We start from the raw sequence: 57,671 nt of genomic DNA on the forward strand, positions 1-57,671 counted from the left end.
GTGTCGGAGGACCAGACCGAGGCGCCCAGGCCCACGTCCAGGGCGTTGGCCTTCTCGACGGCCTCCTCGATGGTGGAGTACCTGATGATCGGCAGGGCCGGACCGAACTGCTCCTGGGCGACCAGCGGGTTGTCGTTGTCGATGTCGGCGACCAGGGTGGTCGGGTAGAAGTGGCCGGGCCGGGACTCGTCCGGGTTGCCGCCGGTGACGATCCGGGCCCCGGAGTCCCTGGCCGCGTCCACGAGGTTCGCGACGATGTCGTACTGGGCCCTGTTCTGCAGCGGGCCCAGCACGTTGTTCTCGTCCAGGCCGTGGCCCATGGGCATCTTCTTCGCGACCTCGGCCAGGGCGGCGACGGTCTCCTCGTAGATGTCCTCGTGCACGTACAGCCGCTTCAGGGCCGCGCAGGTCTGGCCGGTGTTGATGAACGCACCCCAGAACAGGCCCTCGGCGATCGCGGCCGGGTCCGCGTCCGGCAGCACGATGCCGGCGTCGTTGCCGCCGAGCTCCAGGGTCAGGCGCTTCACCGTGTCCGCGCTGGAACGGATGATGGCCTTGCCGGTGGCGGTGGAGCCGGTGAACATGACCTTGCCGATCACCGGGTGCTCGGCAAGCCGCGCGCCGACGTCGCGGCCGCCGGAGACCACCTGGAGCACGTTGCCCGGCAGCACGCCGTTGAGCACGTGCGCCAGCGCCAGCACCGACAGCGGGGTGTACTCGGAGGGCTTCATGACCACGGTGTTGCCCATCCGCAGCGAGGGGGCCAGCTGCCACACGGCGATCATCATCGGCCAGTTCCACGGCCCGATCGCCCCGACCACCCCGATCGGGCGGTGGTGCAGCTCGGCCCGTCCGCCCTCGTCATCGACCAGCACCTCGGGCTCGAGCTCGAAGGACGCGGTGGCGCGCAGCCACGCCGCGCACCCGCCGACCTCGAAGCGGGCGTTCGGGCCGTTCAGCGGCTTGCCCTGCTCGCGGGAGAGCAGCACCGCGAGGGCCTCCGCGTTGGCCTCGACCGCGTCCGCGGCCCGGTTGAGGTAGGCCGAACGCTCGGCGTGGGACAGCGCGCCCCAGCCCGGCTGCGCGGCGCGGGCCGCGTTGATCGCGGCCTCCAGGTCCTCGACCGTGTGCTCGGGCGCCCGGCCCACCACCTCACCGGTGGCAGGGTCCGGGATCTCCCGCCCGCCCGCGGCCGGCTCGATGGCGGACAACAGGTCCTTGTGGGTGATGGTCTGGGTGTCGGACTGGGCAGTCATGATCGCTCCTTTGCGTCGGTGGATATGCGTTGGCGGGTCGATGGCTAGTGGATCGGTGGGCGGTGGCGTAGGGGCCAAGGATGCCGGTGCGTTCAGGGCGTGTGGACGGAGTCTGGCGCCGGGTCCGTGCCGGATTCGGCCTCCAGTTCCCCGCCGCGGCCGATGCCTGCGTAGACGGCGGGCCGGGTCCGGGCGATCCAGCCGGCCCAGGCGCTGCCGAGCGCGCCGGCAGCCAGGATGATCGCCGGGAGCAGCCAGGCAAGGATGCCGGGTTCCTCAAGTCCGATCAGGACGTCGAAGTTCAAGGCGATCATGCCGAGCAGGACGATGAGTGCCGCTGCGGCGACGGAGGGAGCGACGGTCCGCGTCCAGGGGCCGTACCAGTCGCGGTGGCGGCGGAAGTATCCCACCACTGCCACCGAGGTCAGTGCCATCAGCAGGACCAGGCCGAATGCCCCCATGTTGGTCAGCCACGTGAAGAGGGTCAGGACGGGAAACAGCGGGCCGTACTCGTGTCCGGTGCCAACGGCGGCGAACACGGCGAGCACCACCAGCGCCAGGCCCGACTGGACCAGGGAACCGGCCGCCGGGGCCTGGGTGCGCGGGTTGGTCCGGGCCAGGAATGCGGGCAGGACGCCTTCACGGCCCAGGGAGAAGAAGTACCTGGCCACGACGTTGTGGAAGGCCACCAGCGCGGCCAGCAGGCTGGTGATGAACAGGAGCGAGGACAGGTCGACAAACCACTGGGGAGCGTGGTCGGCCAGGAAGACGAACAGCAGGTCCGGACCGTATTCCTGCGAGCGTGCCACCACCTGTCCGGGGCCCTCGCCGACGGCCATGGCCCAGGCGGAGAAGGCGTAGAAGGCGGCGATGACGATGATGGCGATGAGCGTGGCGCGGCGGGCGGTGGTGCGCGGGTCCTTGACTTCCTCGTTGTAAATGGCGCCGGACTCGAAGCCCATGAACGCGGCGATGCTGAACGCCAGCGCCGCGCCGACGCCCGCCGTAAACAGGGATCCGGGGGCGAGGGACTGCCCGCCGACCCCTTCCGGCGCGGTGCCGAGGGCGAAGACGTCGTAGACGATGACCACCAGGAACTCCAGGGCCACCAGGAGGCCCAGGACCTTGGCCGAGAGGTCGACCTTGTTCACACCCAGCACCCCGACCACCACCCAGCCGACCAGCGCGCACGCCCACCAAGGCAGGTCGGCGCCGGTGAAGCCGCCGATGAAGGAGGACAGGGCGAAGCCAAACAGGCCGTAGATGCCGATCTGCATGGCGTTGTAGGAAAGCAACGCCACCCACGCGGCTCCGACGCCGGCGGGCTTGCCCAGCCCGCGCGCGATGTAGGCATAGAAGGCGCCGGCATTGTGGACGTGCTGGCTCATGGCGGAGTAGCCCACGGAGAAGAGGAGCAGGACGGCCCCCAGCACCACGAAGGAGAGCGGGATGCCCAACAGGCCGGTGACGGCGAAGTTGCTGGTCACGCCACCGGCGACCACCGTCAGGGGCGCGGAAGCAGCGATGATCATAAAGACGAGCGCCGGAACGCCCAGCCGGCGCTGGCCAAGATGGGGCGAGGCAGGCTGCCCGGATGCGTGGTTGAGGCTCATGGGAGCTCCTGGGGCCTGGCGTCCGGTGCTGGACGCGGGATCGAATGGTGCTTGTCTCAACTGTCCCCGGGACGGGTCCGTCCGGGCTTGTCATCCCCTGCCCGGCACTTGCCTTCCGGCGCCCGGTTTGGGGAGGTTGCCGTTCGCCGATGCCCTTCACCGGCCGAGACAGCGGCGGGAGACGACGCCGGCTGGAGACGAGGGAGGCAGGGCACGACGGTGGGCGGGCACGCCCGCGAGGGGCTTCCCGCCGTCGCGCCCTCAGGTGCGGCGGCCCGCCGTCGTGATGCGGCAGGGACCGCGGCCCGTCGCCTTAGACAGCCAAGGCGCCGACGCCGTTGCGGTACTGGGCCGGCGAGACACCGTAGGCGGTGCGGAACGCGCGGCTGAAGTGGGCCGCGTCCGGCAGTCCCCAGCGGGCGCCGATGGCCCCGACGGGCACGCCGGCGTGCAGCGGGTCGGAGAGGTCCCGCCGGCAGTGCTCCAGCCGGCGTTCGCGCACCCAGCCCGCCACGGTGAGCCCTGAGGCGGCGAACAGCTTGTGCAGGCTGCGCACGGAAACGAAGTGCGCGGCGGCGATCATGGCCGGGTCCAGGCCGGGGTTGGCGAGTTGGGCCCCGATGAAATGCTGGATCCGGCGCAGCAGGCGCACGTTGGAGTCCACGGTCTGCCCGGCGCGGGAGTAGACCTCGTCGGCGAGGACGGTGGAGAGCAGGTCGACGACGTTCATGGCCAGCCGATGCCCGATCGGTCCGTCCAGCGTGGGCAGCAGGGATCCGATCTGCTTCAGGAACGGCGCCACGGCGGAGCCAAGCCGGTGTCCGGAGTCCATCCGCACGGCGGTGAGCTCGGCGACGTCCTCGGCCGGCAGCCCGGTCAGCTGCTGCGGGAACATCAGCACCAGGGTGGTGAAGTCGCCGTCGAAGGAAAGCGTGTAGGGGCGCCCGGTGTCATAGATCGCCAGGTCCCCCGGACGCATCACGGTCTCGCGGCCGTCCTGGACCAGTAGCGCGTGGCCGCTGACCTGGAGGTTCAGCTTGTAGTAGGGCATGGAGGACCCTGCGATCAGGCCCGGCGTGCGCTCCACGGCGTGCGGGCCCGCTGCGACCTCCATGATGGCGACCTCATTGAGTTGGCGGCCGCCCACTTGGCCGGAGAAGGGTCCGGGACGCACCGCCGTGGCTTCCAGCGGCACGAAGGAGTCGGAGACCAGCCGCCGCCATTCGGCAAAGGAATCGGCGTGCTGGACCTGGTACGGAACGGTGCTCATGGGCGGGCCTCCGGAGGGGACGGAACTTCCGGTGATGCGTGTCACAGTTCAACCACTGTACGGTGAAACGCGGCGGAAGTCACGTTTTTTCTCCCTCCGTTGAATAACAGTGGACCCGGCCAAGCCGGTCGGAGCCGCCGCTGGGCGTGAACCGAGGGGCCGTTCAGTCCGCCCTGAGCAGCCCCAGATGCACCTCCAACTGCGTTTCGAGGTGGTCCGGAGTGTTGAAGTCGGCATCGAACACCGCGGCGATCTGCGCTCCCAGCAGGAAGGTCAGCAGCGTTTCGGCCACCGCGTCGACGGGCAGCCGGGCCGGAGCGGCCCCTGCCGCGCGCGCCTCGCGCAGCCAGGCGCGAATCTTCCGCCGCCATTCGAGCATCACCGCATCGTTGAGTTCGGCCTGATCGGGGTTGTTCAGGGCCGACTGCCAGAAGGAGATCACCACGCGCGCCTCGTCGAGGCGCTCCTCGTCCAGCGGCAGGACCTCCAGGCAGAAGGCATGCAGCGCCTCGAAGCCGGTCGCCTCCTCCGTCACCGCGTCGATGCGCCGGCTGGTGCGCTCGAACACGTGCGCAAAGGTGGCGCGTATCAGGCTGGCCTTGGTCGGGAAGTAGGGCTTGATCGCGCCATTGGCGAACCCCGCCTCGGCGGCCACGTCGCGCAGCGTCGCGGCGTCCAGTCCGCGCCGGGCGATGATCCGCCAAGTGGTCTCGACGATCTCTCCCCGGCGGTGCTCGTGGTCAACGATCTTCGGCATGTTCCCTTTCCGGGCCGTCGCTCGACGCCCCCAGCCATCCTAGGCCGGGGCGCTCCCGTGCGGGTTCGCGGACAGCACGGCGTGCTGGTGCGCCGCAGGTTCGGCGACCCGCGCGGCGTCGAACACCTTCCTGCCCGCGAACCAGGTCTGGCGGGCGGTGAGGTACCGGACCCGGTCGATGCCGACCGCGTAGGGGTCGTCGGAGAGCAGCACGAAGTCCGCCGACTTGCCCGGGACCAGCGATCCGGCCACGTCGTCGATGCCCATGGCTTCCGCGCAGGCGGTGGTGTAGATCCGGATGGCCTCCTGCAGGGTGATGGCCTGCTCCGGCCACAGCGTTCCCGGGAACTGTCCGGAAGGGTCCTTCCGGGTGACCAGCCCGTAGATGCCTTCCCAGGCGTTCGGGGACACGCTGACCGGCCAGTCCGAGCCGCCGGCCACCCGCGCCCCGGCGTCGAGCAGGGAGCGGTTCGGCTGCATCTTCGAGGCCCGCTCGGCCGGCAGCACGGTGGCAATGGCCTCGGAGATGACGCCGGGGAACCACAGCGACGGGGAGATGTCGGCGGTCACGTCCAGTTCGGCGAAGCGGGCGATGTCGTCCGGGTGCACGAACTGCCCGTGGGCGATGTGGTACTTCACCTCCGTGTGGCCGGCCGCGCGGACCTTCCGCACGGTGTCCAGCACCAGGCGCACCGAGGCGTCGCCGGTGCAGTGGATCTTCGCCGAGATCCCGCGTTCGGCGGTGCGCAGCAGCCAGCCCTCGAGCTCGGCCGGGTCCATGGTGGTGCCGCCGCAGTGGCACTCCGGGAAACCGGCCGCGGGCAGGTAGGGCTCCAGGAAAGCGGCGGTACCCGAGGGCGGCACGCCATCGAGGAAGATCTTGATGAAGTCCGGCCGGTGATGCGCCGAACGGGTTTCCGCACGGTGGGCGATGATCCCCTCCCCCAGCGGCTCGGTGCCGAAGATGAAGTCGTTGGCCTGCATGGACGTGACCACCCAGGCCTGCAGCTCGCCGTCGTCGTCCAGCTTCTTCAGCGCGCGCATCAGCTGCAGCGAGGCGGCCGCGTCCTGGAAGCCGGTGATGCCGTGGGAATGCAGGATCTCGATGCCGCGGGCGGCCGCGCGGGCCAGGTCCTCGGTGCGGGTCGGCCGCAGCCGGGCCAGCGTCTTCTCCACCAGGACGCCGCCGGCCTCGATCAGCACGCCGGTGGCCCGGCCCGTGCCGTCGCGCAGGATCTGGCCGCCCTCCGGGTCCGCGGTGGCTGCGTCGATGCCCGCCAGTTCCAGCGCCTTGGAATTGGCCCAGCGGTTGTGCTTGGAGTCGTCCTTCAGCAGCGCGGGGCGGCCACCGGTGGCCGCGTCGAAGCGGGCCAGCGCCTGGGGGTCATTGAGTTCGGCGAGCAGGCCCGAGCCCCAGCTGCCGCCGACCACCCATTCGTCCGGGCCGAGCCCCGCGGCGTGGCTTTCGACGGCGGCCAGCAGTCCGTCCAGCGCCAGCGTCGGCGGGGCATCGAGCTCGAACAGGTCCATCTGTCCGGCGATCATGTGGTGGTTGTGCACGTCCAGCAGGCCGGGCATCACGTAGCCGCCCTCCAGGTCGACCACCTCGATGGCGGCCGCGGCCAGCGCCGCGGCTTCCGCGCCGACGGCGAGGACCCGGCCGCCGGAAACCGCCAGGGCATGGGTGCGGGCGAGCTCCGGGTCGAGGGTTTCGATCACGCCGTTGATGAGGACGAGGTCTGCGCTCGGTGCTGTCATCTCGCAAGGTCCTTTCGGGAAGGGTGCGTCGGGAACATTCCACAAGGGAGCCTCCCGGGAACGGTCGCCTCCGATGAATTTCTCCATTCGGAGGTTTCGCGGCAAGTTTCGGGACCGCAGCCCTCCCGGAGCGGCCCCGGTGCGGGCGGCATGGTTCGCTCCAGCCTGCCTCCCGAACCGCCCGATCGGCTTGGCTTTGCGCGCCTCCCACTTGAATTTCCCGGCAGGACACGCGGCCCCATACTGCCGAGGGGGTGAAAAAACAACCCCTTGTCAGAACTTTCCGGACTCGCTAATCTCTACAATCAGAGAAAATAAAACGTGGCCTAGAGCACACCCTCCAGAACACCCCCGCTGCAGCACACATCTCCAGGCCGCTCCCCTCCCCCACGGCGCCCCACCCGGCGCTCCCTCACTTCCCCTCCCGTTCCCGACATTGGAGACACCATGACCTCGTGCCATTCCACCCCGGATGCCGGCTCCACCGCCGCCGGCCTGCTGACCATGACGCCCACCGGGGCCTATGCGCTGCCTGCGGCCGAGGAGATCACCGCCGTGCGCGCCGTACTGGCGGAGGCCGGCCTCTTCCCCGAGTCGATGCGCGTCGCCTACCTGGGCCTCGTCGACCCGCGCCGGGACGGCGACCCCGAGGCCGTGGACCGCCGCTTCCGGGTGTTCCTGATGGACACCGCCGGTGGCCGGCCCAAGGACGTCGTCGTCTCGGCCACCCGCGCCGAGGTCGAATCCGTCGTCGAACTCGACACCGCCGTGAACGGGGAAATGCCCGTCATCGACGAGGAGTTCGAGGTCGTCGAGCGGGTCCTCTCCACCCACCCCGAGTGGCTCGCGGCCCTGGAGAAGCGCAACCTCGAAGTGGAAAAGGTCCGCGTCGCTCCGCTCTCGGCCGGCGTCTTCGAGTACCCGGAGGAGAAGGGCCGCCGCGTCCTGCGCGGGCTGGCCTTCGTGCAGGAGCACCCGGAGGACTCCGCCTGGGCGCACCCCGTCGACGGGCTCGTCGCCTACGTCGACGTCACGGCCGGCACGGTCGACCAGATCCTGGACTTCGGCGCGGTTGAGATCCCGGCCGAGCACGGCAACTACACCGACCCCGAACTGACCGGCCCGCTGCGCACCACGCAGAAGCCGATCGAGATCACCCAGCCCGAGGGCCCGTCCTTCACCGTGACCGGCGGCAACCACGTCGAGTGGGAAAAGTGGAGCCTGGAGGTGGGCTTCGACGCCCGCGAGGGCCTGGTCCTGTACAACGTCGGCTTCCAGGACGGCGAGCGCGTGCGCCGCATCCTTAACCGCGCCGCCATCGCCGAAATGGTGGTCCCCTACGGCGACCCGTCCCCGGTGCGCAGCTGGCAGAACTACTTCGACACCGGCGAGTACCTGGTGGGCCAGTACGCCAACTCGCTGGAACTGGGCTGCGACTGCCTCGGCGAGATCCACTACATGTCCCCGGTGGTCTCCGACGCCTTCGGCAACCCGCGCACCATCCAGAACGGGATCTGCATGCACGAGGAGGACTGGTCCATCCTCTCCAAGCACTCGGATCTGTGGAGCGGGATCAACTACACCCGCCGCAACCGCCGCCTGGTGATCAGCTTCTTCACCACCATCGGCAACTACGACTACGGCTTCTACTGGTACCTCTACCTCGACGGCACCATCGAGTTCGAGGCCAAGGCCACCGGCGTCGTGTTCACCAGCGCCCAGCCCTCCCCGGACTACCCCTACTCCTCGGAGATGGCTCCCGGGCTCGGCGCCCCGTTCCACCAGCACCTCTTCGGCGCCCGCCTGGACTTCGCCCTCGACGGCGGACCGAACCGCGTCCTCGAGGAGGAAGCGGTCCGCGTTCCGGTCTCGGCCGAAAACCCGCGCGGGAACGCGTTCACCCGCAAGCGCACCCTGCTGGCCCGCGAGTCGGAGGCCGTGCGGGACACCGACATGGCCGTCGGCCGCGCCTGGATCGTGCAGAATCCCGACTCCCTCAACCGCCTCGGCGAGCCGGTGGGCTACAAGCTGCACCCGCAGGGCCACCCGACCCTGCTCGCGGACCCCTCCTCCTCCGTGGCCCAGCGTGCCGCCTTCGCCACCAAGGCCCTGTGGGTCACCCGGTACAGCGAGGACGAGCACTACCCGACCGGCGACTTCGTCAACCAGCACCCCGGCGGCGCCGGCCTGCCCGCCTTCGTGGCGCAGGACCGGGACATCGACGGCCAGGAAATCGTCCTCTGGCACACCTTCGGCCTCACGCACTACCCGCGCGTGGAGGACTGGCCGATCATGCCCGTGGACCACGTCGGGTTCAAGCTGCGCCCCGAGGGCTTCTTCGACCGCTCGCCGGTCCTGGACGTCCCGGCCCCGGCAGCCGGCAAGCACTGCCACCGGTAACTGGCCATGACCGAGAACGTGCTGTGGCCGGCCGCTCCGGCCGGCCACAGCCGCCCCCTGAAGGCTGCCGTCCCATGCGGGCGGCGGACGGCCCGCACGGCCGCGGCCCTTGCCGCCGTCGCGCTCGCGGCCCACGCGCTGCTGCTCGTCACGCACAACCACGGGCCGTGGCTGACGGCGCTGATCGCGGCCATGTCCGTGGCCTGCGGCGCCTGCGCGGTGAAGGCGTGGCGGAAGTCCTCGGCCCACGAACTGTCCTCGCTGCTGGTCATGTCCCTGGCCATGATGGTGCTGCACCTGGCGCTGTTCATCGGCGCCGGAGGAACGGCCGCCGGACACGCGTCCCACCACGCCGGCCATGCCGGCGCTTCCGCCACCGCCCATGCCGGCCACTCCGGCGGCGTCTCGACCGACGCGCTGCCGTCCGGGGCGGCTTCGAATCCCTCACTGCCCGCCACCGAAGTGCCGGTCCCCGAAGTGCAAAGCGCCGGCATGCAGGGTGCGGGGATGCTGGGCATTGCGGGCCTCGAACTGGCCGTCGCCTGGTCCGCGGGACTCGCGCTGCGGCGGCAGCGTTAGGAAACGGGTCCAAGCCCCGTTCGGGCTTGGACCCGTTTCCTTGGTCTCGGTTCCTTGGACTCGGTTCGCTGGGGATGGGGTTGCCTGACTCACCGGCCCAAGGGCCTGACGGGCGCGTGACGTCAATAAGCGTGCACTGATGGTCAAAGCCTTGCCGCGTGCCGTGGATCACACTGGATCCCATTCGATACGGACACGTGAAAGGCACCCATGCAGATCAACTCCGAGTTCGATTTCATCGTCGTCGGCGCCGGCTCGGCCGGAAACGTCATCGCCCGCCGACTGCTCGACGCCGGCAAGCGCGTCGTTGTGCTCGAAGCCGGCGAGCAGGACATCAACCCGCACATCGACCACCTCAATACGCTGGGCCTGCTCTGGCACAGCGACCAGGACTGGGACTACTACACGGTTGAGCAGGAAGGCTGCGCCGGACGGCGCCTGCACCTGCCCCGCGGCAAGGTGATGGGCGGGTCCCACGCGCTCAATGCCACCATCTGGGTCCGCGGGGACCGGTGGGACTACGACGCCTGGGAGCAGGCCGGCTGCCCCGGCTGGTCCTGGGACGACGTTCTTCCGGTGTTCAAGGCCATCGAGAACTTCGACGGCGGCCCCTCGGAAACCCGCGGCGCGGACGGCCCGCTCGACGTGGTCCAGGATTTCCCGCGCAACCAGATCCAGGAAGACATGCTCGCCGGGGCCCTTGAGGCCGGACTTCCGCTGAACGAGGACTACAACGGCGGAAGCGTCGAGGGCGTCTCCCGGATGCAACTCAATGTCCGCGACGGCAAGCGCCTGAACACGTGGCGGGCCTATCTGAAACCGGTCGCCGACCATCCGAACCTCACCCTGCTCACCGGCGCCCATGCCCGCCGGCTGCTGATCGAAAACGGCCGGGTCGCCGGCGTCGAAGTCGACCATCAGGGCGAGCGGAAGACCCTGCGCGCCGCCGAGACGGTCCTGACCGCCGGGGCGCTGAATTCGCCGGAACTGCTGCTGCGCTCGGGCATCGGACCGGCGGCCGAGCTGCGTGAAGTGGGGGTCGAGCCGGTGCATGACCTGCCCGGGGTGGGCAAGAACCTGCACGACCACCTGCTTTCACCCGTCATCTTCACCACCGGCGCCCGCCCGGTACCGATGGGCGAGACCGCCCCGGCCGAGGTGCATCTGTTCGCCAAGAGCCGCCCCGAACTGCCCGTCCCGGACACCCAGCCGATTTTCTTCTCGGTGCCGATGTACTCCCAGGACTACAAGCCCGGCGACATGACCGGCCCGGACAACGGCTTCTCCTTGCTCGGCGGACTCGTCCGTCCGGCCAGCCGCGGCGAACTGACCCTCACCGGCCCCAACCCCGAGGACCCGATCCGCATCGACCTCGGCGCGCTCGAAGAGCAGCAGGACGTCGATGCGCTGGTGGCCTCCGTGCGGCAGTGCCGGCAGATCGGGCGCACACAGGCCCTGGCCGGTTGGGAACCGACCGAGATCTACCCGGGGCCGGACGTGGCCGATGAGGATCTGGAGACCTACGTCCGGGAATCTGCGGTGACCTACCACCACCAGGTCGGCACCTGCAAGATGGGCCAGGACGATCTTGCGGTGGTGGACCCGCGCACCTTTGCGGTCCACGGTTTGCAGGGTCTCCGGATCGCCGACGCCTCGATCATGCCGCTGGTGCCCACCGGCAACACCAACGCCCCCGCCATCATGATTGCCGAGCGGGCCGCCGCCGTGCTTGTCGCCGGCAGCGACGCAACGATTGCACGGGCCGCGGTCACCGAATCCGTGTCCGGCTAACCTCAGAACGCCATGGGGGCGGAGGGCGGGGGCACACTCCCCCGCCCTCCGCCTTGGATATTCCGCCGCTCCTTGAGCCCTGTTTCCGGCCTCTTGGCGCTGTTCGAGCCGGCGCCAAAGGGCGGACCTTAGCGATCCGTGGCGGCGTTCCTTGATTTCTCGTTGTCGTTAAGTGCCCATGAAGGATGCTCACGGCGGCTCCCACAACGTCGCTATCCATGGAGAGCGAGTCTTGCCACCGTGGCATGCAAGACGGTTTGTCGAGACACTCGTGCGCGCGCCCGGCGATTCCTGGGCCACCCTCGCAACGGTGTCCCTGCGGTACGGAAGGTGGGTGTGGAAGCCTCTGCGCGGGGTTTTCCGCTTTCTTTGGCCGTTGAGTTCCCTACCGGCGGGGGAGGTTCTCCAGCTAAGGGTCTGTTCGCCTCGGTTTGTCGAACCAGGTCCTCGCTTCCTTCGTAAGGGAGTGCGCCGGGCCCTTGTTCAGGATGCATTCGACTGGATCGAGGCCGAACAATACTGCCGCCGCAAGATCGAAGAATCACGTCGACGGTACGGTCCCTGGCTGGTCGAAGCGTGGGAGAAGGATTTCTTGGTCTTTGACCCGGACGACGGCTAGGAAATGGTTCCATGAAGGTTGTGAACAGCGTGGCGTGAAGGTGCGGTAATGGTGAAATAACGCTCTGAGGGAACACTCATGACTGGACACCGTGCCGTCGGCGGGGTTTCCCCTCGGTCGGGCTGATGGTTCGGCCGGGACGTTTTGCCGGAGGGGTTCGGCCCACCGTCCGTCGCACCGTTTCGGCTTTAGGGAAGGGACCCATCCAAGGGCCACCAGGAAGGGTTCGGCCGGGCCCCGGCCTTGACGAAGAAGCTGTTGGACACGCTGCCGCCGTTCATCAGGACCAAGAGGGGCGGATTGCCCAGAGGACCCGAACGTTTCCTCGATGGGCGTGGTCCGCGTCGGCGCGGAAGGTTAGGGAAGCCGGCGGGCAAATGCCCGAAGTCGCAATAAATGAAGTCGCAGTCAAGGAGTCAGAACATGCCTCGACCTGAACAGCCGGCACCGAATGTGAGTTCGTTGGCGAACCCCACAACGGCGCGAGAGGGCCAAGGCGTGGACGTGCCGAACCTAGGCTCCCAGGCCTTGGGCGCGTTTCTCGCCACGGCGGGCTCGTTGACGCTGGCGGATCGCAAGCTGATCGTGGACCAGGCGCTGCTCCTGATCGAATCGAACTACGTGCACTTGCCGATGAAGGAGGCAATGTACGCGGCGAACCCGGTGCGGCGCCTGCGGCTGCTGCGAACGAGGCTGGATCGGCAAACGGCGACGGCGATGGAGCCGGAGTGGCTGTTCCACTGGCAGGTGTCGAGCATCTTCCACTCGGTCCGTGATCTCCATACCAACTACCTGCTTCCGGCGCCTTTCGCAGGCCAGATCGCCTTCCTGCCGTTCCGGATCCAGAAAGCGCACGACGCCGGCGCCGACCACTACATCGTCACGCAGATCCTCAGCGGGTTCCACGCCGAAGGTTTCGACGTGGGGGCGGAGATTACCCATTGGAACGGCATACCGATCGCACGCGCCGTGGCCGTGAACGGTGCCCGCTTCGCGGGCAGCAATACCGCGGCGAACCTGGCGCGCGGACTCGATTCGCTCACGTTGCGTCCGCTGCTCATCCAGCTTGCTCCGGACGAGGAATGGGTGACCGTGAGCTTCGTGGGCAACGACGGAGCAAAGCGCGAAGTGCGCGCCCACTGGCAGGTCGCGCCCAACCTGCCGCCGGCGACCGACCACGATGCGGTGACCGTGGCGGCGACCTCCATGGGACTGGACCTGGATTCCGACGAGAAGTCGCGCGCGATGAAGCTGCTGTACCGCCCGGACGTCGTGGACCTCGAAGAGGGGCAGAGCTCGGCGGAACTGGCCGAGCCGGTGGCGGTGGAGGGCGCCGACATCGCGACCACCATGCCGGGAGTGTTCCGGGCACGGGCGGTGAACACCCCCAGCGGAACCTTCGGCTACGTGCGGATCTTCACCTTCAACGTCAACGATCCGGTAGCTTTTCGCGACGAGTTCGTGCGCCTGACCGGACAGCTGCCCCAAAACGGGCTGATCGTCGATGTGCGGAGCAACGGCGGCGGGCACATCTTTGCGGCGGAATTCCTCCTGCAGACCATGACCCCGAGAACGATCTCCCCCGAACCGGTGCAGTTCATCAACACTGCGCTCAATCTGCGGATCGTTCGCCGGCACAAGGACAATCCGACGGGCCAGATCGATCTGGGGCCGTGGCACGAATCGCTGGAGCAGGCCGCCGAGACGGGAGCGACCCACTCGGCCGCCCACCCGATCACTCCCGCCGCCGGGGCGAACGAGATCGGCCAGACCTATCACGGACCGGTGGTCTTGGTCACCGATGCCCGCTGCTACTCGGCCACGGACATCTTCGCCGCCGGATTCGCCGATCACCGGATCGGACGGATCCTCGGCGTCGATGACAGCACCGGCGCCGGCGGGGCCAACGTCTGGACCCACGGGCTGCTGGCCAACCTGCTGCAGCTTCCGGCCCCGGCGGACGCCGAATCGCCCTACCGTGCGCTTCCCAACGGTGCGAACCTTCGGACGGCCATTCGGCGCACGCTACGGGTCGGTGCGGCGGCCGGAACCCCCGTCGAAGATTACGGTGTCCAGCCGGACGCGCTCCATCGGATGACGCGCAACGATGTGCTCGGCGAAAACGTCGACCTGTTGGCCGCGGCAGGACAAATGCTCGCCTCCATGCCGGTGCGCCGGATGGACATGGTCATCGAAGCTTCTGCCACAGGTACGGCCACCATCGGCCTGACGGTGGCCGGGATCGACCGCATCGACCTCTATCTGAACAACCGACCCCGGATCTCCCAGGACGTGACAGACGGCAACGTCCGCCTGACCCTCCCGGACGTGGCCCCCGGACAAAGACTGAGCGCCTACGGCTTCGCCGCCGGAGAACTCGTCGCCGCCCGCCGGGCGACAATCTGACCATTTTTCTGGCACTCCCGCGCGGACATCGTTGAGAGCCAACGCGGACGATTGACGACCTGTCCGAGGAAGAGTCTCAGAGCGGAAGAGCGTTGAAGTCCAACCTAAGGAGCACGTCATGGCCGCTTGGGAATCAGGCTGGTATTACCTCGCCGCTGGAGCCTCCAACACCTACTGGGTGTCGTGGGGCGACACTTGGCAGGGATTGCAATACATGATGGCGGAACCGAGAGGCGGGCAGTCCCGGCTGCACGTGACGGCATACGGCATACAGAGCATTCCGAGATTCGGCGCGAGCCCGTTGACCTCCTACTGGGTGGACGTCACCAACTACGGACCCTTCGGCACCAACTTCGTGCTGCGCGGTCACAGGGTCGATTGAGGAGAGGCACCATGGAACACCGACAGCGCACCGATAAGCTTCTCGTCGTCGCCGACGAGTCCGGGAACATCGTGGCCGCGATGTGGCCGGGCGCGGACTCCGAGAACGGACCCACCGAGACGGGAATGGGCATCGCAGACGGCCAATCAGCCTACGAGGTCCTCGTCCCCGAGGAGTTGCACGAGCTTGCCCAGACCGACCTCGGCAAGCTCCGCCTCAAGACTGATACCCCCGAAGCCACCCTCATCCGAGATGACGAGTACAGGGAATAGCCGTCTCGGCTCCTACCACCATTCGCTGGTTTGTTGTGCCCGAGCTGTCCAAGCGGCGAGAAAAAGACACGGACGCGCTCCAAGTCAGCCTGAGGGCATCACAGCATGAGCAGCGCAACCTCAATTGCTTGATGCAGTAAGGCCACGGGTACAAGGAGGCGGGAACCGCCCACTCGGTTCCCGCCTCCTTTTCCTGCAAACGCTTTCCCGCAGCTTGTCCTGCCGCCTCGCAAGCCGTGGGATGCAAGACGGATTCCGAAACAGAAAGGCACCCTCCCGGAAGCCCGCGGAGCCCCCACGCGCGACACCGGTGGAGCCCTGACGGGCACGAGTACAGCGACTCAGTCCGGGCCCTCAGAGCCTGATCGACCAAACCAATAGCCACGCAGCGCCCGCAATACACCACGTCAATAATCGCAACCGACCGGGAAGAAATCTCGGCCACTGCCCCTCGGTAGTACGACAATGACCTTGCGGTAAGCATGGTTTGGCTGAAGCAAACCGGCCTTATCCTGTTTGCGAGACGCTGGAGGACGCGCCATGGAGTGGCTCCTTGTAGGCAAGGTACTGGCACCGCTTGCCAGTCGCCCCGCAGCTGATGCGGCATCCAGTCTTTTGAGGCCCTGGAAGGTTGCGTTCGTAACCAAAGGAGCAGCAAAAAAAGAGGGAATCCGGGTCAGGTATTTTCCGCTGCGCAGCTGCATCGGTCGCCAGCGGATTTTCGAGCTCTTCCGCCAGGCGTCATCAGAGCCCAAAAATACCTCGTACGAGCGCATGGATGACTTGGCCCCTGCACTTCGAAACTGCATCGAACAGGGCGGGGAAATTGATCCGAAAAAATTGGATCTATTGCTTGCCATCATGGCAACCGCCTACGTGCACAGTCTGGCTCCGTCCCAAGCGGCACGCTTTGAGGGTGAAGCCACACGCACACACTTCACCGATGAAATATCGACGGTCCTCAACGAGATCTCCGGCCTCCGAGAGGCTCTCGGACGGTCCGGGACAGCGGAGGGAATCTCACCGGACAGCCTGCTCAGCCGTCTCCGTGTCTTCCTCGAGACCGTTGACAGGACCTGCCAGACACACCTTGCCCCTTCCTTCGGCCCGGATGGGGCAGACCAGCAGCGGCTGCAGCAGGAAGCCCGGATCCGGGTGGCCGTCCGGCGGGACGTCGCGAAGCCTTCGGGAGCTGTGGGCCCCTATGTCCCGCTTGCCGGCCGGCCTGGCGGCAGTGGCGACGTGGACATCAAGCCGTGGACCGAGGTGGAGGCCGAAGGTCGGAATCTGGTGGTCCTGGCGGACCCGGGCCTGGGCAAGACCCGCCTGCTTCACCTCCGTGCCCAGCAGCTGGCCCGGGCTGGCCTCTCGGGGCTGGAGAACGGGTTCGCCCCCGAGGAACTGGACCTGCCGGTTCTGGTGCGATGCGACGAGCTGCATGCACATCCCAAGGAATCCTTGGAAGAGGCCTGCGTCGAAATCCTGGCGGTGGCCGAAAACCAGTCCCCCGCGTTCGCCGATTGGCTCCTCAGCCACCTGAAGAGCACACCCAATACCTTCCTGCTCGATGCCCTGGATGAAATCCCGGAACGCACCGCATCACTGCCGCTGGGACACAGGCTCGAGCGCTGGACCGACCGGTCCACTCCGGGCCGGCGGCTCATCATCACCAGCCGCATCGCCGGCTACGAACGTCCCCAGGGACCGGACCTGACCGAAGTCGAACTCCAGCCGTTCTCCCCCGACGACGTACGTGCCTACGTCGACGCATGGGGACTGGACCGGAAGAGCCACACAAAGGTTCTCCGGCAGCTGGAAAACCCTTCCTTCATGGGCCTGGCCCGCATTCCCCTGCTGCTGGCCTTCATCTGCGCCGTAGCCGGCCAGCCCGAATCACTGCCCCGCAGCCGCAAGGACCTCTACGACAGGATGCTCGATCAACTGCTTGGCGAACAGCACCGGCTGCGCGAACGCCAGGACACGACCCCGCGCAAAAGGCTGAAGGAAGCCCACCAGAAGGAACTGCGTCGGATCCTCCCCCAGATAGCGCTGCACTTCGCCACGTCACCCAAGGGCTGGGTGGACCGCATGCCCGCCACGGAACTGGAACAGGCGATAGCCGCCACGCAGCCTAGGATCAAGGACGTCCTGGGCAAATGCGAGAACACGGGAATCCTCACCCGAGCCGGCGTGGAACGATTGTCCGATAGACCCCCCTACTTCTTCCTGCACCGGACCTTCGCCGAGTACCTCACGGCCACCGCGGTTGCGGCAACCGAGGACGGCTGGAGCACGGCCCTGCGTGAGCATCTGTGGTTCGATCAGGACTGGGACCAGATCCTGCCCCTGATTGGTGCCTGTCTGCATGATCCCCGGCCCTACTTGGGGCAGTTGTTGTCAGTGCGCCCGGACTACCTTCACCGGGGACTGCACACTGCGGCACGGGTCATCGCCGAACTCACCGACGACCAAGCATCCCTCGTCCAGGACCAAATACGCGAGGTTTCTTCGCGGCTGCTCAGGCTGCTGGCCGTAAACCTTCCCGAAGCCACCGAGAGTTTGCAGGCGATGGCGGACAGGATCCCGGACAGCAGGGCCCGCGACATTGCCGCGCTGCTGCACCACCCCGGCATTTTTGGAAGAGACGCGGCCATACGGATTCTCGCCCGCCGGGACGGCGACGACGCCACTCAAGCCCTGCTGACCGCCATCGCCGACCCGGAACCCGAAGTGCGCATGGTCGCCGCATACGCCTTGGGTGGCCGGGACGGCGAAGACGTCACTGCGGGCCTGCTCACCGCCCTCGGCGACTCGAGCTTCTGGGTCCGCCATGGGGTGATGCAAGCCTTGGGCGACCGGGACGGCCACAACGTCACCGCGGGCTTGCTCACCGCCCTCACCAACCCAAACCCCGAAGTCCGCCGGGCCGCCGCACTGGCCCTGGGCAGCCGGGACGGCCACGATGTCACCGCCGCCCTCCTCACCGCCCTCACCAACCCGAACCCCGAAGTCCGCCAGGCCGCCGGATACGCCCTAGACGGCCGAGATGGCCGAGATGGCGAAAACGTCACCGCCGCCCTGCTCAACGCCCTCACCGACCCGGAACCCGAAGTGCGCCGGACCGCCGCACAGGCCCTGGGCAACCGGGACGGCCACGATGTCACCGCGCCCCTGCGCAAGGCCCTCACCGACGACTCGGACCCCGAAGTGCGCCGGGCCGCCGCACGCTCCCTGGGCAGCCGGGACGGCCAAGACGTCACCGCATCCCTGCTCAACGCCCTCACCACCGACCCCAATCCCTGGGTCCGCCATGACGCCGCCCAGGCCGTGGGCGGCCGGGACAGCCGTGAAGTCACTGCCGCCCTGCTCGACGCTCTCACCGACCCGAACCCCTGGGTCCGCCATGACGCCGCCCAGGCCCTAGGCGGCCGGGACAGCCAAGACGTCACCACTGCCCTGCTCGACGCCCTCACCGACCCGGAACCCGAAGTGCGCCGAGCCGCCGCACGCTCCCTGGGCAGCCGGAACGGCCACGACGTCACCACTGCCCTGCTCAACGCCCTCACCGACCCCAACCCTTGGGTCCGCCAAGCCGTCGTACGCGCCCTGGGCGGCCGGGACGGCGAAAACGTCACCACCGCTCTGCTCACCGCCCTCACCGACCCGGAACCCGAGGTCCGCCAAACCGCAGCAGCAATATTGCCGGGAAGGCCAGCCCAGACAGTTATTGCAGGGCTTGCCGCCCAAATTGGTGCCCTCAATACGGACCAGGCCCTGAAGATCTACTCAGGGCTCTCCCCGCTTGCCTGGTCCATGAACACCATGAATGCAACTGACCGGAATGAACTGGTCAGCCTGCTCGGAGTTGTCACAGACTCGATTCCCTCCTGTGACCGTTAGGCCGGAATAGCGGATTTCTTTGAGCGCTCGATGCCGCCAGTCACCGATGAGGGGGATGCTGAAAGCGGCTTCTACGACGTCGCCATCGACCGGAGACGAGTCTTGCTACCCACGGGTTGCAAGACGGTTTGTCGAGACACCTCTCGCCCAAGGGAAGCCAGACCCTCTGTTGCCGGTGCAACCGGGGCGGCAACGCCGCCCCAAACGAGGGGCAGGACCCGACGATCGCGGTACGTGAAACCGTCCTCAACCGGAACGACGTGACCGGCGGCGTTGCTCATCGTCCCCGGCCCGTTGAGGTGCTCTGCCCGACCCATTCACGGGCACCGGTAGCGGCCCAGACGAGGGTTTCCGCGTAGGTCGGGCATCTCCCCCGGAAGAGGCACCCTCCGTGGGCCGCTTCCCGGACCGGACCCCGTAGGCGCCCCGTTCAACTGCACGTCCGAACTGCACGTCAGGACAGGCGCCGGAAATCACCCGGCCCGAGCTTCACATGGATCGGCAGCACCATCTGGAGGTGGGTCAGGCAACAGGATCGTCGAGCAGCTCATCGATCGATGTCTGCCCTTCCAGTTCGCGGGCTCCGTCCGTCTCCATGGACCGACTATAGGCACGGCCACACGCCTAAGGACCTGCAGACACGACTCCGGGGACCCGACACGCGCCCACGGCCCGCCGCCGCTTCCCGCGGCTCCACCCCACGCCAAAGCCCGCCCCGCGCAGTTGGCCGTGGCCTGCCGCCCCGGAACCTCTTCCCCTGGCCCCGCGGACAGGTCCGGAAGCGTTCCGTCCCCCCTGCTGCCGCTGGCGTTCTACTTTCCCAACAGTTCGGAGACCAGGTCCAGAATGCGCTCGACGAAGGATCCGTCCCACCTTTTGAACCATTTTCCGGACGACCGGCGGGCTCGTCGCTTGCTGTCCGTGCTCGGTGTCTTGTCGCCCATGCGCCTTCCGGGGGTGAGGAGTCGGCCGCCGGCTTCCCCTGCCGGTGCGGGCCCCGGTGGCTGAGCGCTACCGTGCCTCCAAGCCTACTGGCAGCCGTCCTGACGGCCCGTGGAAAATGCGCGGAACGACGGGTCCAGGGGAAGCCCGCATCCTATGCAATCAAGAACACGGCTCTTGGTTCGTGGTTTCCTTGATCCATACGGCTTGGGCAGGAGGCCTCATGGATCACCGACCCGTTCCGGCGCGAGTGCTTCAGGGCGTGGCGTTCGCGCTCACACTCGCTGTCGCCCTAGCTGTCCTATTCCTTCCCCTGGTCACCTCAGAGACATACGTAGAGGGGCCGGGGATCCCGGATAGCCCGCCGGTGACCGAACATCTGACCCTGCTTGAAGAAACGGGGCCGGCAATCTTCGTCCCGCTGCTGATCCCAGTACTCCTGACAGGGCTTCCCCTCCTGATCCGCGGGAAACCATGGAGGGGCTTGTCCATCGCGGCAACCGTTCTGCTGGCGATCTTCACCGTGATCGGCTCGGCATCCATCGGCTGGTTCTACCTGCCGGCCCTGCTCGCCTCGGCCGGCGCCGTCCTGGTCCGACCGACGGCCAGACCGGCAGCGGCCTCCTGAGGCACGACGGGAGTCTGCTGTCCCGGAGAACCTTTGAAGATGACTCCTGCGGCCGGGAGTAAGTCTTGCAACGAGTGGGATGCCAGGCGGTCCGTTGAGACACTCATGCCACGCGCAATGCAACGGTGAATCGGCGGCTCCGCGCGATGGCGGTCGCGATTGGATTGCATTACTTGGATGCCGAACTCTTGCTCCGGCACGTATGGGAGGGTGGGGGCATGGACCTCACGAAACCTCCGGGCGCAGCACTGGTGCGGACGTCAATGCCCGTTGTGGTGTTGGGCATCGTGCTCGTTGGGTGTTCAAGTAGCCCGCCACCTCCGGACACGAAGTCGCCGGCGGCCGCCTATGTGCGCACCACCGAGTCGGGGCCGGGGAACGCCGCGCTGCTGGAGGGCATCCTCCGCCTCCAACGCGGCTGCCTGGTGGTTGAGGACGAGTCAGGTCGGCGAACCGTACCGATTTTCCCCACGGATTTCGTCTGGGACGAAGGTACCTCCACTTTGACGGGCTTCGACCATTCCCTTGCCGTGGCTGGCCACGTCTCCCTGGGTGGCGGTTACAACGATTCCGCGGCCGGCGCCGATTACGTCCCCGCGGGATGCGAATCGGCCGAATACTTCATCGTCCACTCAGTCGGGGACTGAACCACACGAAGCCCGGTGCCATCGGCACACCAGATGATGCCAGCGCGCAGTATGACCCCTCTAACGGAAATGTCTTGCAACCGGAGGGATACAAGACAGTTTGTCGAGACACTCAGGCATCCGGACGCTTTTCGAACTCACGATGGGATCGCCGACATACTCCGCGGCGCCTTTCCTGTCTTTTCCACGGACGGCCCCGTGCCCGTAGGAGCACGGCGAAAGCCTCCGCGCCCCTGTTTGTTTCGCACGCCTGAGGGACACGGAACGGCTAGGACCGTTCCGCCATTTCCCCCGGGTGAAGGCCGTTGTCGCTTGCCAGAGGCATCTCCGCCTAGACTCGGAGTAAATCCAAACAGTGGAGGGATCCCCCATGAAGAGAACCGTTGCTGCGGCTGCACTGCTGCTGGTCGCCGCTCTCGCGCTGGGAGGATGCACCCCCGCGGGCCAACCGCCCGAGCCGACCCCGTCAATTCCGACCTCCGCTCCCGCCCCCAGCGAGGGATCCATCCCCGCGGCCACGCCCAGCCAGGGGGTGGACGTGGAAGAGGTCAGGTCCAGTGCCAGCGCGGCAGGACGGCCCAAGGCGGCGTTCGACGAGCACTGCCAGGTGTGGGCCCTGCCTGAGGCCGATTCGAAACAACAGGCCTGGGCCAACGAGCTGGGCTCCTCCTTCCTGGCCGCACGCAACGCCGACTGCCCGGATGCCGCCATCTTCCCGTTCTACTACGTGGAGTCCTTCGAGGCGGGCAAGGAGGGCGAGCTAATCGTCAACGTCGACAGCACCATCAACAACATCATCTGGGACGACAGTGAAATCAAGTCCATCTCCGCCCTCGACCGCATAGCCCTAGGCGTTCTCGACCTGATCGCGGACGACCACCCCGAGGTCTCCCGCGTCACGGCCGTGACTCAAAACGGCCAGCGCACCTCAAGCTCCGATCTCGAGGACCTGGAGCGTGCCCGTTCCGATGACAGCGCCCAAACTGACGGCCGACTGTCCTAGGCCACCGGGAATGCGCATCGCTGTCGGAGGGGAACGGATGGGGACCGCGTCCTCCACGCTCTCGCCCCGGGCGCTCGCTTTCCTGGCTGGCGTTCCTCGAAGGCCCGTGGCGGGCCTTGCCTCCCTGCTACCCCAGTACCGCCTATACGCGGCGTATCTGGACCCGCTTGGGAGACGGCATGACTGAACTATCGGTCGGAGCGCGACCACACATCGAGCAACGCCTCGATCAGACTCTCGGCCTGTGCCTGCTGCTGGCGGCGGCAACCACGCTGGGCGGCATGTTTGGCCTCCTGCTCGTATGGGGCGGGCGGGTCATGCCGGCGTGGGCGATCAGCACCACGCTGCTGGTGGCGTCGCTGGCCCTGGCCATTGCCCGCGCCCGGGTGCGCAGGCACCAGGCACCGGACGCGGGAGAGCAAGGCCCGGTCCGTCGACGTTCCGGACCGTGGGTTGCCCTGGCCGTGGCGACCGGGATCTGCAGCGCGGCCGGCGGGATGGGTGACTTCGTCTTCGACGCCAAGTACACGGTCCTGCAGCCCGGCGGGCCAGGTTTCTGCCAGGCCGCGGTGAAGGAAACCTCGTTCCTGTTTGCCGGGAGCGGCGAGTTGTACGCCGTGGAGTTCGGCGGGCTGGGCAGGGCCGTCAGTTCCTGGGCTGCCGATGACGGATACGAGCCCGTGGCGTCCGGCTCGTACGACTTCGAGTGGACCGACGAGGGGGCGCTTCTGTCCCTCTACGGCGGCGCTGATCCGGTTTGGCCGGGGTCCCATTCCTTCGACTGCCGCTAGTGGAGACAGTTACCCGCAGACCGGTTTCCCGCCCGGAAAGGACATGAACGTGACACCACCGCTGCAGGCCACGCCTGCCCCGTTAATACGCAGACGGATTGTCCAACGGATCGCTCTCACGGCAGGCGCCCTGATCGGGGCCCTCGCCGTCCTGGCGGCGCTCGGTTACCTGGCTCTAATGGCGTTGTTCGCCCATCTGGGGTGGAGCATGGAGCAGGAGGCCGTCCGGGCCGAGGCCATCGGGGCGCAAGGGGCGCGGATCGCCGAGACCCTGCAGGGAGTCGTGGCCGCAACATCCTCCGAGGCCCGCTCCGGGGACCTGGCGACCGGCGAGTCGGTCTTCATCCACGTCGACATCGGCACCTGGAACGCCGATACCGCCCTGACGGTTGCCCGCGAGATCGGCACGTGGCGCTCGGAAAACGAAGACGACCACCTCGAATTGCGGGCCGCGGTCATCGCCCAAAACGCCTACATGGCGATCTCGTCCCAACCAGAAGAGAACGGCTTCCGCGTGGATGTCATCGACCAGATGCTGGCCCGCGAAGGGATCGCCGGCGTGACACTGGTGCCGCTCCCCTACGAAGGGTCCGAGATCGACAGCGGCGGCATGTCCAACGCCTCGCTGACCATGAAGCTTCATCCGGCCGCCGGAGTCGATGAGCACAAGGTCGAAGCGGTCTGGGAAAGCGATCCGCCCACGATCCGGGTCCCTGACCACAGCCGCGTGAACGAGGACACGGGCTACCCGCGCCTGGAGCTTTACCGCGACAGTCCGATCCCCACCCAGATCGTGCCACCCATTGATCTGGCACCGGGTGAGCGCTACGACGAAGCAGGCACATCCCTGCCCCGGGAGCCGTACCTCGACCCGGACGGGATACTCGGAAACCCGTTCTCCAGCTAGACCCGAGGGGCGGCACGCTCCCCCGGTTGGCCGATGGCAACTACGAGCGAACTCCAGTCCGAGTGGAAATTGACCGTCTTGCAACCGACGGGATGCAACACAGCCGAACGAGACAGATGGTTCGTCTCGGAGGTCCGCGGCACCCACTGTCTTGCCACCATGTCTTGCAACCCAATCCTGGAATTGATGTGGTGAAGATCGGTTGCAAGGCACTTCCGGGTCCTGCTGGGCATCGATCACGGTGAAAGCAGCAGAGCCTTCGCGGAACGGCCGAATGCCGATGCGCACCCGTTGCGCCGGCTCCCCGGAGAGGGTCAGAATGGGCGCACATTCGCCGGGGCTGCCACCCGGCTCCACCAGATCCGGTCTTGACGAGCACGGTCAGGGCCCGTCCCAAAGTCCCTGCCCATCACGTGCACCACCGAACCGGCGCCGGCACGATCGGACCCGAACCATGAAGAACACCCGCCTCTCAGCCCTTGTCCTGTCCACGGGCATCGCCCTCTCAAGCCTTGCCCTGGCGCCAACGGCCGCCCAAGCGGCCCCGCCGCCGCCAACGCCCGAACCCTACGCGGAGTTCGACTACTTCACGTACGTGGATGCCCGGCAGGTCGGAGGCGAGGAATCCACGCCCGTGCGCGTCCTCTTCCGCTACGACCTCGACCTGCCTACCGGCTCCGGCCCCTCCGGGTCCTCGCAGGACGGCACCTTTGACAGCTACGAGCCCCTGTCCCGGTTCATCCTCGAGGTCGGCAACGAGTGCGTTTCGATGTCCGGGGAGGGCACCGCGGTCACGGTCTCCAACGACGCAGGCACCACATCCGTCGAGGACAGCTTCACCTTCCGGGCCGAGGCCCCCGCCACCAACGGTGAAAAACTCCTCGGACTGCAAGTGCAAAGCGCCCTGTTCAACATCATTGACGCGCAGAAAATCATGTTCGATGGAACCTCCCTGCCCACAGGCCCCGAGCCCCTTCAGGGCAAGAACCAGCAAGCCGTCATCGAGCTGGCTCGACCGGACGGCTCCAGGGTCACCCTGCCGTCAACCCTGACCAAGGTCCTCTCGATGACCCGCTTCGATCCGGCAGCCGCCATCGGAGGCATCGAAGAGGCCGTCGCGCTCCATGTCCAGGACCGCAACCTGAACACGACGCTACTGGCCACGCTGGACAGGGCCCGCGGCTACGTGACGGACGCGAGCCTGGCCAACGACGCGAAGGCCGAGCAGACGCTCACGACGTTCACCAACCAGGTCCACGCGGCGCAGCGCGCCCAGAAGATCACGCAGGAAGGGGCCGACGCCCTGCTCAGCAGCGCCAGCGTGGTGGGAGACTACCTGCCCTCATGCCTCTAGGGTGCGTTGCCAAACCCGTCTCGGTGCCGTGCGGGTGAGCATGCACGTCGATCGTCGGTGAGATGAGGAAGACATATCCGTCTCACGGGGGAGGCGGGCCGCTGCTTGGCGCCCGCATAATCTGAAGTATGAGCGATACCATTTTCACGCCAGGAGCCGACGTATTCACGACGCGCGGACGCGGCGCAGTCGTCGATGTCCGGGCTACTCCCTCTGGCAAGTTCGTCTTCGGGGTCGAGGATGTCAACGGTGAAGTGAGCTACTTCACTGAGAAGGCTCTCCGGCTCGCGCAGAGCTAGGACCTCTTGCCAAAGCCAGTGGAGTGTCGCGGCGTGGCAGTTGCGGGCGGTCTTGTCTGAGCGCATCGCGATCCCGCGCCACGGCATCAAGACTCCCCCGGGCGGTGCCGAAACGGCTTTAGCAACATGCTCTAGCCGGCCGCTTGAACGCGTTCCAAAGATCAGGGACCTCAACGCCGCCGAGTATCGAGACCCGACGGGCACCATCCCGCGGGCATGGACGCCAAGCCGTCCAAGGCGCACGATGAGGTGCATGACAACAACCGTCATGATCCTCGGCGCCGGCTTCGGAGGGCTGGAACTCGCGAGCACACTGTCGGAGCGCCTCGCCGGCGAGGTCGACGTCACCCTCATCGACCAGCACGATGCCTTCGTGTTCGGCTTCTCCAAGCTGGATGTCCTCTTCGGGCACCAGGACGCGGAACAGGTTCGGATCCCGTACCGCCGGATCCGCATGCCGGGAGTGGAGTTCCGCCAGGAGCGGGTGCTCGCGATCGACCCGGGGAGGCGGCATGTCGTCACCGATGCTGCGGTTTACGATCCGGACATCGTCGTCGTCGCCCTCGGTGCCGACTACGACATCTCCGCAACACCCGGCTTCGCCGACGGAGGGTTCGAGTTCTATTCGGTCGCAGGCGCCGAGCGGCTGCGCGACGAACTGGCGGCGTTCCGCGGCGGCCGGGTGATGCTGGCTGTGCTCTCCATTCCGTTCAAGTGCCCGCCCGCGCCATACGAGGCGATCCTGCTGCTCCACGACCAGCTCGTCGCCCGAGGCATCCGCGAGGACAGCATCCTTCACTTGGTCAGTCCGCAGCGGGCGCCCATCCCGGTCTCGCCCTGGGCATCGATCGCGCTGGAACGAGCGATGGCCGCGCGTGGGATCGCGTACACGAAACACCACCGGATCTACGGGATCGACCCCGACGCGCGGGTCGCGCAGTTCAAGGACCACGACGAGCCGTATGACTTGTTCATCGGCATCCCGACCCACAAGGTGCCCGACGTGCTCGTCGAGGCGGGCCTGACGCAGGATGGCTGGGTCGCGGTCGACCGCGTGACGCTGCAGACGCCGTACGCCGGGGTGTACGCGATCGGCGACTGCGCGGAGACCGGGATCCCGAAGGCCGGCACCTTCGCCGAGAGCGCGGCCCACGTCGTCGCGGACGGCATCGTTCGCAGCATCCGAGGCGCCGGCGAACTTGCATCCGGGGGCACCGGGCTCTGCTACGTGGAGTTCGGCCACGGCGACGTCGGTCGCGTCGACGCCGACTTCCACGCTGACGGCGGGCCGACCGGGCCGTTCCTGGGGCCGTCGCCGACGTACGCCGCTGAGAAAGCGGAGTTCGGTGCGGCGCGACGCGCCCGTTGGTTCGGAGCCTGACGCGCCTCGCACGGTCGGGCGTTCGGGTGTCACAAGGCCGAAGTAGCAAAGCCGGAACGGCTAGCAGGGAGGCAAGCCCGGCCTGCGCCAGCACTCGCGCATGGACCTGGCGCGCCTAGAAGGCGACGCAACCTTGGACGCTGACGAAAGACGACAGGCCCAGGAGCAATTCCTCCTGCTAGAGGGCCTGATGGGTTTCAGGCGGGCCGGCGCTGCGGTCGGTCCTCGATCGGCGAGGGGTTGCGTGTGATCTAGGCTGGCGGGATGAACGGAACGGGTTCCATGGCAGGGTTCGTTGTTGGGGCTCTCTTCGCCCTTCTTGGCGCTTGGACCGGAACCACCGGCAGGCCCATCTATGGGACGCCTGTCGTTCTTCTGGGTCTGGCCTTCATCGCTTACGCTGCCTTTCGGCGGCGCAAGGAAGCAGCAAAGCACCACTGATTGCGGGGAAGCCCAAGGCCGGAACTACATGGGGCCCATCCCGCTCGCGGCGGCACTGGACTGGTCTGGAGCCGGTTGGGACCGACACCTCCTAGAGCCCTCCACCGGTGCGAGAAGCCGGGGCGCAAAAAAGACGACGGCGGAAGGTTTCCCTTCCGCCGTCGCCGTTCCCGAAGGCCTTCGCCTACAGCGCGCCGCCTGCCGCCGTCGGGGCGGAGGCGTCGTGGCCGTTGTCGCCAACGGTTTCGCGGGCGACGAAGTTCTCGATGTCGAAGAGGTTGTTGGTGCGCTCGGCGATGGTCAGCAGGGTGTTCATCGACGCGACCTCCTCCACCTGCTCCTTCAGGAACCAGAGCATGAACTGCTCGCCCAGGGCGTCGCCCTCGGCGCGGGCGGCGGCGAAGAGCGCCTCGATCTGGGAGGTGACCTGCTTCTCCTGCTTCAGGGCCAGTTCGATCGGCGCCTTGTGGTCGGCGAACTCGTTGACCGGCTGGGCGACGCCGGCGATGGACGTGGGCAGGTCGCGGTCCAGCTGGTACTGCACCAGCATCATGGCGTGGTTGCGCTCCTCGACGGCCTGCTCGTAGAAGTGGCGGGCCAGCTGGGGAAGGTCCTGGTTGTCGTACCACACCGCGATCGCGATGTACTGCTGGGAGGCCGCGAACTCGTGGCCGATCTGCTCGCTGAGAAGTTCCTTGAAAGTTGCCATGCGCCCCACGCTACCGGCCGCCGATCGCGCGCGGTAGCAAGGAACGCCTAGCCAAACCGGGGGCGGGACGCGAGCGCGGTCGGAGCGCAATTTGGCTGGCCCAAAGTGATTGACACATGCCAATCACTGGGTCCACACTGGAGGGACCCCGCCCGCATCGTGCGCCGCCGCCGCGTGCCGGAAACCGGCGCTCCCGTCCCGAGGAGGACTCCCATGGCACCCCGCGCGCTGCTGCCGTTCGCGCACCGCGACTACCGCGTCCTTGCCGTGGCACTGGCCATCTCCGTGTTCGGGCAGGGCCTGTGGGCGGTCGCCATGGTGTACCAGGTGAAGGAGCTCGGCGGCGGTCCGCTGGAGCTGTCCTTCGTGGCCACCGCCACCAGCGTGGGCATGATCGTCTTCGTCCTCGCCGGGGGCATCGCGGCCGACCGCTTCTCCTGCCGCCGCATCATCCTCTGGGTCGAGGCCGCCTCGCTGGCTACAGCGGCCACCACTGCGGTGCTGGCCGCCACGGGGATGATCCAGCTGTGGCACCTGGCCGCCGCCGGCTTCATCATCGGCGCCGGCGCCGCGTTCTTCTACCCCGCCTATTCGGCGCTGCTGCCGCGCATCCTGCCGGCGGACCACCTCCTCGCCGCCAACGGCGTGGAAGGCACCATGCGCCCGGTGCTGCAGATGGCGGCCGGGCCCGCCGCGGCCGGCATGATCGTCGCCTCCTTCAGTCCGGCCCACGCCATCGCGGTCATGGCCGGCTGCCACCTGGCGGCGGTGCTGGTCCTGAACCTGCTCAGCAATGATGCCCACTACGACGAACATTCCGAGGACGGCGCCAAGCGTCCCTCCGTGCTCGCGGACCTGCGCGAAGGCTTCGTATACACGCTGAAGACGCCGTGGCTGCTGTGGACGCTGCTCTTCGCGGTGGTGGCGGTGTTCGCGTTCATCGGCCCGGTGGAGGTGCTGCTGCCGTTCGCGGTCGAGGAGCAGCTCGGCGGCGACGCCGGCACGTTCGGCCTGATCCTGGCCTCGTTCGGCATCGGCGGGGCCGTGGGGTCCTTCGCGGTCGCTTCGATGAGGCTGCCGCGCCGGTATCTGACGTGGATGATCATGCTCTGGGGTTTCGGCGGGCTGCCGCTGGCGGCGGTCGGCTGGCTCTTCGACTTCTGGAGCATGACGGTGGTGCTGTTCGTCATCGGCGCCACCGGCGGGATGGGCCAGGTCATTTGGGGGACGCTGCTGCAGCGCCGGGTCCCCCAGCACATGCTGGGGCGCATCTCCAGCCTGGACTTCTTCGTCTCGCTGCTGCTGATGCCGCTGTCCATGGCGGTGGCCGGGCCGCTCGGGACGGTGTTTCCGTTGTGGGCGATCTTCCTGGTCGCCGGTGCGGTGCAGCCGCTGCTGGGGGTGATCGCTTGGTTCGCCGCACGGATGTACCGGGACGAGATCGAACATCCGCTGGACACGGAACCGGCGAAGGCGCACTAGGCGCCTCCGCCGGTTCGGTGGGAGGGTGTTGGCCCGCGGGAGGTGTCAGACCAGCCCGTCGCTGAGGGGGTTGGGCGTTCCGAAGCGGTGCGCCGTGATGGACACGGCCTGCTCGTGCAGGAACGTCAGCAGTTCCACCCGGCCGGCGGAGACCACGTCGCCGGCGTAGACGGCGACATCCGGCTTGCCTCCGGTCGCTGCGGCGGTGGTGGCCACCGAGCCTCCGATCAGGCGGATCCGGGCGGCCGACTCCGGGCCGGTGTTCTCGGCGAGCCCTTGGGCGCGGCGGGCCCACTGGTCGGCGTCCTCGATCCGGACGGGGGCCCCGGCCTTCGCCAGCGCGGCCCCGAGCGGGGCGGGGAGTTCGACGGCGCTGCTCACCGTCAGGTGGGCCCCGCTCCCCTGGTTTCCGGACCCCTGCTTTCCGGAGCCTGCGCGCAGGCCCGCGGCGACCACCCGCAGCAGTTCGGCGGGGCCGTGGCCGGAGGTTTCCGCCTCGTAGCGCACGGTCACCGGGACCGGGCGGTAGCGGAACACGTTGCGCTCGGCGGACAGCCCGGAGACGTCCTTCGCGGTCCCGAACTCCTCGCGCCAGGCGGCGGCGTCGGTCGCGACCGCCCGCTCCAGCCAGGCGGTGTCGGCGTCGGGCAGCCCGGCGGCGCGGGCCGCCTCCAGCAGCGGCGACGCCACGTCGGCGGCGGGGAGGGGCGCGAAGCCCGGGACAGGCGCGTCCTTCCAGGACCCGAGCCCAACCAGGTAGTTCGGGCCGCCGGCCTTGGTGCCGGCGCCGATCGCCGACTTCTTCCAGCCGCCGAACGGCTGACGGCGCACGATCGCCCCGGTGATTCCGCGGTTCACGTAGAGGTTGCCGGCCTGCACGTTGTCCAGCCAGTAGCCCAGCTCCTCCGGGGCCAGGGAGTGTAGGCCGGAGGTGAGCCCGTAGTCGATGTCGTTGACGATGCCCACGGCTTCCTCCAGCGTCCCGGCCGTCATCACGCCAAGGATCGGGCCGAAGTACTCGGTCAGGTGGTACTCGGATCCGCGGCGCACCCCGGCGCGCACGCCCGGGCTCCACAGCTTGCCGGAATCGTCCAGCTGGCGCGGCTCCAGCACCCAGTTCTCGCCCTCGCCCAGGGTGGTCAGCCCGCGCAGCAGCTTGCCCTGCGCCGGCTCGATGACCGGGCCCATCTGCGTGCGCGGGTCCCACGGGTAGCCCACGTGCAGCGAGCGGACGGCGTCGACCAGCTGGGAGTGGAAGCGCCGGGAGGTGGCGACGGAGCCGACCAGCACCACCAGCGAGGCGGCCGAGCACTTCTGCCCGGCGTGCCCGAACGCCGACGCGGCCACGTCGCGCGCGGCGAGGTCCAGGTCCGCGGACGGGGTCACGATGATCGCGTTCTTCCCGCTGGTCTCGGCCAGCAGCGGCAGGTCCGGGCGGAAGGAGCGGAACAGCTCGGCGGTCTCGTACCCGCCGGTGAGGATCAGCCGGTCCACGGCCGGGTGGGAGACCAGCTGCGTGCCGAGGTCCCGCTCGGAGAGCTGGACGTACTGCAGCACGTCTCGCGGCACGCCCGCCTCCCAGAGGGCCTCCACCATCACGGCGCCGCTGCGCGCGGCCGGGTGGGCCGGCTTGATGACGACGGCGGAGCCCGCGGCGAGCGCCGAGAGGGTCGAACCGGCGGGGATCGCGACCGGGAAGTTCCACGGCGGGGTCACCACCGTCAGCTTCGAGGGCACGTAGGTGGCGCCGTCGACGCGCTCAAGCTCCTGGCCGAGCCCGGCGTAGTAGTGGGCGAAGTCGATGGCCTCGGAGATCTCGGGATCGCCCTGGTCCAGGGTCTTGCCGCATTCGGAGCCCATGACCTCCAGCAGTTCGGCGCGGCGGGCCTCCATCACGACGCCGGCGCGGTGGAGGATCTCGGCCCGGCGGTCGGCGCCCAGCGCCTGCCAGCCGGCGGCCGCGGCCACCCCGGCGGACATGACGCGCTCCAGCTCCTCGGAGGTGGCGAGGGTGTGCTCGCGGACGGTCGCGGCGCCGAGGTCGGAGCCGCGCATGCGCCCGGTGACCGCCCGACCCCACGTGCGGTTCGCCGGCAGGTCGGGGTCGGTGTCCGGGGTGTTGGCAAACCCGGCCCGGCCGGTGGCCAGGTCCGCGACCCGCGCTTCGGCGGCCGCGGCGTCGAACGCCGAGCGGTCCTGGCGGCGGTTGGGCCCCGGCACCTCGGCGGTGAGCGCATCCAGCGAGGCGAGGAAGCGCTGCTTCTCGCGCTCGAAGAGCGCCTCGTTCGCCTCCAGCTCGAAGACCGCGGACATGAAGTTCTCCTGGCTGGCGCCCTCCTCGAGGCGGCGGATCAGGTAGGCGATGGCGACGTCGAACTCTCCCGGGTGCACCACCGGGGTGTACAGCAGCAGCGAGCCGACCTCGCGGCGGACCGCCTCGGCCTGGCCGGTCGCCATGCCCAGGAGCATCTCGAACTCGATTCCGTCCGTGACGCCGCGCGCCTTGGCCAGCAGCCAGGCCAGGGCGATGTCGAAGAGGTTGTGTCCGGCCACGCCGATGCGCACGTTGCGGATCCGGCCCGGCTCCAGCGCGTAGTCCAGGACCGCCTTGTAGGAGGTGTCCGATTCCTGCTTGCTGCCCCACGTGGCCAGCGGCCACCCGTGCAGGTCGGCGTCCACGCCCTCCATGGGCAGGTTGGCGCCCTTGACCACGCGGACCTTGATGGGCGCGCCGCCGGCCTCCACGCGGGCGGCCGCCCAGTCCTGCAGCCGCATCATCGCCGAGAGCGCGTCCGGCAGGTAGGCCTGCAGGACGATGCCCGCCTCGAGGTCGCGGAACTCGGGGCGCTCCAGGATCCGGGTGAAGACCGCGATGGTCAGCTCCAGGTCCTTGTACTCCTCCATGTCCAGGTTGATGAACTTGCGCTTCGGCGCGGCGGAGGCGGCGAGGCGGTAGAGCGGGACGAGCTGCTCCTCGATGTGGGCGACGGCCTCGTCGAAGGCCCAGTGGTTGTGCGGGGCGACGGTGGAGGAAACCTTGATGGAGACGTAGTCGACGTCGTCGCGGGCCAGCAGGCGGCGGGTGCCCTCCAGCCGGCGGGCGGCCTCGCCCTGTCCCAGGATGGCCTCGCCGAGCAGGTTCACGTTCAGGCGGACGCCGTCCCTGCGGATCTTCGCGATGGACCGGCCCAGCTTGGCGTCGGTGGCATCGACGATCAGGTGCCCCACCATCTCGCGCAGCACGCGGCGGGCCGCGGGCACGACGACGCCGGGCAGCACCGGGGCGAGCGCCCCGCCCATCGCCACGGCGGACTTCATGTACCACGGCAGGAAGGAGGGGACCTTCGGCGCGAGGGTCCTGAGGTTGCGGGCCGCGACGGAGAGGTCCTCGGGGCGCACGACGCCGTCGACGAAGCCGACCGTGAAGTCCAGGCCGTTGGGGTCCTTCAGGACGCCGGCGAGCTGTGCGGCCGAGGCGTCCACCGGGAATCGTGCCGCTTCGGTGAGCCACCGGCGAACCAGGGCGACGGCGTCGTCGGCGAGGTCCTGGGGCCGGACGGGGGTGCCCGCCTCCGGGGCGGGGATGGCGGCGGTGGCCGGGGGGATGACGTTCACTGCGCGGAACTCCTTGATGATGCGAGAAGGAAGGGGCGCTTGCCGCACGGTGGCGCGGGGCTCCACCCCAGTATGTGGCGCCATTTGCATTAGGAAAAGCAACGAATCCCGCAGGATAATATTCGGAAAGCCTGAATGATCGATCGACCCTCCGGAAGGCCACCGTGCTCGACATCCGGCGCCTGCGCCTGCTCCGCGAACTCAGCATCAGGGGCACCGTTGCGGCCGTGGCCGCGGCCCTGAACTACAGCGCCTCCTCCGTCTCCCAGCAGCTGTCCCTGCTGGAGCAGGAGGCAGGAGTGGAGCTGCTGCGCAAGAGCGGGCGGCGCCTGCAGTTCACTCCGCAGGGCCAGGTGCTGGTGGAGCACGCCGCGGAACTGCTCGATTCGCTCGAACGTGCCGAAGCGGCCCTGGCCGCCACCCAGCCGACCGTCACCGGAACGGTGCGGCTGGCCGTCTTCCAGACGGCGGCGCTGGCCCTGATCCCGGCCGTGTTGCGCACCCTGCGTTCCGCACACCCCGGCGTCCGGGTGGAGATGGTGCAGCATGAGCCCGAAACGGCGCTGCAGGAGACGTGGGCGCGGACCTTCGACCTGGTGGTCGCCGAGCAGTATCCGGGGCACGCGGCTCCGCACCACCCCGGGCTGGACCGGGAGCCGCTGACGCACGATGCCATCCGGCTGTGCCTGCCCGCCGCCGACGCCCCGGCCGAGTTCGGCCAGGCGGCCTCGCTGGAGCAGGCGGCCCGGCTGCCCTGGGTCATGGAGCCGCGCGGGGCGGCGTCGCGGCACTGGGCGGAGCAGGCGTGCCGTTCGGCCGGGTTCGAACCGGACGTGCGCTTCGAGACCGCCGACCTCCAGGCCCACGTGCGTCTGGTGGAATCGGGCCATGCCGTGGCCCTGCTCCCGGACCTCGTCTGGGTCTCCCGCGAGGCGCGCATCCGCCAGGTGGACCTCCCCGGGAAGCCGCACCGGACGGTCTTCACCGCGATGCGGGAATCCGGCGCCGGCCATCCGGCCGTTGCCGCCGTCCGCGCGGCGCTGGCGGCCGAGGCCGCGGCCCTGTCCACGGGCCGGCCGCCGGGTCCGGACCGCCCCGCCTAGGGGTGCCGCCGCCGGGCCGCTACAGCGCGCCCTGGGCGTGGCCGTTGATGGCGTCCGCCGCACGGATGAGCGCCAGATGGGAAAAGGCCTGCGGGAAGTTCCCCGCCATCCTCCCGGCCCGCGCGTCGTATTCCTCGGCCATCAGCCCCACCCCGTTGGCGTAGCCGACCAGCCGGTCCATCAGGGTCCGCGCGTCCCCGATCCTCCCGGACCGCGCGTACTGCTCCGCCAGCCAGAAGGAGCAGGCCAGGAAGGGGTGCTCCCCCGGCGGCAGCCCGTCGATGCCCTCCTGGGTGCGGTAGCGCAGCAGCAGGCCGTCTCCGTTGAGCAGATCGTGCTCCAGGCGCGCCACGGTGCCCAGCATCTTCGGGTCGTCGTGGGCCAGGAACCCCACCTGGGGCAGCACCAGCAGGGCGGCATCCACCTCGGTACCGCCGTAGGCCTGGGTGAAGGTGTTCTCCTGCTCGTTGAAGCCGTGCTTGAGGATCTCCGCGCGCAGGCGGTCGCGCAGCAGCGCCCACCGGGCGGCGTCGCCGTCGAGCCCGTGGTCCCGCACCGCCCGCACGCCGCGGTCGAACGCCGCCCACATCATCACCCGCGAATGCGTGAAGTGCTGCGGGTCCCCGCGCATCTCCCAGATCCCGTGGTCCATCCGGTCCAGGTGGCGTTCGACGTAGCCCAGCAGGGCCGTCTGCAGAGGCCAGGAGAAGTGGTCCTCCTCGCCGCCCATGTTGCGCAGCTTCTCCAGCGCCACCATGACCTCGCCGACCACGTCGCCCTGGTACTGGCCCACCGCGCCGTTGCCGATCCGCACCGGCAGCGACCCCAGGTACCCGGGCAGGTGGGGCAGTTCCCGCTCCGGGAGCTCGCGCTCGCCGGAGACCCCGTACATGATCTGCAGGTCCTCGGGGTCCCCGGCCACCGCCCGCAGCAGCCAGTTGCGCCACCGCTGGGCTTCCTTCTCGTAGCCGTGGGTCATCATCGCCTCCAGCGTCAGGGCAGCGTCGCGCAGCCAGCAGAAGCGGTAGTCCCAGTTGCGCTCGCCGCCGAACTCCTCCGGCAGCGAGGTGGTGGGTGCGGCGACGATCCCGCCGGTGGCCTCGTCCGTGAGGGCGTACAGCACCAGCAGGGAGCGCCGCACGATCGCGTCGTAGGACTCCTGCCGGGGAATGTCCCTGGCCCACCTCTGCCAGTAGGTGGTGGTGTGGTGCAGGCTGGCGCCGACGTCGATCATCTCCGGCACCTTGCGGTGGGACGGGAACCAGCACAGCTCGAAATCCACGACCTCGCCCGCACCCACCGTGAAGTCCACCAGGTGCCGGTGGCTGACCGGCTGCGGCATGCGGTCCGAGACCCGCGGCAGCCGGTCGCCGTGGAGCACCACCGCATCGGGGCCGGCCACCGCCACGATGGCGCGCAGCCCGCGCTCCTCCGCGTGCCGGCGGACCCATGGCAGCACGGCCCCGTACCCGAACCGGATGCGCAGGTCCATGTGCATCGGGACGCTCCCGGCCAGGCCCTCCACCCGCCGCACCAGCGAGGCGCGGCGGTCCTCGACGGGCATGAAGTCGGTTACCAGCACCTCCCCCGCGGCCCCGTGCCACAGGGTGCGCAGCACGAACGTGGAGTCGACGTAGGACCGCTCCACCACCACGGGAGTCCCGTGGCGCGCAATTCCGTGGTGCTCGGTCCCTGGGCGCACAGTTCCTTGGTGCTCAGCCCCGTGGTGGCCCAGCCCGCGGGGCCTCTCGTGCGCGGCGGAGCCTGCCGTGTCCACGTCGTCGACGGCGCCCGCCGGGGCCAGCAGCCAGCGCCCGTGGTCGGCGGTGCCCAGCAGGGCGGAGAAGGCCGACGGCGAGTCGAACCGCGGCAGGCACAACCAGTCGATGCTGCCCGTCTTGGAGACCAGGGCCGCGGTCCGTTGATCCGAGAGAAGCGCGTAGTCCTCGATCGGGGAAGCCATCCACCGAGCCAATCGCATTCGAGGGCCCGAGGCAAGAGAGCCCGGCTACAGCAGCCCGTCGGCGAGCGCGTTGGGGGTGCCGAAGCGGTGCGCGGTGATGGAGACCGCCTGTTCGCGCAGGAACGGCAGCAGTTCCACGCGGCCGGCGGACACCACGGCGCCGCCGTGGATCGCGACGTCGGGCGAGCCGCCCACCGCACGGGCGGTGGCGGCCGGGTCCGCGCCGATCAGGCGCAGGCGCAGCCCGGGTTCGGGCCCGCTGCGCGCGGCCAGGGCGGCGGCCCGGTCCAGCCACGCGGCGTCGTCCTCTACGTGCACCGGCACCCCGGCGGCGGCCAGCGCGTGGCTGACGGGGTCCGGGAGCACGACGGCGGTGCTCGCCACGAGGCTGCTCCCCGCGGTGAGGCCGGCGGCCAACACGCGCACCAGTTCGGCGATGCCGTGCCCGGAGGTGGCTGAGCCGAAGCGGACGGTTACCGGAACGGGGCGGTAGCGCAGCACGTTGCGTTCGGCGCGCAGCCCCGACACGTCGCGCCCGGTGCCGAAGAGCCGGGCCCAGGCCAGCGCGTCGGAGGCCAGGGCCCTCCCCAGCCAGTCGACGTCGGCGGAGGACAGGGTCCCGGTCTGTTCAGATGGGGAGGTCTCGTCAGATCGGGAGGCCCCTACAGGCCGGGCGGCCCCGCCCTCAAGGGAGGCCCGGGCGGCGGCATGCAGCGCAGCGGCCCGCCCGGTGGGTTCCGGTCCGGACGGTGCCGGCCGGTCCTCTCTCGCTTCTCCGTTCCTGCCCGCGGCCCCGCCGGACGTGGGCGCGTCCTCCCAGGACCCCAGCGCCACCAGGTAGTTCGGCCCTCCAGCCTTCGCCCCGGGTCCCACGGCGGACTTCTTCCAGCCGCCGAACGGCTGGCGGCGCACGATCGCGCCGGTGGTCCCCCGGTTCACGTACAGGTTGCCGGCCTGGACGTGCTCCAGCCAGTACGCCACCTCGTCCCGGTCCAGCGAGTGCAGCCCGCTGGTCAGTCCGTAGTCGGTGCCGTTGGCGGCGGCGACCGCCTCCTCCAGCGTCGAGGCCGCCATCACCCCCAGGATCGGGCCGAAGTACTCGATGCGGTGGAACTCGGAGCCGGACTGGACGCCGGCCCGGATGCCCGGGCTCCACAGCTTGCCGGAATCGTCCAGCTGGCGCGGCTCCAGCACCCAGTTTTCGCCTTCGCCCAGGATGGTCAGCCCGCGCAGCAGCTTGCCCTCCGCGGGGCCGATCAGCGGGCCCATGCGGGTGCGCGGGTCCCACGGATAGCCGACCGGCAGCGACGCCACCGCATCCACCAACTGGTCGCGGAAGCGCCGGGAACGGGCGACCGACCCGACCAGCACCACCAGCGACGCGGCCGAGCACTTCTGCCCGGCGTGCCCGAACGCCGACGCGGCCACGTCCCGGGCGGCCTGGTCCAGGTCCGCGGACGGGGTCACGATGATCGCGTTCTTCCCGCTGGTCTCCCCCAGCAGCGGCAGGTCCGGGCGGAAGGAGCGGAACAGTTCGGCGGTCTCATGCCCGCCGGTGAGGATGACCCGGTCCACCGCGGGGTGCGCCACCAGCCGCCGGCCCAGCCCCCTGTCGCCGAGCTGGATGTACTGGAGCACGCCGCGGTCCACGCCGGCCTCCTCGAACGCCTCCCAGAGCGCCTCGGCCAGGACGGCTCCGGTGCGCCGGGCCGGCGTGGCGGGCTTGAGGAGGACGGCGGATCCGGCGGCGAGCGCGGCCAGCGTGGACCCGGCGGGGATCGCCACCGGGAAGTTCCACGGCGGGACGACGACGGTGAGTTTCGCGGGGATGAACCGGGCGCCGTCCACTGTCTCCAGCTCGCGGGCCAGTTCGGCGTAGTGGTGGGCGAAGTCGATCGCCTCGGAGACCTCGGGGTCCCCCTGGTCCAGCGTCTTGCCGCATTCGGCGGCCATGACCTCCAGCAGGTCGGCGCGGTGGGCTTCCAGCCGGTCCCCGGCCAGGTGGAGCACGGCGGCGCGCTCGGCGGCCGGAAGCGCTCCCCAGGCGGTGCCGCGTTCGACGCCGGCCGAGACCGCCGCCTCCAGGGCCTCCTCGGTGCCGGCCACGCCGGCGGACGCCGTGGCTGCGCCCAACGTGGAGGTGGGGACCCGGCGCAGGATCGCCCGGCCCCAGGCCAGGTTGCCCGGCAGGTCGGGGTCGGTGTCCGGGGTGTTGGCGAAGTACGCCGCGGGGCTGACGAAGTCCGTCCGGCGGCCCGATCCCGCCGGCGCCTCCTCCAGCCCAGTGCGGGCGGCGCGGCTGGCCGCCTCGGCGGCGGCGTCGTCGTACCTGTGGTGCTCGCGGTCGCGGTCCTGGGTGCGGTGGGGAGCGGGCACCCGGTCGGTGAGCGCGGCCAGGGAGGCGAGGAAACGGTCCTTTTCGCGGTCGAAGAGGGCCGGGTCGGAGCCCAGGCCGAAGACGGCGGACATGAAGTTATCCCGGCTGGCGCCCTCCTCGAGGCGGCGGACCAGATAGGCGATGGCGACGTCGAACTCGTCCGGATGCACCACCGGCGTGTAGAGCAGCAGCGAGCCGACCTCGCGGCGGACGGCCTCGGCCTGGGCCGCGGCCATGCCCAGGAGCATCTCGAACTCGATGCCTTCGGCAGCGCCGCGCGCATTGGCCAAGAGCCAGGCCAGGGCGATGTCGAAGAGGTTGTGCCCGGCCACGCCGAGCCGCACGTTGGCGATGCGGACCGGATCCAGCGCGTAGTCCAGGACCGCCTTGTAGTTGGTGTCCGTTTCGCGCTTGGTGTGCCAAGTGGCCAGCGGCCAGCCATGCAGCTCGGCATCGACCGTTTCCATCGGCAGGTTGGCGCCCTTAACCAGCCGGACCTTGATCGGCGCGCCGCCGGCCTCGACGCGGACGGCCGCCCATTCCTGCAGCCGGACCATCACGGACAGGGCGTCGGGCAGGTAGGCCTGCAGGGCGATGCCGGCCTCGAGCCGGTGCAGTTCCGGGCGTTCCAGCAGCCGGGCGAAGACCGCCAAGGTCAGCTCCAGGTCCTTGTACTCCTCCATGTCCAGGTTGATGAACTTGGGCCGCGCCGACCCGGCGGCGAGCCGGTACAGCGGCAACAGCCGGGCCGCGAGGGTGTCCACGGCCTCGTCGAAGGCCCACCGGTTGTGCGGGGCGGCGGTGGCGGAGACCTTGATGGAGACGTAGTCGACGTCGTCCCGGGCCAGCAGGCGGCGGGTGCCCTCCAGCCGTCGGGCGGCCTCCGCCTCGCCCAGGATGGCCTCGCCGAGCAGGTTCACGTTCAGCCGGATGCCCTCCCGCCGCAGGCGGGCCAGCCCGGCGCCCAGCCGGGCATCGGTGGCGTCGACCACCAGGTGCCCCACCATGCCGCGCAGCGCGCGGCGGGCCGCGGGCACCACGAGGCTTGGCAGGGCGGGCGCGAGCAGGCCGCCGAGGGCGACGGCCCGGCGCAGGTGCCAGGGCAGGAACGCGGGCACGTCCGGAGCCAGCGCGCGCAGGTTGCGGGCCGCGACGGAGAGGTCCTCCGGGCGCACCACGCCGTCGACGAAGCCCACGGTGAACGCCAGCCCCTTCGGGTCCCGGAGGACCCCCGCCAGCCGGGCGGCGGAGGCGTCGACGGGAATGGTGGCTGCCTGGTCCACCCAATGGCGGGCCAACTGGACCGCGTCCTGGGCTAGTTGCTGCGGGCGGAACGGGTGGACAGGCGTGGACTGGGCGGTCACCGGCGGCCCCCTCCTCGGCCGCCGCAGTGCGTTCCGGCGGTGCGGCCGGGCAGGGCGGATCCGGCTCCCAGTATGTCCCGGCTTCGGCCCCACGGGGAACCCGGCCCCGGCCCCCGGTGTTGGGCCCGAAGTGTTGGACCCGCAGTGTTCACGCCGGCGGGCGAATTCTCACACGGGCCTAACTCCGGCGTAATCACCAAGAAACACGGGTTCGAGAAGGTTGTTTCAGCAACAGCGACACCCCAACGTCTCGAAGGATGGGCCATGAACCTTACGGCTTCCCGCGTCAGCGACCTGCGCACCCTGTGCCTGGGCGACAGGGTCGAGGTCCGCCGCTTCAACGATGTCCACTACCGTGGCCACGTCGAGGCGACGTCTCCGCGGCTGGGCGTCTCCTGGATCCGCGACGACGCCACGGGAAACCGGGTCATGCTCCACGCCGGCGCCTACGAGGTGTTCCGGATCCGCTTGGGCCTCGGCGTCGGCATCGGCCACGCCGCCTAGCCGAGTACACCTAGCGCGCGCACGGCCGCGCACCGGATCGACCATCCACCGGATCGAGCCTGGCACCCACGGTGCCCGAATCGGACGATCCACCCGGAGGGCGGACCGGCAGCGCGCACACCAGACCGGCGACGGCAGGCACCTTTCGGGGGTGGGGTGCCTGCCGCCGTCTTTGCCCCCGGGTCCGGGGCCCGGCCGTATCTTGGCCCGGCCCCTGCGGCAGGGGGTCCGAGCATGCACCCAGCCGCCCCGGGTACCCTCTAGTGCATGTCCGATCAGACCGTCCCTGAATCACCCATGCCCGCAACCCCGCCCAACGGCACCGGCTCCCTCCCGGCGTCGTCCCCCGGCACCACCGAGGCGACCGACGACTTCACCGTCCGCCGCCACACCGCCCCCTCCGGGCTCCGCTACACGACCACCACCGGCCGGCTGGTGCTGCGCCGCGAGGAAATCCGGGACGGCCGCGCCCACGGATTCCTGCCGAAGGCTGAGATCTTCCTGGTCGCCTACACCGCGGACGACGCCGGCGCCCCCGCCCGCGCCGACGGCCGCTCCCGGGCGCAGAAGAAGGCCGTCCCGCCGGAGCCGAACCGCCGGCCGGTGGTGTTCGCCTTCAACGGCGGGCCAGGGTCGGCCAGCGTCTGGCTGCACATGGGCCTTTTGGGGCCGCGGCTGGTCGATTCGGGCGACGTCGGCGCCATGGTCCCGGCCCCTTACGGGATCGTCGACAACCCCGAATCGCTGCTGGAGCACGCCGACCTGGTGATGATCGACCCGGTCAACACCGGGTTCTCCCGGGTGGTGCACGGCGGGCCGGCGGACGAGTTCCACGCCTTCATCGAGGACCGGGACCTCGTGGCCGAGGTCATCCGGCTCTGGGTCACCCGCAACAACCGCTGGCTCTCCCCCAAGTACCTGGTCGGCGAAAGCTACGGGACGCTGCGCGCCGTCGCCGTGGCGCGCCGCCTGTTCGAGTCGCACGGGCTGGCCGTGAACGGCCTCGGCCTGATCAGCCCGGTGCTGAACCTGTCCACCCTGGACTTCCGGCCGGGCAACGACACCCCCTACGCGCTGCACCTGCCGACCTATGCGGCGATCGCGCACTACCACGGCCGGCACGGCAACCGCCGGCTTGAGGACGTGGTCCGCGACGCCGAGGACTACGCCTCCGGGGACTTCGTGGTGGCCCTGCACCTGGGCAACCGGCTCTCCAAGCGCAAGTACGACGCCGTCGTCAAGCACCTGGCCGAGCTGACCACGCTGTCCGAGGCGTTCATCCGGCGCACCAACCTGCGCTGGGAGTACATGGAGTTCGCCACCGAACTGCTCCGCGAGAAGGGCCTGATGGTGGGTCGGATCGACGGGCGCTTCGCCGGACAGCCGCCGCGGCTGCAGGAGTCCCACACGTGGGACGACCCGTCGCTGCGCGCCATCGCCGGCCCCTACTCCGCGGCCATCAACCACTACGTGCGCGCCGAGCTGGGCTACGCGTCCGACCTCCCCTACGAGGTCCTCACCGGACGGGTCCAGCCGTGGAGCTACCGCACGTTCGAAGGCGCCCCGGTGGACGTGACGCAGGACCTGGAACGGCTGCTGGTGGACCTGCCGGAGCTGCGCGTTCACGTGGACTACGGCTACCACGACGGGGCCACCCCGCACTACGCGGCCGAATACGTGTGGGCGCACATGAACCTGACCGCCCAGTCGCAGGCCCGCTTCACCCACCAATACCACGAGGCCGGACACATGATGTACCTGAAGCCGCAGTGCCGCTCCGCGCAGCTGGAGGCGCTGACCGCGCTGGTCGGAGCCACGCCACCGGCCGCCGGGTAGTGGCCGGCCGGAGGGCAGTGCCGCGCCGCGTGGGCGGTGCGGCGCTGCCCTCCGGCCTGGCTGGATTCCTGGGCCGTCTTGGCGGCTGACCTGCAGTGATCGCCGTGGCGGCCGCGGGGGCCGGCCCAAGGGTGCGGAGCAAGCCTTGACGGCGCAGGGCATCGGCTCCATTCTGATCTGACTCCACCGGTCGCACCGACGGCGGGGTCCAAGCGCAGGGGGACGCTATGGAACGCACGAATCCGTCCGCACGTCTGTTTTTCATCCGGCCTGTGGCGGCTGTGGCCCGGGGGATGACCCTGCTCCTGCTGGCCACCGCGGCCCTCGCCGCCCCGGCCACGGCCGCTCCGCCGGGCGCCGCGGACGCCGCCGTTCTCGCGGGCGAGGCGGCCGGTCCCGCGATCGTGCCGGCCGCGGCCAAGGCGATCACCGGCATCACCACGGCCAACCTGCGGTTGCGCACCGGCGCCGGGACGAAGTACAAGGTCATCAACACGCTGCCCAAGGGCACACGGGTGAAGCTGGTGTCCAAGAAGTCCAACGGCTGGTGGAAGGTCACCGTCGGGACCAGGACCGGGTGGGTCAGCAGTGCGTACCTGACCCTGTCCACGAAGGCCACGACCAACGCCTTGGGGTACATTTCCCGCGGCCTGACGTACCGGGACAAGGGACCCAACAAATCCTCCCGCGTCGTCCTGACCTTCGACGACTGCCCAAAGACCCTGACCGCGTTCGATGCCGTGCTGAAGTACGCGTACGCGAACAACATCGGCCTGGTCCTCGCACCGACCGGCGCCTGCATCTCCTCGTTCCGGAGCAAGTACGGGGTGAACATCGCCGCCCGGGCCCGGGCCAAGGGACAGTGGGTCATCAACCACTCCGTCAGCCACGTGGACCTGCGTCCGTTGAGCTGCGCCGCCGGGGCCAAGCAGCTGCAGGGGTCCGGAGTGCTCAGCAACTACGGCCGCCCGCCCTACGGGGCCCTGGACGGCAGCGTCGAGTGCGCCTACGCCACCGCCGGGATGAACATCTGGACCTGGAACGTGGACACCGAGGACTGGAAGGTCAAGAACAAGGCCCTGACCGTCTCCCGGGCCATCAACCGGGCCTCCGCCGGATCTACGGTGCTGATGCACATGCAGTGGTACGGGTTCAGCCCGGACTCGATCCGCCAGATCAAGGCCGGGCTGGGCAAGCGCGGACTGAAACTGTGCCGGGCCTACCGGGGATCGGACAACACCGGCCCCATCAGTTCCGCCCCGCGGTACCTGCCGTCCTCGCTGCCCTGCTGACGGGGCCTTCGCCCCTGTCTAGCCCTGTCGCTCCCCCGCTGTACGTTTCACCCAAGCTTGCCGTCTCCACCGCTCGTTTCGCCGAAGGTAGATGCCGGGTTTAGCCCCAAATCCGGCATCTACCTTCGGCGAAACGCAAGGCGGGGACAGCAAGCGTTGGCCAAAACGCCGGATCCGCCATCGTCCGCATTCGATATCGGCCGCATCCGACATTGCCCGCACCTGACATCGGCGGCACCCGGCCTCGGCGGGTCCCGGCGGACCTACGATGTAAGGAGGCAGGCCGCACCCGGGCCGGCGGCCTGCGCCCTGCGCTTTCGTCCTGGGCGGCTTTTCGGCCCCGCCGCCGCCCCAAGGAGGCCAGCGATGGTCAGCACCGCGATCGTCTACCACCCTCCCACCACCGGACGCTGGGCAGCCCTGCTGGCCGAACGTCTGCGCGCCGACGGAAACACCGCGGACCTGGTGCCGGTGCGCGCGGCCGCGTCCAACGACGTCGTCTTCTACGAGGCGCTGGTGCTGCTCAGCCCGGTCCTGTTCGGCCGAATGCACGGGGCCGCGCTGGTCCTGGACGTGTGCGGCACCCGCCCCACCGCCGTCGTTGCCGTGACGGAACCGGGCCGTGCCGCCCATGTGCACCGGATTTTCCGCTCCGTCGGACGCGACCGCATCGCCTTCTTCTGGCTGCCGCCGGAAGGCGACGTCCAGGACACGGCCCTGCTGCGGTCAGTGGCGGAGTGGGTCGGCCGTTCCGGCTACCGGCGCCGGATCGGCCGGTGACCGCGGGTTTTCAGCCCGCGACTTCGGGTTCGCCGCCTGCGTCGCCCTGAAGCAGTTGGGAGAAGTCCCGGGAGAACGCCTCGATCTGCTCCCCGCGGTCCTTGCGCTCCCAGTGGATGACGCGGGTCGCGACCACCTGGCCGCCCTGCTCGGCGACGGCCTGCTCGAGCTGCTTGAGGGTGTGGGTGCCGCCCATCCAGTCGAGGGGAAACCATTCGGTGGTGAACAGGACCACCCGTTTGCCGTCCAGGAAGGGCATCTGCGCCACGGCCTTGCGGATCGCCGGCGTGGCGGAGAAACCATGGACGGGGGCGCCGATCACGTAGAGGTCCGCTCCCGCGTCCTGCGGCACCGGGGTGATGGAGAGCTTGCCGAGGTCCGTCTCCTTCTCGTCGCTCGGGGTGATCCGGGTCAGCGAGGTCCGGTGGCCGGCGGCGCGGGCCAGGCCTGCCAGGGTTTCGGCCACGGAGAAGCAGTGACCGGTCTGGGAATGCACCAGGATCTCGACGCTCATGGGAGCTCCGTTCCGCTCGGGGTGGACCCACGGTAGCCCCGCGGAACGACTCAGGGCCACCCCCGTGCGGGATGGCCCTAAGCCGTTGTGCTGCGCAGTTAGTTGCACTGCGCCTTTAGTTGTACTGCGCCGCTATCCGGCGGTTGCCGGCCCGGATCCCTCGTCGGCGATGGTTAGGCGTTCTTGCGACGGGAACCCACGACGGCGGTAGCGCCGGCACCGAGCAGCAGCACGCCGGCGCCGCCCAGCATCAGGGCGCCGGAGTCCAGGCCGGTGTTGGACAAGGAGGCCGGGCCGCCGGCGGTGGTGCCGCTGCCGCTGCCGCTGATGGTGCTGGTGCTGATGGTGCTGGCGCTGAAGCTGTTTCCGCTTCCGAAGCCGTTGCCTTTTCCGTTCCCGTTCCCGTTCCCGTTGCCGTTCCCGTTGCCGTTCCCGTTGCCGTTCCCGTTCCCGTTGCCGTTGCCGTTGCCGTTGCCGTTGCCGTTGCCGTCATCATCGTCGTCGACAACGGAGATCTGGACGGAGCCGGACACGCCGGACCGCTTGCCATGGGCGGCGATGGTGTAGGTGCCTTCACGGTGACCCAGCTTCACCTTGATGGTGAAGTTGCCGTCGGCGTCGGCCTTCACCTTCACCTTCAGGTTCTTAAGCTCGCGGTCTCCGCGGAAGACCGTAATGGTGACGGTTTCGAAGGCCGTGAAGCCGGTGCCCGAAACCCTCACCGACTCGCCCGACTCCACGGTGCCCGAGGGTACCGTGATCGAAACCTCTTCGCCCGGGTACGGCAACGGCGCGGCGTGCGCGGCGCCCGCCCCCAGGAAAGTCAGCGAACCGGCAAGGGCAACTGCGGTCAAAGTCTTCTTCATGTGATATCCCCCGTAGGTAAGGCCCTGTGGCGGCGCTGGATCCGGTGTGCGACTCTCGTCGACCCCGCGCCGCTTCACATCTTTTGCAAACAGTTTGTTCGATTTTGGAAATGAACCTAGCAATGAACCCTTGACTCCAACAATCCGGGACGTCCGAATGCGACACGAGCCAACCCTGCGTTATGCAGTTGTCACCCATTGTAGCGAATTTAACAGTTTTTGTAATTACCCTGGCTGTCGAGTGACCCGCAATTGCGGCACGGCGCGCGGCGTCTTGAAGAACTCGGTGGCGATCAGGACCACCCGCTTGCCGTCCAGGAAGGGCATCTGCGCCACGGCCTTGCGGATCGCCGGCGTGGCGGAGAAACCGTGCGCGGGCGCGCCGCTCACGTAGAGGTCCGCTCCCGTGTCCCGGGGCACCGGGGAGATGGAGGGCTTGCCGAGGTCCGTTTCATTCTCGGCTCGGGTGGACCCACGGTAGCCCCGCGGAACGACTCAGGGCCACCCCGCGCGGGGTGGCCCTGAGTCGTTGTGCTGCGCAGCTAGTTGCACTGCGCCTTTAGTTGTACTGCGCCGCTATCCGGCGGTTGTCGGCCCGGATCCGGGCCGGCCGGCCAGGATAGTTAGGCGTTCTTGCGGCGGGAAACCACGACGGCGGTGGCGCCGGCACCGAGCAGCAGCACGCCAGCGCCGCCCAGCATCAGGGCGCCGGAGTCCAGGCCGGTGTTGGCCAGGGAGGCCGGGCCGCCCGCGGTGGTGCCGACACCGGTGCCGGTGCCGGTGCCGTTACCGTTGCCGGCGCCGTTGCCCTCATCGTCGGAGTCGTTGTCGTCGTCGGATCCGTTGTCATCGGAACCGTTGTCATCGGAACCGTTGTCGTCGTTGTCGTCGCCATCGGATCCGTTGTCATCGGAGTCGTCATCGTCGTCGTCGTCGTCGGCAACGGAGACCTGCACGGAGCTGCTCACGCCGGACTGGTCGCCAACGGCGAGGATGGTGTAGGTGCCGGAGCGGTAGCCCAGCGGCACTTCGTAGTTGAAGTTGCCGTCGGCGTCGGCAGTGACCTCGAAGGTGTCGATCAGGCGGTCGCCGCGGAAGACCTTGATGGTGACGGTCTCGAAGCGGTCGTAGCCGCTACCGGAAACCGATACCGACTCGCCCGGGTTCACGCTGCCGGACGGAACCGTGATCGTAACGTCTCCGCCCGGGTATTCGGGAGCGGCAGTTGCGGCGCCTGCTCCAAGGAAGGTCAGCGAACCGGCCAGGGCAACAACGGCCATAGTCTTCTTCATGTGGTATCCCCCATATGGTAGGTGCAAGGCTGCACAGGATCCGGTGGTGCGAATGTCGATCCCGCGTGTCTTAACAACGTTTGCAAACAGTGTGTTTGGTTCTGAAATTGAACCTAGCAACAAACCATCGATCCAAACAATTCAGTGTGCGTGAATGCGACAAGAGTTAATCTTGCGTTACGCAACTGTCATCAACTGTAGAAGACTTAACAACTTTAGTCATTGGCTGGATTGTGGGAGTGACCTGCAGGGACGGCACGGCGCGCGTCGAGTTCACGAACTCCACCGCCACCGTCGTTGACTCCCCCGGCGCCAGGTTGACAGTCCGCGAAGCGACGGGGCGTTTGCCGTGGAAGTGCGAACCGACCGGAGCGTCCTCCCCGTCGAGGCTGGCCCCCTTGACCAAGGCCTCGGCCGGTCCATAGATGACCACGTTGGTCTTGACGTTACCTTCCTTGACGCCGTAGACGCCGCCGCCGGTCACGTAGGCGGGCAGGGCCTGCGCCGCATTGCGGGGAGCCGTGTTGGACAGCGTCACTTCCACGGTGTCCACGGGCGTTCCGTCCGCCGCGCAGCGGCGCTGCACCTGGGCCGTCCGCTTGACGTAGTAGTCCATCTTGGCGCCGGTGCCGTCATTGAAGTAGACGCCGACCCCGGCCTCCGCGGAGGGACCGGAGACCGCGCCGGCGAGCGGTGTCCCGGCGAGGAGGTTTTGTTCTTCCTCCTGCGCGGACCAAATGAGCAGCCTGTTTTCCGCGGTGCTTTGCTGCAGCGCCTCGACCACCTTCTGGCCGTCCACCCCGCCCTCGGTGAGTGCGGCGAACACCTGGCCCGCGACGGCGGCGAAGTACGCGTCCTGGAGGGCCGGGTCCGGGATTTCCGCGTAGACCGTGGAAAGCAGCGTCTTGACCACGTTGTCGCTGGTCAGCTTGGTCGGCAGGTTCCCGGTCAGGGCCGGCAGCTCCGCGGAAGAGGACAGGCTGATCGGGCCGGTCGCCTCCAGCAGGTGGGAGAGGACCACCGCGTCCAGTGCCACGACGCCGTCGATGTCCGCGCCGCCGTGCTTCTTTTCCCACATGGTTTTGGCGAGGGTCGCCGCCGTCGGGAAGTCCGGCGTCAGGTTGACGTCCTGCATGTAGGTGCCGAGCCGGGCCGAGTAGATCAGCTCCTGCTCCGCGTCGGCCTTCACGGCGGGATCGAACACGCCCAGCTTGACCGCGCTGCCCTGTTCCCCCAGCTTGATGGCGCCGTCGTTGGCCTGAATGACGGCCAGTGCACCGGGGATGCCGCCGGTTGCCCGCACCTCGGCGCTGTTCTGGATCAGAAGCAGGTAGTTGCGCTTGTCCTCGGCCCCCAGCATCGGCGGCAGGATCTCGGCGGCGGCGGCGGCCGCCTCCAGCGGGCCGCGCAGCTCCCCAAACATCTCAGAGGCCTGGGCCACGGGACCGGTCAGCTGCGGAAGGAGCCTGGTCTCGTCGATGCGCTCCACCCGGGTGTAGGAGGAATCCACGGAACGGGAGAGCTTCTTGAGGGCGGGGGCCATCTCCTGCAGGGCCGCGATGTCCATCCGGCCGTCCTTGGGGGCCAGTCCGCCCAGGCTGTCGATGTCCACCTCCGTCAACAGCGGGGCGGCACTGCCCACCACCTTGTCCACGGACGCCGCGACGTCGGCGACGGCGGAAAAGTTCGCCCCTGCCCACGGCAGCATGGCGGCTGCCCGCCACAGCGGCCCGTCGCTTTCGCTGGCCGCCGCCGAGGTGTGCTGCTGCAGCTTGGCGAAGCTGGATTGGACGCCCTCGCTGTCGCCGGCCAGAAGGTGCTCCTTGAGCTCCGGGATGAGGACCACGCCTGCTTCCAGGTCGCCCTTGACCTGCAGGGCGGAATAGCCAATCCAGGCGCCACCGGCCCCCAGGAGGACCAGGACACCCGCGATGGGAAGGGCGATGCGCAGGATTCTCTGCCGGCGGGCCTGCCGCGACCGGCGGCTGCGGCGTTTCTTCCGGCCGCTCCCGGAGGAAGAAGGTGCTGGGGTGCTGAGCAACGGGTGTCCTTTGGTGAGTCGGGCCGGGCGGGGACAGCCTGTCCATGCTACCCACACCTTGGGCCGCGGACCGCCACGACGCAGCGGACACCCCGTCATCCGGCCCGGTCAGCCGGGGGTCGCCCGGCGCCGGGGCCAGCGGGCCTCCTGGTGGACTTGCCCCTGTTGGACCTGCCCGGGAATCGTCCGCGGGCCAAAAACAACAGGGCCCGTTTTCCGGTCCTGAGACTGGAAAACGGGCCCTTTCGGTGGAGGTAAGGGGATTCGAACCCCTGACCTTCTGCATGCCATGCAGACGCGCTACCAACTGCGCCATACCCCCGAGGAGGTGGTTCCGGCCGTTCGTTTCCGTCCGCCGAACCGAGTTAAGACTCTACACGATGAACGGCGCGGAACGCCAATCGGGCCCTGCGGTCCCGATTCCGGGTCCGCTCCGGGCCCCGTTTCGGGCCGGTCCGGGGCGGCTTCCCGAGGACTCGGCCGGCTCTCCTCCCTTTGTCAGGCGGACAGCCGGCGGGACCGCCACCCGGTCAGCAGTGCCAGCCCCAGGCCCAGCGCGGCAAGCCCCGCCCCGAGGAACGGCGGGGCCTGGTAGCCCAGCCCGGCGGTGATGACGGCGGCGCCGAGCGCGGCGCCCAGCGCGTTGGCGATGTTCAGGGCCGAGTGGTTCAGGGACGCGGCCAGCGACTGGGCCTTCGGCGCGGAGTCCATCAGCAGCGCCTGCAGGGAGGGCACCAGGATGGAACCGGCACCGCCCAGCAGGAACACCAGCGCCACGGCGGGCACCGCCAGCGGGGACAGGAACCCGAACACCACCTGGAGCACCACGATCCCGGCCAGCGCCCCAACGATCGTGCCGACCACGGACACGTCGGCGAGCCGGCCGCCGAACATGCCGCCGATCACCATGCCCAGCCCATACACGGCCAGCACCAGGGGCACGGCGCCGATCGGCAGGCCGGTCACGTCGGTGAGGATGGGGCTGATGTAGGAATAGACGGCGAAGAACCCACCGAAGCCCACGATGCCGGTCGCCATCGCCAGCCAGACCTGGCCGCGGCGCAGGGCGGAGAGCTCGCGCCGGATGCTGGCCTCGGCGTGGGCGGGGTTGAACGGGACGAAGACCTTGATTCCCACCCAGGTCAGCACGCCGGTCAGCGCGACGGCGACGAACATCCAGCGCCAGCCGAACAGCTGCCCCAGCCAGGTCACGGCCGGCACGCCGAGCACGTTGGCCACGTTCAGCCCCATGATCACCCAGGCGATCGCCCGTCCGCGCATGCCCGCGGGCACCAGGGTGCCGGCCAGGATCGCGGCGAGGCCGAAGTACGCCCCGTGCGGCAGCCCGGAGACGAACCGGGTGACCAGCATCCATTCGTAGGTGGGGGCCAGCACGGAGGAGAAGTTCGCGATCGTGAACAGCACCGTCAGCCACAGCACCATCGTCTTGTGCGGCACCCGCGCCCCGAGCACGGTCAGCAGGGGCGCGCCCACCACCACGCCCAGCGCGTAGGCGGAGATCAGGTAGCCCATGTCCGGATTGGACACGCCCAGGTCGGCGGCCCCTTCCTGGAGCAGGCCCATGATGGAGAACTCCGTGGTGCCGATGCCGAACCCGCCCAGGGCCAGCGCGACGACGGCCAGCAGCAGGGCCCTGCCCTGCAGGCGGGTGGAGCGGACTTGCGTCGCGGGGGCCGGGTGGGCGCGCCCCTCCAGCGCGGCGGTGGAGGATTCGGATGCGGCGGTGACGGGTTCTGGTGCGTTCATGGCGGGTTCCTCTGGGGCGGCCGGGGCTACTGGCGCCAGCGGTTGCGGTCGTCGGTGGCGCTGGTGGTGCAGGTGTAGCGCTGGCCGTTGTCCTCGCCCACGCCCGCGGCGCCGGAGGGCGAGCAGTACGCGCCCGGGCTCACCAGCGGAAGCGCGCCGTTCGCCGTCGTGCCGGTGGCGGCCGCGGTGCCCGCCGCACGCTGGCCGGGGCAGCCGGCCAGGACGGTGGCCATGGCGGACTTTTCGGCGGCGGTCACGGAGAGCGCGTACTTGTCCTTCACCGTGATCTGCCGGGCGACGTAGTCGCAGCGGTAGGCCTTGTTCGGCGGAAGCCATTCGGCGGCGTTGCGGTCGCCCTTGGAACGGTTGGTGCCCGAATCGACGGCCAGCAGGTTCAGCGGGTCGTTGGCGATGGCCACGCGCTGGTCTGCGGTGAGCTTCTGGCCGCCGGAAACCCAGACGTTCTTCAGGGCCACGACGTGGTCGATGTCCACCGCGCCCGCGCCGACCGTGAACTTGATGGCGGTGCCGGTGTAGGGGTCCGCGAGCTTGCCCGTGGCCACCTGGCAGGTGCTGCCGTCCTTGTACTTCTTGGCGGTCAGGTCACGGCGGAGGGTGTCGTTGCGGGCGTCGCACTTGTTGCCGTCCGGGTCCTTCCAGCCGTTGCCGAACTGCTTGTTCCGGTCGAACCCGGTGCCGGCGGCCTTGCCCTTGACGGTGAGTGTGTCCAAGATCTCGGCGGCCGGCGCCCCGGAAAGGGGCGTGCCGGCCGTTGCGTCAGCGGCTGACCCCTGCGTGGCGGAGGCGGCGGTGCCGGGTTGCGGCGTTGCGGCTGCGGGGCCGCAGCCGGCCAGCAACAGGGAGGCGACAAGGGCAAGGGCGGACAGGAACGGTTTTTTCACGGCACTCCGGGGGCAGGCGACCCGGGATGCGTCCAGGCCTGGCGTTTTGGGTTCCCTTTAAGCCTAGACGACGGCGGCCGCCCGCCTGCCGGAGCCCCTGGAACGGAGCCCCTAGAAACCCGTGTAGACGTGGGCGGTGTGGTGGACCTCGGGGGCGTCGGCGAAATGGGGGTCGACCAGTTCGCGCCACCGGCCGAACGCCTCCTCACCGAAGACGGCCGGTGGCCACGGCTACTGTTGGGGGAAAGGGTTGGACTGCACTGGTGGAGGACCGTTCGCCGGCCGGGTTGAGTCGCGGGAAGGAACGCAGATGCCTGTCGTTGAACCATCGCCCCTGGTGGCGTCCGTGGCCTCGGAGATCGTGAAGTACATCCGGGGGACCGGACAGGCCACCGGAGCGCGCCTGGTGGAGCGGAAGCTCGGGGAGCACCTGAAGGTTTCCCGCTCACCCGTCCGCCTTGCCCTGCAGATCCTGGAGGCAGAGGGGGTGGTGCGGCGGGCGGATCGGGGCGGCTACGTGGTGGCCCAACTCCCGGAACAGCTTCCCCTCGCGGCCGAGGCCGCCGATGACGAGCTGTACCACCGGATTGCCGCCGACCGGCTGGAAGGCCTGCTGCCGGACCGGGTCACGGAGAACTTCCTGCTGCGCCGCTACGGGATGACCCGGACGGAGCTGAGCGAGACCCTCCGCCGCATCTCGAACGAGGGATGGATCGACCGCACGCCCGGCTACGGCTGGGAGTTCCTGCCCATGCTCGACTCCCTTACCGTCTACCGGGACAGCTACCGGTTCCGCCTGGTGATCGAACCCGCCGCAATCTTGGAGCCGACCTTCACGCTCAACGTGGAGGCCCTGCGGAAGTGCCGGGAGGACCAGCAGCGACTGATTGACGGGGCCATCTGGAAGGTGTCCAACGCGGCCCTGTTCGATTCGAACAGCGCGCTGCACGAGGCGGTCATGGACTGCTCCAACAACCCGTTCTTCAGTGACGGCCTGCGCAAGGTGGACCGCCTGCGCCGGCTGATCGAATACAAGAAGTCCCTCCCCCGGGACCGGGCCCTGGAGCGGTGCCGCGAACACGTGCAACTGATCGACCTGCTGCTGGCGGGGCACAACGAAGCGGCCGCGGCCTTCATGCGCGAGCACCTGACCACCGTCAGCGCGGAAAAGACCGCGGCGCCGGACGCGAAGTGACCGCCCGGCGGGCCGGGTCGGGAAAGGAGCGGGCCCGGCCTACCTGCGGAAGGCCTTCTCGGCCCCGCTGAGTGCCAGGGCGCCGCAACAGAGCCAGATGGCGGCAGCGGGCCCCAGCCCCGAGGCGGCAACCCCCGCGGCCAAGGGCATCGCCACTTGGCCGGCCCTGTTGCCCATGAGGCGGACGGCCAGCGCCGGACCGCGCCACGGCGCGGGCACCGCGGTGGCCACGAGCGTCATGGTGATGGGTTGCCCCAGCCCCAGGAACAACCCGCCGACAAAGAGGAAGGCCCCGGCGAGGAGGGGTTGGCCGAGGGTCAGCGGCGGGGCGACCAGGGCAGCGGCCGCCCCGTAGAGGCTGGCCAGCAACAGGGCCCGGCGCCCCAGCCGGCGGGAGAGCCACGGCAGGAACGCGCGGGAGAGAATGGAAGCCCCGCCGCGGACGGCCAGCAGCGCACCCACGACCGCCGGCGGGACGCCGGCGCCCTCAGCCACCAGTGGGAGGAAGGCAATGAGGATGTCCAGCATGGCCAGCAGCGCGAGCGACGCCGCCATGTGGGATCCGACGCCGGGAACCCGCAGGATCCGGGCCAGGGTGGCCCGCCCGGTCGACGTCTCCGCCAGCGGGGGTTCGCCCGCGGCCTCCCCGGCCGCCGCCCGTTCCGACCCGCTGGCTTCCCCGCCAGCGCCCCGCTGGGCGCCGGCGGTCAGGCGGCTCGGCAGCAGCATCAGCGGCAGGGCCGCCAGCGACATGGCCGCGCCCACCCACAGGGCCATCGTGATGCTTGAGGACCATTCCGGGGATCCTCCGCCGGAGCCGGCCCCCAACATGAGGCCGCCCGCCAGGGGGCCTGCCATTTGGCCCGCGGAGTACGCCGCGGTGAACCAGCCGAATCCCTTGTCCAATTGGTCGTCGGGGGCGTAGCGCGCCACCGCGGACTGGCCGGCGATCGTGAACACCAAGTGCCCCATGCCCAGGACGGCACTGGCCGCGCCCACCAGCGCCGCGTTCGGCGCGAGGGCCAGCCCCGCGGCACCGATGCCGAGCACCGCAGCCCCAATCGCCACCGTGCGCCCCAGTCCCCCGGCCCGGCTGGCCAACCGCCCCAGCCACATGGCGGACACCAAAGGCAGCACCGCATAGGCGGCCGCGACCAGGCCCACCGTGAAAGCGCTGGCTTCCAGTTCGAGCAGCTTGTAGGTCGTGACCGGCCGCACGAGATTCAGGGCGGTCTGCGACAGCAACGCCGCGGCGACCAGGAGCCAGAGCCAGGCACCTTGGCGTCGGACCTGCGGCACCCTCAGCCCCTGCGCGGTTTGACGGCGACGACCCGCACGTTGGCCCCAAGCAGGATCTGCCGGGCGGCCCCTACGAGGGCGGCGGCCATCGCAGCCGCGCCATCTCGGGGTCGGGTGCGGGCGACTGCAACGGTCATGGCGTCCTCCGGGGATTCGGGGCTTGCAGCGTGGAGCACTGCAGGGGTTCTACGGAACCCCTCATGGTTTATAGCATTTCCAAAATACCTGATCCTGTTGCTGTCGGCCGGTGTCGGCCGCTGTCGGCAACAAGATCGTCAGCCGCACCCGCCAGGACGTCTAAGCGCCCCAAGGAACGAGCGCCGGAAAGAGTGCACCAACGCAAACGGTGGCGCGGGACCAGCCAGGTCCCGCGCCACCGTGTGCACTTGTGGGCAGCGCCCTCGGCCCGCTGCCGCTGTCAGGGTGACGGCGTGGCGAGCTGCCAGCTTTTGCCGGGGGTGAAGAGGTCGCTGGCCAGGTCCAGTCGGGTCCACGAAGCCAGGTCTTCGGCCCGCAGCAGGTCCCCGGGCAGGTGGGCGGAGGTGTTGGACGCGATGACGCGCAGGTCGGCATTGGCGAGAACGACGGGTTCCTGGTGCCGCCCGCTGGAGAGGAAGCGTTCGAACTTGTCCGCCAGGATGTCGGCTCCGGCGACGCCGGCGAAGCCCCGTGCGGTAACGACGGGAACGGAGATTGTCACGGTGTACGTGTAGGAATTGATGCCGCCAAAGTCGACGTACGGTCCGATCACGGCGGCGGCCCCGAAATCCTGGGGAATGGAAAACCAGCTCCGCGCGGAGTAGTCATAGAAGTTGTCCCGCTGGGGGTTGAGGCTGTGGCCCACAAACTCCAGGTTTCCCCGACTGTCGGTGCCCCACCACTCCATCCAATAGGGGCTATCCGCCAGGTAGTCGACGGCGGTGGCCACGCCCAGGCGGTCCATGGGAGGATTCGGGTCCCGCAGGCACGCCTGCAGACTCTCGCTGATCCCGTCAAGGTCACCCCGGGAGGGGCGGCGCCCCTCCTGCTCGACGGCGTCAAGCAGGGCCTGCATGGCGAGTCGGACACGGGACAGGTCGTCGCGAGTCCTTTGGAGGAACCGCGCGATTTCTTCCGCGAGTCCGTTCAGCTCGTCGAGCCGCGCGGACCCGGGGTACGCCTCTTCCCTCATGACGCCGCCAAGGCCAGGTGCCGGTCGATCAGGACACGGACTTCCCGCGCGCAATGCGCGGCTGCATGCCGTTGCGCGGCGTCGGGGTCCCGGTCGCGGATTGCGGTCACGATGAGGGCGTGTTCCTTTACGGTTTCATCGGATGCCGGCCATTCCGGCACCCAGAGCAAGGGGGCCACCTGGCCCTGAGCCTGGACGATCAAGGTGGTCAGGTGCGACGACTGCGCCGCTATGCCGAGTTCGATGTGGAAGCGGCTGTCGGCACGGCGGCGAGCACCGGCGCTCGTGGCATCGGCGAAATTTTGCGCGAGTCCTTCCAGGCGGGCGACGTCCTCGGGCAGGGCGCGCAGCGCGGCAAGCTGAGCGGCCGCGCCCGTCAGTGCCCCCGCCAGGTCCCCCAGGTCACGCAGCTTCCCCGTGCTCATGGTGCGCAGTTGCGCTTCAGCCCGCTCGCGGTTGGTATCGCTGGAGTCCTGGACGTAGCTTCCTCCGCCCCGCCCCCGCCGCGTTTCGATCAGTCCACGGTCCCGCAGGACCGTCAGCGCCTGCCGCAAGGTGACCGTTGAAACCCCCAGCTTGCTGGCCAGCTCCGCCTCGCTGGGCAGCCGTTCCCCGTCGGTCAGCACCCCCACGGCCATGGCCATTTCCAGCTGCTGCACCACGCCGTCGACCAGTTTTGAGACAGAGTCGTCCTGCGGTCTGACGAGGCCCAATGCCAAAGCGCCTATCTCCACAGTATTCAATCCTTGCCAACGCACCTGAGGCGGAAAGACTCCGCGCTGAGCTTCGCAACATCCTATGCCCAGTCCTTCATAACCCAGGACCGGCCCTACCGCCGTGCAACACGAAACGCGCCGGCGCCAATACGGCGGAACGTGACCCATAACATCACATAAAAATTGAAAACACTTTTTATTGTATTAGCCGATCACCTGTGCCACCATTACGTGACAGACATCACTTCGAGGGCCGAACCCTCGCACGGTTCCCTCTTTCGAAGGGAGCCCAGCAGGTGAGCAGGGAACGACGAGGCAATGACGAGTCAGGGGCAGATGATGGATTCGATTCTTACGACCGTGTCGGGGAACGTGCTGCGGGCGAAGGACGGCGGTGCCGGGGGCGGGGACCTGCCGCCGGGACGGCACTTCATTTCCGGGGCCTTCGTGGCCGAATCCGACGGGGCGTCGGTGTCCGTGGTGGATCCGTGCACCGAGGCGGAGATCTGCAAGGTCGCCCAGGGCACCGCCGAGGATGTGGACACCGCGGTGGCCGCGGCCCGGGCGGCCGCGCCGGCCTGGGGCGCGACGCTGCCGAAGGAGCGGGCCGAGGTCCTGCTGGCCATCGCAGACCGGCTGGGCGAACACGCGCAGGCCCTGGCAGACCTGGAGTCGCTGAACACCGGCAAGCCGCAGGCGGTCGCCGAGGATGACGTGGCCTCGGCCATCGACTCGTTCCGCTTCATGGCGGGGGCCCTGCGCGCGACCACCTCGCTGGCCGCCGGCGAGTACGCCCGCGACCACGTGTCCCTGATCCTGCGCGAACCCCTCGGAGTGGTGGGCGCGGTCACCCCCTGGAACTACCCGCTGCTGATGGGCGTCTGGAAGATCGCCCCCATCCTGGCCGCCGGAAACACCCTGGTCCTCAAGCCCTCCGAGCAGACCCCGCTGACCACCCTCAAGTTCGCCGAACTGACCGCCGACCTGCTGCCGGCGGGCGTGTTCAACGTCGTGACCGGCCCCGGCTCCGTGGTCGGGACCCGCCTGGCCGAGCACCCCGACGTGGCGATGATCGCGCTCACCGGTTCGGTCAACAGCGGCCGCTCCGTGGCCCGCGCCGCGGCCGAGACGGTCAAGCGGGTCCACCTGGAACTGGGCGGCAAGGCCCCGGTGGTGGTGTTCGCCGACGCCGACCTGACGGCCGCGGCGAAGTCGCTGCGCACCGCCGGGTACTGGAACTCGGGCCAGGAATGCGGCGCCGCCTGCCGGGTCCTGGTCCACGAGTCGGTGGCCGAGGAGTTCACCTCCCTGCTGGCGGCCGAGGTCGCCGACCTGGTGGTCGGCGAACCCGGCGCCGGGCCCGAGGTCGAGATCGGCCCGCTGATCTCCCGCGGCCACTACGAACGCGTCCTGGCGCACCTGGAACGGGCCAAGGCCGACGGCGTCCGCGTGGCGGTCGGCGGAGGGGCCCTGCAGGGCCCGGGGTA

Annotated in this window: 43 protein-coding genes and 1 tRNA gene (1 of these 44 running past the window's edge); 23 read left to right on the top strand and 21 right to left on the bottom strand. The window is 69.1% G+C overall.

Annotated elements, in window-relative coordinates; translation table 11 throughout:
- The 5 genes from ABD912_RS08525 to ABD912_RS08545 all read right to left on the bottom strand — a co-directional run.
- Window positions 1–1,256 (bottom strand): aldehyde dehydrogenase family protein (locus ABD912_RS08525; protein WP_345150037.1); only part of this gene is annotated, 1,256 nt, incomplete at its 3' end.
- Window positions 1,257–1,348: 92 nt separating this feature from the next.
- Window positions 1,349–2,869: an APC family permease gene (locus ABD912_RS08530; protein ID WP_345150038.1), complete on the bottom strand. Its 1,521-nt coding sequence runs from the start codon at window positions 2,867–2,869 to the stop codon at window positions 1,349–1,351.
- A gap of 313 nt (window positions 2,870–3,182) precedes the next feature.
- A complete protein-coding gene (locus tag ABD912_RS08535) occupies window positions 3,183–4,139 on the bottom strand; it encodes an AraC-like ligand-binding domain-containing protein (protein ID WP_345150040.1) in 957 nt (318 codons plus the stop codon).
- Window positions 4,140–4,302: 163 nt separating this feature from the next.
- Complete coding sequence (locus ABD912_RS08540) at window positions 4,303–4,896, bottom strand: TetR/AcrR family transcriptional regulator (RefSeq protein ID WP_345150041.1); 594 nt, start codon at window positions 4,894–4,896, stop codon at window positions 4,303–4,305.
- A gap of 39 nt (window positions 4,897–4,935) precedes the next feature.
- Entirely contained in the window at window positions 4,936–6,654 is a 1,719-nt protein-coding gene (locus ABD912_RS08545; RefSeq protein ID WP_345150042.1) for an amidohydrolase, read from the bottom strand.
- A 447-nt stretch (window positions 6,655–7,101) separates the two neighbouring features.
- Between ABD912_RS08545 and ABD912_RS08550 the strand changes: the two genes are divergently transcribed.
- From ABD912_RS08550 to ABD912_RS08620, 15 genes are all read left to right on the top strand, one after another.
- Window positions 7,102–9,054 (top strand): primary-amine oxidase, encoded by a 1,953-nt coding sequence (locus tag ABD912_RS08550; RefSeq protein WP_425548038.1) that lies wholly within the window; start codon window positions 7,102–7,104, stop codon window positions 9,052–9,054.
- 6 nt (window positions 9,055–9,060) lie between these two features.
- Window positions 9,061–9,633 (top strand): hypothetical protein, encoded by a 573-nt coding sequence (locus tag ABD912_RS08555; RefSeq protein WP_345150043.1) that lies wholly within the window; start codon window positions 9,061–9,063, stop codon window positions 9,631–9,633.
- A 210-nt stretch (window positions 9,634–9,843) separates the two neighbouring features.
- Window positions 9,844–11,424, top strand: coding sequence for a GMC family oxidoreductase (locus ABD912_RS08560; protein ID WP_345150045.1), 1,581 nt, complete (start codon window positions 9,844–9,846; stop codon window positions 11,422–11,424).
- A 1,123-nt stretch (window positions 11,425–12,547) separates the two neighbouring features.
- The gene (locus tag ABD912_RS08565) at window positions 12,548–14,449 is read left to right on the top strand and encodes a S41 family peptidase (RefSeq protein ID WP_345150048.1); all 1,902 of its coding nucleotides are present in this window, start codon (window positions 12,548–12,550) and stop codon (window positions 14,447–14,449) included.
- 118 nt (window positions 14,450–14,567) lie between these two features.
- Window positions 14,568–14,831 carry a hypothetical protein gene (locus tag ABD912_RS08570; protein WP_345150050.1) on the top strand — a complete coding sequence of 88 codons (264 nt, stop codon included), beginning with the start codon at window positions 14,568–14,570 and terminating at the stop codon, window positions 14,829–14,831.
- An 11-nt stretch (window positions 14,832–14,842) separates the two neighbouring features.
- Window positions 14,843–15,103 carry a hypothetical protein gene (locus ABD912_RS08575; RefSeq protein ID WP_345150052.1) on the top strand — a complete coding sequence of 87 codons (261 nt, stop codon included), beginning with the start codon at window positions 14,843–14,845 and terminating at the stop codon, window positions 15,101–15,103.
- 1,242 nt (window positions 15,104–16,345) lie between these two features.
- Complete coding sequence (locus ABD912_RS08580) at window positions 16,346–19,003, top strand: HEAT repeat domain-containing protein (RefSeq protein ID WP_345150054.1); 2,658 nt, start codon at window positions 16,346–16,348, stop codon at window positions 19,001–19,003.
- Window positions 19,004–20,429: 1,426 nt separating this feature from the next.
- The gene (locus ABD912_RS08585) at window positions 20,430–20,573 is read left to right on the top strand and encodes a hypothetical protein (protein ID WP_345150055.1); all 144 of its coding nucleotides are present in this window, start codon (window positions 20,430–20,432) and stop codon (window positions 20,571–20,573) included.
- Between the two features lie 218 nt (window positions 20,574–20,791).
- On the top strand, window positions 20,792–21,220 hold the full coding sequence (locus ABD912_RS08590) for a hypothetical protein (protein WP_345150056.1): 429 nt from the start codon (window positions 20,792–20,794) through the stop codon (window positions 21,218–21,220).
- 370 nt (window positions 21,221–21,590) lie between these two features.
- Complete coding sequence (locus tag ABD912_RS08595) at window positions 21,591–22,223, top strand: hypothetical protein (RefSeq protein WP_345150057.1); 633 nt, start codon at window positions 21,591–21,593, stop codon at window positions 22,221–22,223.
- A 179-nt stretch (window positions 22,224–22,402) separates the two neighbouring features.
- A complete protein-coding gene (locus ABD912_RS08600; protein WP_345150059.1) occupies window positions 22,403–23,014 on the top strand; it encodes a hypothetical protein in 612 nt (203 codons plus the stop codon).
- A 49-nt stretch (window positions 23,015–23,063) separates the two neighbouring features.
- On the top strand, window positions 23,064–23,921 hold the full coding sequence (locus ABD912_RS08605) for a hypothetical protein (RefSeq protein WP_345150060.1): 858 nt from the start codon (window positions 23,064–23,066) through the stop codon (window positions 23,919–23,921).
- Window positions 23,922–24,375: 454 nt separating this feature from the next.
- Window positions 24,376–25,275, top strand: a complete 900-nt coding sequence (locus tag ABD912_RS08610; RefSeq protein ID WP_345150061.1) for a hypothetical protein — start codon at window positions 24,376–24,378, stop codon at window positions 25,273–25,275.
- A 128-nt stretch (window positions 25,276–25,403) separates the two neighbouring features.
- Complete coding sequence (locus ABD912_RS08615; protein WP_345150062.1) at window positions 25,404–25,574, top strand: hypothetical protein; 171 nt, start codon at window positions 25,404–25,406, stop codon at window positions 25,572–25,574.
- Between the two features lie 253 nt (window positions 25,575–25,827).
- Entirely contained in the window at window positions 25,828–26,955 is a 1,128-nt protein-coding gene (locus ABD912_RS08620; RefSeq protein WP_345150063.1) for an NAD(P)/FAD-dependent oxidoreductase, read from the top strand.
- 625 nt (window positions 26,956–27,580) lie between these two features.
- Here the strand turns inward: ABD912_RS08620 and ABD912_RS08625 are convergent.
- Complete coding sequence (locus ABD912_RS08625) at window positions 27,581–28,105, bottom strand: ferritin (protein ID WP_345150065.1); 525 nt, start codon at window positions 28,103–28,105, stop codon at window positions 27,581–27,583.
- Window positions 28,106–28,318: 213 nt separating this feature from the next.
- Between ABD912_RS08625 and ABD912_RS08630 the strand changes: the two genes are divergently transcribed.
- Window positions 28,319–29,587 (top strand): MFS transporter, encoded by a 1,269-nt coding sequence (locus ABD912_RS08630; RefSeq protein WP_345150066.1) that lies wholly within the window; start codon window positions 28,319–28,321, stop codon window positions 29,585–29,587.
- A gap of 45 nt (window positions 29,588–29,632) precedes the next feature.
- On the opposite strand, the gene ABD912_RS08635 is transcribed toward ABD912_RS08630, so the two are convergent.
- Window positions 29,633–33,193, bottom strand: a complete 3,561-nt coding sequence (locus tag ABD912_RS08635; RefSeq protein ID WP_425548043.1) for a proline dehydrogenase family protein — start codon at window positions 33,191–33,193, stop codon at window positions 29,633–29,635.
- Between the two features lie 173 nt (window positions 33,194–33,366).
- Here ABD912_RS08635 and ABD912_RS08640 point away from each other — a divergent pair, with 173 nt between their 5' ends.
- Window positions 33,367–34,305, top strand: coding sequence for a LysR family transcriptional regulator (locus tag ABD912_RS08640; protein ID WP_345150068.1), 939 nt, complete (start codon window positions 33,367–33,369; stop codon window positions 34,303–34,305).
- A gap of 19 nt (window positions 34,306–34,324) precedes the next feature.
- On the opposite strand, the gene ABD912_RS08645 is transcribed toward ABD912_RS08640, so the two are convergent.
- On the bottom strand, window positions 34,325–36,268 hold the full coding sequence (locus ABD912_RS08645) for a glycoside hydrolase family 15 protein (RefSeq protein WP_345150070.1): 1,944 nt from the start codon (window positions 36,266–36,268) through the stop codon (window positions 34,325–34,327).
- A gap of 45 nt (window positions 36,269–36,313) precedes the next feature.
- Window positions 36,314–40,009, bottom strand: a complete 3,696-nt coding sequence (locus ABD912_RS08650) for a bifunctional proline dehydrogenase/L-glutamate gamma-semialdehyde dehydrogenase (RefSeq protein WP_345150072.1) — start codon at window positions 40,007–40,009, stop codon at window positions 36,314–36,316.
- 264 nt (window positions 40,010–40,273) lie between these two features.
- On the opposite strand from ABD912_RS08650, the gene ABD912_RS08655 reads away from it, so the two are divergent.
- The 4 genes from ABD912_RS08655 (at window position 40,274) to ABD912_RS08670 (ending at window position 44,421) form a co-directional block, all read left to right on the top strand.
- Window positions 40,274–40,513: a hypothetical protein gene (locus ABD912_RS08655; RefSeq protein ID WP_345150074.1), complete on the top strand. Its 240-nt coding sequence runs from the start codon at window positions 40,274–40,276 to the stop codon at window positions 40,511–40,513.
- Window positions 40,514–40,780: 267 nt separating this feature from the next.
- Window positions 40,781–42,349 (top strand): S10 family peptidase, encoded by a 1,569-nt coding sequence (locus ABD912_RS08660; RefSeq protein ID WP_345150076.1) that lies wholly within the window; start codon window positions 40,781–40,783, stop codon window positions 42,347–42,349.
- Window positions 42,350–42,642: 293 nt separating this feature from the next.
- A complete protein-coding gene (locus tag ABD912_RS08665; RefSeq protein ID WP_345150078.1) occupies window positions 42,643–43,641 on the top strand; it encodes an SH3 domain-containing protein in 999 nt (332 codons plus the stop codon).
- 366 nt (window positions 43,642–44,007) lie between these two features.
- Window positions 44,008–44,421: a hypothetical protein gene (locus tag ABD912_RS08670; RefSeq protein WP_345150080.1), complete on the top strand. Its 414-nt coding sequence runs from the start codon at window positions 44,008–44,010 to the stop codon at window positions 44,419–44,421.
- A gap of 10 nt (window positions 44,422–44,431) precedes the next feature.
- On the opposite strand, the gene ABD912_RS08675 is transcribed toward ABD912_RS08670, so the two are convergent.
- The 8 genes from ABD912_RS08675 to ABD912_RS08710 form a co-directional block, all read right to left on the bottom strand.
- Window positions 44,432–44,935 carry a flavodoxin family protein gene (locus ABD912_RS08675; RefSeq protein ID WP_345150081.1) on the bottom strand — a complete coding sequence of 168 codons (504 nt, stop codon included), beginning with the start codon at window positions 44,933–44,935 and terminating at the stop codon, window positions 44,432–44,434.
- A 173-nt stretch (window positions 44,936–45,108) separates the two neighbouring features.
- Complete coding sequence (locus ABD912_RS08680) at window positions 45,109–45,801, bottom strand: immunoglobulin domain-containing protein (RefSeq protein WP_345150082.1); 693 nt, start codon at window positions 45,799–45,801, stop codon at window positions 45,109–45,111.
- Window positions 45,802–46,026: 225 nt separating this feature from the next.
- A complete protein-coding gene (locus ABD912_RS08685; protein ID WP_345150083.1) occupies window positions 46,027–46,191 on the bottom strand; it encodes a hypothetical protein in 165 nt (54 codons plus the stop codon).
- 233 nt (window positions 46,192–46,424) lie between these two features.
- Window positions 46,425–47,093, bottom strand: a complete 669-nt coding sequence (locus tag ABD912_RS08690) for an LPXTG cell wall anchor domain-containing protein (protein WP_345150085.1) — start codon at window positions 47,091–47,093, stop codon at window positions 46,425–46,427.
- Window positions 47,094–47,259: 166 nt separating this feature from the next.
- On the bottom strand, window positions 47,260–49,134 hold the full coding sequence (locus ABD912_RS08695) for a DUF4012 domain-containing protein (RefSeq protein ID WP_345150086.1): 1,875 nt from the start codon (window positions 49,132–49,134) through the stop codon (window positions 47,260–47,262).
- A gap of 249 nt (window positions 49,135–49,383) precedes the next feature.
- A tRNA-Ala gene (locus tag ABD912_RS08700) sits at window positions 49,384–49,456 on the bottom strand.
- 176 nt (window positions 49,457–49,632) lie between these two features.
- Entirely contained in the window at window positions 49,633–50,901 is a 1,269-nt protein-coding gene (locus tag ABD912_RS08705; RefSeq protein WP_345150088.1) for an MFS transporter, read from the bottom strand.
- A 26-nt stretch (window positions 50,902–50,927) separates the two neighbouring features.
- Window positions 50,928–51,803, bottom strand: coding sequence for an HNH endonuclease family protein (locus ABD912_RS08710; protein ID WP_345150089.1), 876 nt, complete (start codon window positions 51,801–51,803; stop codon window positions 50,928–50,930).
- 310 nt (window positions 51,804–52,113) lie between these two features.
- Here ABD912_RS08710 and ABD912_RS08715 point away from each other — a divergent pair, with 310 nt between their 5' ends.
- The gene (locus ABD912_RS08715; protein WP_345150090.1) at window positions 52,114–52,998 is read left to right on the top strand and encodes a GntR family transcriptional regulator; all 885 of its coding nucleotides are present in this window, start codon (window positions 52,114–52,116) and stop codon (window positions 52,996–52,998) included.
- Between the two features lie 39 nt (window positions 52,999–53,037).
- Here the strand turns inward: ABD912_RS08715 and ABD912_RS08720 are convergent, their stop codons facing one another.
- The 4 genes from ABD912_RS08720 to ABD912_RS08735 form a co-directional block, all read right to left on the bottom strand.
- A complete protein-coding gene (locus ABD912_RS08720; RefSeq protein ID WP_345150091.1) occupies window positions 53,038–54,297 on the bottom strand; it encodes an MFS transporter in 1,260 nt (419 codons plus the stop codon).
- Window positions 54,298–54,299: 2 nt separating this feature from the next.
- Window positions 54,300–54,434, bottom strand: a complete 135-nt coding sequence (locus ABD912_RS08725) for a hypothetical protein (protein WP_345150092.1) — start codon at window positions 54,432–54,434, stop codon at window positions 54,300–54,302.
- A 281-nt stretch (window positions 54,435–54,715) separates the two neighbouring features.
- Complete coding sequence (locus tag ABD912_RS08730; RefSeq protein ID WP_345150093.1) at window positions 54,716–55,468, bottom strand: cache domain-containing protein; 753 nt, start codon at window positions 55,466–55,468, stop codon at window positions 54,716–54,718.
- Window positions 55,465–56,202 carry a FadR/GntR family transcriptional regulator gene (locus tag ABD912_RS08735; protein WP_345150095.1) on the bottom strand — a complete coding sequence of 246 codons (738 nt, stop codon included), beginning with the start codon at window positions 56,200–56,202 and terminating at the stop codon, window positions 55,465–55,467. Before ABD912_RS08735 ends, ABD912_RS08730 begins: the two co-directional genes overlap by 4 nt.
- A 321-nt stretch (window positions 56,203–56,523) precedes the next feature.
- On the opposite strand from ABD912_RS08735, the gene ABD912_RS08740 reads away from it, so the two are divergent.
- On the top strand, window positions 56,524–57,671 hold the 5' portion of the coding sequence (locus tag ABD912_RS08740; RefSeq protein ID WP_345150097.1) for an aminobutyraldehyde dehydrogenase. The gene runs 358 nt beyond the window's last position; only the first 1,148 of its 1,506 coding nucleotides appear in the window; its start codon is at window positions 56,524–56,526; its stop codon lies beyond the right edge, outside the window.

It is taken from the genome of Arthrobacter ginkgonis, assembly GCF_039540195.1.
Classification (GTDB): domain Bacteria; phylum Actinomycetota; class Actinomycetes; order Actinomycetales; family Micrococcaceae; genus Zafaria; species Zafaria ginkgonis.

Excerpts from the sequence above, each read along its gene's own strand:
- ABD912_RS08600 (WP_345150059.1), top strand. The coding sequence starts at position 22,403 with ATGACTGAACTATCGGTCGGAGCGCGACCACACATCGAGCAACGCCTC.
- ABD912_RS08570 (WP_345150050.1), top strand. The coding sequence starts at position 14,568 with ATGGCCGCTTGGGAATCAGGCTGGTATTACCTCGCCGCTGGAGCCTCC.
- ABD912_RS08730 (WP_345150093.1), bottom strand. The coding sequence starts at position 55,468 with ATGAGGGAAGAGGCGTACCCCGGGTCCGCGCGGCTCGACGAGCTGAAC.
- ABD912_RS08615 (WP_345150062.1), top strand. The coding sequence starts at position 25,404 with ATGAGCGATACCATTTTCACGCCAGGAGCCGACGTATTCACGACGCGC.
- ABD912_RS08680 (WP_345150082.1), bottom strand. The coding sequence starts at position 45,801 with ATGAAGAAGACTTTGACCGCAGTTGCCCTTGCCGGTTCGCTGACTTTC.
- ABD912_RS08540 (WP_345150041.1), bottom strand. The coding sequence starts at position 4,896 with ATGCCGAAGATCGTTGACCACGAGCACCGCCGGGGAGAGATCGTCGAG.
- ABD912_RS08675 (WP_345150081.1), bottom strand. The coding sequence starts at position 44,935 with ATGAGCGTCGAGATCCTGGTGCATTCCCAGACCGGTCACTGCTTCTCC.
- ABD912_RS08670 (WP_345150080.1), top strand. The coding sequence starts at position 44,008 with ATGGTCAGCACCGCGATCGTCTACCACCCTCCCACCACCGGACGCTGG.
- ABD912_RS08630 (WP_345150066.1), top strand. The coding sequence starts at position 28,319 with ATGGCACCCCGCGCGCTGCTGCCGTTCGCGCACCGCGACTACCGCGTC.
- ABD912_RS08725 (WP_345150092.1), bottom strand. The coding sequence starts at position 54,434 with ATGACCGTTGCAGTCGCCCGCACCCGACCCCGAGATGGCGCGGCTGCG.
- ABD912_RS08665 (WP_345150078.1), top strand. The coding sequence starts at position 42,643 with ATGACCCTGCTCCTGCTGGCCACCGCGGCCCTCGCCGCCCCGGCCACG.
- ABD912_RS08655 (WP_345150074.1), top strand. The coding sequence starts at position 40,274 with ATGAACCTTACGGCTTCCCGCGTCAGCGACCTGCGCACCCTGTGCCTG.
- ABD912_RS08555 (WP_345150043.1), top strand. The coding sequence starts at position 9,061 with ATGACCGAGAACGTGCTGTGGCCGGCCGCTCCGGCCGGCCACAGCCGC.
- ABD912_RS08645 (WP_345150070.1), bottom strand. The coding sequence starts at position 36,268 with ATGGCTTCCCCGATCGAGGACTACGCGCTTCTCTCGGATCAACGGACC.
- ABD912_RS08595 (WP_345150057.1), top strand. The coding sequence starts at position 21,591 with ATGAAGAGAACCGTTGCTGCGGCTGCACTGCTGCTGGTCGCCGCTCTC.
- ABD912_RS08625 (WP_345150065.1), bottom strand. The coding sequence starts at position 28,105 with ATGGCAACTTTCAAGGAACTTCTCAGCGAGCAGATCGGCCACGAGTTC.
- ABD912_RS08560 (WP_345150045.1), top strand. The coding sequence starts at position 9,844 with ATGCAGATCAACTCCGAGTTCGATTTCATCGTCGTCGGCGCCGGCTCG.
- ABD912_RS08705 (WP_345150088.1), bottom strand. The coding sequence starts at position 50,901 with ATGAACGCACCAGAACCCGTCACCGCCGCATCCGAATCCTCCACCGCC.
- ABD912_RS08620 (WP_345150063.1), top strand. The coding sequence starts at position 25,828 with ATGACAACAACCGTCATGATCCTCGGCGCCGGCTTCGGAGGGCTGGAA.
- ABD912_RS08610 (WP_345150061.1), top strand. The coding sequence starts at position 24,376 with ATGAAGAACACCCGCCTCTCAGCCCTTGTCCTGTCCACGGGCATCGCC.
- ABD912_RS08690 (WP_345150085.1), bottom strand. The coding sequence starts at position 47,093 with ATGAAGAAGACTATGGCCGTTGTTGCCCTGGCCGGTTCGCTGACCTTC.
- ABD912_RS08550 (WP_425548038.1), top strand. The coding sequence starts at position 7,102 with ATGACCTCGTGCCATTCCACCCCGGATGCCGGCTCCACCGCCGCCGGC.
- ABD912_RS08575 (WP_345150052.1), top strand. The coding sequence starts at position 14,843 with ATGGAACACCGACAGCGCACCGATAAGCTTCTCGTCGTCGCCGACGAG.
- ABD912_RS08530 (WP_345150038.1), bottom strand. The coding sequence starts at position 2,869 with ATGAGCCTCAACCACGCATCCGGGCAGCCTGCCTCGCCCCATCTTGGC.
- ABD912_RS08590 (WP_345150056.1), top strand. The coding sequence starts at position 20,792 with ATGGACCTCACGAAACCTCCGGGCGCAGCACTGGTGCGGACGTCAATG.
- ABD912_RS08545 (WP_345150042.1), bottom strand. The coding sequence starts at position 6,654 with ATGACAGCACCGAGCGCAGACCTCGTCCTCATCAACGGCGTGATCGAA.
- ABD912_RS08660 (WP_345150076.1), top strand. The coding sequence starts at position 40,781 with ATGTCCGATCAGACCGTCCCTGAATCACCCATGCCCGCAACCCCGCCC.
- ABD912_RS08715 (WP_345150090.1), top strand. The coding sequence starts at position 52,114 with ATGCCTGTCGTTGAACCATCGCCCCTGGTGGCGTCCGTGGCCTCGGAG.
- ABD912_RS08535 (WP_345150040.1), bottom strand. The coding sequence starts at position 4,139 with ATGAGCACCGTTCCGTACCAGGTCCAGCACGCCGATTCCTTTGCCGAA.